54 protein-coding genes (1 of these 54 cut by a window edge) are annotated in these 56,422 nt (G+C 61.2%); 27 read left to right on the top strand and 27 right to left on the bottom strand.

Annotation, left to right across the window (positions count from 1 at the left end):
* Both FJ960_RS26150 and FJ960_RS26145 read left to right on the top strand, forming a co-directional pair.
* Positions 1-1,353 carry the 3' portion of a restriction endonuclease subunit S gene (locus FJ960_RS26150; protein WP_140717890.1) on the top strand. Its footprint begins 363 nt before the window's first position, so the window shows 1,353 of its 1,716 coding nt (coding positions 364-1,716); its start codon lies beyond the left edge, outside the window; the stop codon is at positions 1,351-1,353.
* Between the two features lie 6 nt (positions 1,354-1,359).
* On the top strand, positions 1,360-2,490 hold the full coding sequence (locus tag FJ960_RS26145) for an SIR2 family protein (RefSeq protein ID WP_140717888.1): 1,131 nt from the start codon (positions 1,360-1,362) through the stop codon (positions 2,488-2,490).
* Between the two features lie 139 nt (positions 2,491-2,629).
* Here FJ960_RS26145 and FJ960_RS26140 read toward each other — a convergent pair whose 3' ends face one another.
* Positions 2,630-3,130 (bottom strand): MerR family transcriptional regulator, encoded by a 501-nt coding sequence (locus FJ960_RS26140; protein ID WP_140717886.1) that lies wholly within the window; start codon positions 3,128-3,130, stop codon positions 2,630-2,632.
* Between the two features lie 194 nt (positions 3,131-3,324).
* Here FJ960_RS26140 and FJ960_RS26135 point away from each other — a divergent pair, with 194 nt between their 5' ends.
* On the top strand, positions 3,325-3,771 hold the full coding sequence (locus FJ960_RS26135; protein WP_140717884.1) for a hypothetical protein: 447 nt from the start codon (positions 3,325-3,327) through the stop codon (positions 3,769-3,771).
* Positions 3,771-5,108 carry a hypothetical protein gene (locus FJ960_RS26130; RefSeq protein ID WP_140717883.1) on the top strand — a complete coding sequence of 446 codons (1,338 nt, stop codon included), beginning with the start codon at positions 3,771-3,773 and terminating at the stop codon, positions 5,106-5,108. The genes FJ960_RS26135 and FJ960_RS26130 overlap by 1 nt, the downstream gene beginning before the upstream one ends.
* 920 nt (positions 5,109-6,028) lie before the next feature.
* Here the strand turns inward: FJ960_RS26130 and FJ960_RS26120 are convergent.
* A complete protein-coding gene (locus tag FJ960_RS26120; RefSeq protein ID WP_140717879.1) occupies positions 6,029-6,235 on the bottom strand; it encodes a helix-turn-helix transcriptional regulator in 207 nt (68 codons plus the stop codon).
* A 163-nt stretch (positions 6,236-6,398) separates the two neighbouring features.
* On the opposite strand from FJ960_RS26120, the gene FJ960_RS26115 reads away from it, so the two are divergent.
* On the top strand, positions 6,399-6,782 hold the full coding sequence (locus FJ960_RS26115; protein ID WP_140717877.1) for a hypothetical protein: 384 nt from the start codon (positions 6,399-6,401) through the stop codon (positions 6,780-6,782).
* A 435-nt stretch (positions 6,783-7,217) separates the two neighbouring features.
* On the opposite strand, the gene FJ960_RS26110 is transcribed toward FJ960_RS26115, so the two are convergent.
* Positions 7,218-7,793, bottom strand: a complete 576-nt coding sequence (locus FJ960_RS26110) for an ImmA/IrrE family metallo-endopeptidase (protein WP_140717875.1) — start codon at positions 7,791-7,793, stop codon at positions 7,218-7,220.
* Position 7,794: 1 nt separating this feature from the next.
* Positions 7,795-8,139, bottom strand: coding sequence for a helix-turn-helix domain-containing protein (locus FJ960_RS26105; protein ID WP_140717873.1), 345 nt, complete (start codon positions 8,137-8,139; stop codon positions 7,795-7,797).
* 122 nt (positions 8,140-8,261) lie between these two features.
* Between FJ960_RS26105 and FJ960_RS26100 the strand changes: the two genes are divergently transcribed.
* Genes FJ960_RS26100 through FJ960_RS30025 form a run of 3 tightly spaced genes read left to right on the top strand, consistent with a single transcriptional unit; the run spans position 8,262 to position 10,120 of the window.
* Positions 8,262-8,546 (top strand): multiubiquitin domain-containing protein, encoded by a 285-nt coding sequence (locus FJ960_RS26100; protein WP_140717871.1) that lies wholly within the window; start codon positions 8,262-8,264, stop codon positions 8,544-8,546.
* Positions 8,521-9,702, top strand: coding sequence for a ThiF family adenylyltransferase (locus FJ960_RS26095; protein WP_140717869.1), 1,182 nt, complete (start codon positions 8,521-8,523; stop codon positions 9,700-9,702). Before FJ960_RS26100 ends, FJ960_RS26095 begins: the two co-directional genes overlap by 26 nt.
* Complete coding sequence (locus tag FJ960_RS30025; protein ID WP_246672960.1) at positions 9,689-10,120, top strand: DUF6527 family protein; 432 nt, start codon at positions 9,689-9,691, stop codon at positions 10,118-10,120. Before FJ960_RS26095 ends, FJ960_RS30025 begins: the two co-directional genes overlap by 14 nt.
* A gap of 383 nt (positions 10,121-10,503) precedes the next feature.
* Here FJ960_RS30025 and FJ960_RS26090 read toward each other — a convergent pair whose 3' ends face one another.
* The 3 genes from FJ960_RS26090 to FJ960_RS26080 form a co-directional block, all read right to left on the bottom strand.
* On the bottom strand, positions 10,504-12,864 hold the full coding sequence (locus FJ960_RS26090; protein ID WP_140717868.1) for a primase-helicase family protein: 2,361 nt from the start codon (positions 12,862-12,864) through the stop codon (positions 10,504-10,506).
* A 2-nt stretch (positions 12,865-12,866) separates the two neighbouring features.
* A complete protein-coding gene (locus FJ960_RS26085) occupies positions 12,867-13,061 on the bottom strand; it encodes an AlpA family phage regulatory protein (protein WP_140717866.1) in 195 nt (64 codons plus the stop codon).
* Positions 13,062-13,149: 88 nt separating this feature from the next.
* Entirely contained in the window at positions 13,150-13,803 is a 654-nt protein-coding gene (locus FJ960_RS26080; RefSeq protein WP_140717865.1) for a hypothetical protein, read from the bottom strand.
* A gap of 85 nt (positions 13,804-13,888) precedes the next feature.
* On the opposite strand from FJ960_RS26080, the gene FJ960_RS26075 reads away from it, so the two are divergent.
* The 5 genes from FJ960_RS26075 (at position 13,889) to FJ960_RS26055 (ending at position 19,545) form a co-directional block, all read left to right on the top strand.
* Positions 13,889-14,647 carry a hypothetical protein gene (locus tag FJ960_RS26075; protein ID WP_140717863.1) on the top strand — a complete coding sequence of 253 codons (759 nt, stop codon included), beginning with the start codon at positions 13,889-13,891 and terminating at the stop codon, positions 14,645-14,647.
* 254 nt (positions 14,648-14,901) lie between these two features.
* Positions 14,902-15,813: a nucleotidyltransferase domain-containing protein gene (locus FJ960_RS26070; protein ID WP_348642371.1), complete on the top strand. Its 912-nt coding sequence runs from the start codon at positions 14,902-14,904 to the stop codon at positions 15,811-15,813.
* Positions 15,814-15,821: 8 nt separating this feature from the next.
* Entirely contained in the window at positions 15,822-17,648 is a 1,827-nt protein-coding gene (locus FJ960_RS26065; protein WP_140717859.1) for a metallophosphoesterase, read from the top strand.
* Complete coding sequence (locus FJ960_RS26060) at positions 17,638-18,651, top strand: thiamine-phosphate kinase (protein WP_140717857.1); 1,014 nt, start codon at positions 17,638-17,640, stop codon at positions 18,649-18,651. Before FJ960_RS26065 ends, FJ960_RS26060 begins: the two co-directional genes overlap by 11 nt.
* Positions 18,652-19,545, top strand: a complete 894-nt coding sequence (locus tag FJ960_RS26055; RefSeq protein WP_140717855.1) for a hypothetical protein — start codon at positions 18,652-18,654, stop codon at positions 19,543-19,545.
* Here FJ960_RS26055 and FJ960_RS26050 read toward each other — a convergent pair.
* The 4 genes from FJ960_RS26050 to FJ960_RS26035 form a co-directional block, all read right to left on the bottom strand.
* Positions 19,516-20,295, bottom strand: a complete 780-nt coding sequence (locus tag FJ960_RS26050; protein ID WP_140717853.1) for a hypothetical protein — start codon at positions 20,293-20,295, stop codon at positions 19,516-19,518. The two genes, FJ960_RS26055 and FJ960_RS26050, sit on opposite strands and share 30 nt — an antisense overlap.
* Positions 20,296-20,407: 112 nt before the next feature.
* On the bottom strand, positions 20,408-21,718 hold the full coding sequence (locus FJ960_RS26045) for an integrase arm-type DNA-binding domain-containing protein (protein WP_181174324.1): 1,311 nt from the start codon (positions 21,716-21,718) through the stop codon (positions 20,408-20,410).
* A gap of 626 nt (positions 21,719-22,344) precedes the next feature.
* Complete coding sequence (locus tag FJ960_RS26040; protein WP_140751975.1) at positions 22,345-22,545, bottom strand: DUF2934 domain-containing protein; 201 nt, start codon at positions 22,543-22,545, stop codon at positions 22,345-22,347.
* A gap of 127 nt (positions 22,546-22,672) precedes the next feature.
* Positions 22,673-22,924: a SapC family protein gene (locus FJ960_RS26035; RefSeq protein WP_246672959.1), complete on the bottom strand. Its 252-nt coding sequence runs from the start codon at positions 22,922-22,924 to the stop codon at positions 22,673-22,675.
* Between the two features lie 68 nt (positions 22,925-22,992).
* On the opposite strand from FJ960_RS26035, the gene FJ960_RS26030 reads away from it, so the two are divergent.
* From FJ960_RS26030 to FJ960_RS26020, 3 genes are all read left to right on the top strand, one after another.
* Positions 22,993-24,231 (top strand): Xaa-Pro peptidase family protein, encoded by a 1,239-nt coding sequence (locus FJ960_RS26030; protein WP_140717846.1) that lies wholly within the window; start codon positions 22,993-22,995, stop codon positions 24,229-24,231.
* Between the two features lie 172 nt (positions 24,232-24,403).
* The gene (locus FJ960_RS26025) at positions 24,404-24,619 is read left to right on the top strand and encodes a hypothetical protein (protein ID WP_246672958.1); all 216 of its coding nucleotides are present in this window, start codon (positions 24,404-24,406) and stop codon (positions 24,617-24,619) included.
* A 114-nt stretch (positions 24,620-24,733) separates the two neighbouring features.
* Complete coding sequence (locus FJ960_RS26020) at positions 24,734-26,515, top strand: NAD(P)/FAD-dependent oxidoreductase (RefSeq protein WP_140717844.1); 1,782 nt, start codon at positions 24,734-24,736, stop codon at positions 26,513-26,515.
* Between the two features lie 44 nt (positions 26,516-26,559).
* Here the strand turns inward: FJ960_RS26020 and FJ960_RS26015 are convergent, their stop codons facing one another.
* Both FJ960_RS26015 and FJ960_RS26010 read right to left on the bottom strand, forming a co-directional pair.
* Positions 26,560-27,795: an amidohydrolase/deacetylase family metallohydrolase gene (locus FJ960_RS26015; protein ID WP_140717842.1), complete on the bottom strand. Its 1,236-nt coding sequence runs from the start codon at positions 27,793-27,795 to the stop codon at positions 26,560-26,562.
* Between the two features lie 30 nt (positions 27,796-27,825).
* The gene (locus FJ960_RS26010) at positions 27,826-28,191 is read right to left on the bottom strand and encodes a RidA family protein (protein ID WP_140717840.1); all 366 of its coding nucleotides are present in this window, start codon (positions 28,189-28,191) and stop codon (positions 27,826-27,828) included.
* A gap of 218 nt (positions 28,192-28,409) precedes the next feature.
* On the opposite strand from FJ960_RS26010, the gene FJ960_RS26005 reads away from it, so the two are divergent.
* On the top strand, positions 28,410-28,895 hold the full coding sequence (locus tag FJ960_RS26005) for a hypothetical protein (RefSeq protein ID WP_027145943.1): 486 nt from the start codon (positions 28,410-28,412) through the stop codon (positions 28,893-28,895).
* A 38-nt stretch (positions 28,896-28,933) separates the two neighbouring features.
* On the opposite strand, the gene FJ960_RS26000 is transcribed toward FJ960_RS26005, so the two are convergent.
* Positions 28,934-29,566 carry an isoprenylcysteine carboxylmethyltransferase family protein gene (locus FJ960_RS26000; protein ID WP_140717838.1) on the bottom strand — a complete coding sequence of 211 codons (633 nt, stop codon included), beginning with the start codon at positions 29,564-29,566 and terminating at the stop codon, positions 28,934-28,936.
* Positions 29,567-29,799: 233 nt separating this feature from the next.
* On the opposite strand from FJ960_RS26000, the gene FJ960_RS25995 reads away from it, so the two are divergent.
* From FJ960_RS25995 to FJ960_RS25985, 3 genes are all read left to right on the top strand, one after another.
* A complete protein-coding gene (locus FJ960_RS25995; RefSeq protein WP_140717930.1) occupies positions 29,800-30,594 on the top strand; it encodes a hypothetical protein in 795 nt (264 codons plus the stop codon).
* Between the two features lie 103 nt (positions 30,595-30,697).
* The gene (locus FJ960_RS25990) at positions 30,698-31,381 is read left to right on the top strand and encodes a winged helix-turn-helix domain-containing protein (RefSeq protein WP_140510961.1); all 684 of its coding nucleotides are present in this window, start codon (positions 30,698-30,700) and stop codon (positions 31,379-31,381) included.
* 30 nt (positions 31,382-31,411) lie between these two features.
* On the top strand, positions 31,412-32,782 hold the full coding sequence (locus FJ960_RS25985) for an ATP-binding protein (protein WP_140717836.1): 1,371 nt from the start codon (positions 31,412-31,414) through the stop codon (positions 32,780-32,782).
* Between the two features lie 201 nt (positions 32,783-32,983).
* Here FJ960_RS25985 and FJ960_RS25980 read toward each other — a convergent pair whose 3' ends face one another.
* Positions 32,984-33,412: an Lrp/AsnC family transcriptional regulator gene (locus FJ960_RS25980; protein WP_140717834.1), complete on the bottom strand. Its 429-nt coding sequence runs from the start codon at positions 33,410-33,412 to the stop codon at positions 32,984-32,986.
* Between the two features lie 121 nt (positions 33,413-33,533).
* Between FJ960_RS25980 and FJ960_RS25975 the strand changes: the two genes are divergently transcribed.
* Positions 33,534-34,637, top strand: coding sequence for a saccharopine dehydrogenase family protein (locus tag FJ960_RS25975; protein ID WP_140717832.1), 1,104 nt, complete (start codon positions 33,534-33,536; stop codon positions 34,635-34,637).
* A gap of 27 nt (positions 34,638-34,664) precedes the next feature.
* Here the strand turns inward: FJ960_RS25975 and lpdA are convergent, their stop codons facing one another.
* The 4 genes from lpdA to FJ960_RS25955 all read right to left on the bottom strand — a co-directional run bounded on the left by lpdA (position 34,665) and on the right by FJ960_RS25955 (position 39,904).
* Positions 34,665-36,053 carry a dihydrolipoyl dehydrogenase gene (lpdA, locus tag FJ960_RS25970; RefSeq protein WP_140717830.1) on the bottom strand — a complete coding sequence of 463 codons (1,389 nt, stop codon included), beginning with the start codon at positions 36,051-36,053 and terminating at the stop codon, positions 34,665-34,667.
* 264 nt (positions 36,054-36,317) lie between these two features.
* A complete protein-coding gene (locus tag FJ960_RS25965) occupies positions 36,318-37,643 on the bottom strand; it encodes a dihydrolipoamide acetyltransferase family protein (RefSeq protein WP_140717828.1) in 1,326 nt (441 codons plus the stop codon).
* A gap of 11 nt (positions 37,644-37,654) precedes the next feature.
* Positions 37,655-38,668, bottom strand: a complete 1,014-nt coding sequence (locus tag FJ960_RS25960; RefSeq protein ID WP_140717826.1) for an alpha-ketoacid dehydrogenase subunit beta — start codon at positions 38,666-38,668, stop codon at positions 37,655-37,657.
* A 3-nt stretch (positions 38,669-38,671) separates the two neighbouring features.
* Complete coding sequence (locus FJ960_RS25955) at positions 38,672-39,904, bottom strand: 3-methyl-2-oxobutanoate dehydrogenase (2-methylpropanoyl-transferring) subunit alpha (protein WP_140717824.1); 1,233 nt, start codon at positions 39,902-39,904, stop codon at positions 38,672-38,674.
* A gap of 511 nt (positions 39,905-40,415) precedes the next feature.
* Between FJ960_RS25955 and holA the strand changes: the two genes are divergently transcribed.
* Entirely contained in the window at positions 40,416-41,459 is a 1,044-nt protein-coding gene (gene holA / locus FJ960_RS25950) for a DNA polymerase III subunit delta (protein WP_140717822.1), read from the top strand.
* Between the two features lie 163 nt (positions 41,460-41,622).
* Here holA and FJ960_RS25945 read toward each other — a convergent pair whose 3' ends face one another.
* The 5 genes from FJ960_RS25945 to mnmE form a co-directional block, all read right to left on the bottom strand.
* The gene (locus FJ960_RS25945; RefSeq protein WP_140507191.1) at positions 41,623-42,507 is read right to left on the bottom strand and encodes a ParB/RepB/Spo0J family partition protein; all 885 of its coding nucleotides are present in this window, start codon (positions 42,505-42,507) and stop codon (positions 41,623-41,625) included.
* 67 nt (positions 42,508-42,574) lie between these two features.
* A complete protein-coding gene (locus FJ960_RS25940) occupies positions 42,575-43,375 on the bottom strand; it encodes a ParA family protein (protein ID WP_031240355.1) in 801 nt (266 codons plus the stop codon).
* A 55-nt stretch (positions 43,376-43,430) separates the two neighbouring features.
* Positions 43,431-44,063, bottom strand: coding sequence for a 16S rRNA (guanine(527)-N(7))-methyltransferase RsmG (gene rsmG, locus FJ960_RS25935; RefSeq protein ID WP_027145743.1), 633 nt, complete (start codon positions 44,061-44,063; stop codon positions 43,431-43,433).
* Complete coding sequence (gene mnmG / locus FJ960_RS25930; RefSeq protein WP_140717820.1) at positions 44,060-45,961, bottom strand: tRNA uridine-5-carboxymethylaminomethyl(34) synthesis enzyme MnmG; 1,902 nt, start codon at positions 45,959-45,961, stop codon at positions 44,060-44,062. Before mnmG ends, rsmG begins: the two co-directional genes overlap by 4 nt.
* A 199-nt stretch (positions 45,962-46,160) precedes the next feature.
* Entirely contained in the window at positions 46,161-47,489 is a 1,329-nt protein-coding gene (gene mnmE, locus FJ960_RS25925; RefSeq protein ID WP_140717818.1) for a tRNA uridine-5-carboxymethylaminomethyl(34) synthesis GTPase MnmE, read from the bottom strand.
* A 71-nt stretch (positions 47,490-47,560) separates the two neighbouring features.
* On the opposite strand from mnmE, the gene FJ960_RS25920 reads away from it, so the two are divergent.
* Complete coding sequence (locus FJ960_RS25920; protein WP_140717928.1) at positions 47,561-49,624, top strand: thioredoxin domain-containing protein; 2,064 nt, start codon at positions 47,561-47,563, stop codon at positions 49,622-49,624.
* Positions 49,625-49,690: 66 nt separating this feature from the next.
* On the opposite strand, the gene rho is transcribed toward FJ960_RS25920, so the two are convergent.
* The 3 genes from rho to hemE form a co-directional block, all read right to left on the bottom strand.
* Positions 49,691-50,956, bottom strand: coding sequence for a transcription termination factor Rho (rho, locus tag FJ960_RS25915; protein WP_140507185.1), 1,266 nt, complete (start codon positions 50,954-50,956; stop codon positions 49,691-49,693).
* Positions 50,957-51,121: 165 nt separating this feature from the next.
* Positions 51,122-51,658, bottom strand: a complete 537-nt coding sequence (gene hemJ / locus FJ960_RS25910; RefSeq protein ID WP_140717816.1) for a protoporphyrinogen oxidase HemJ — start codon at positions 51,656-51,658, stop codon at positions 51,122-51,124.
* Complete coding sequence (gene hemE / locus FJ960_RS25905; protein WP_140717814.1) at positions 51,658-52,689, bottom strand: uroporphyrinogen decarboxylase; 1,032 nt, start codon at positions 52,687-52,689, stop codon at positions 51,658-51,660. Before hemE ends, hemJ begins: the two co-directional genes overlap by 1 nt.
* A gap of 404 nt (positions 52,690-53,093) precedes the next feature.
* Here hemE and FJ960_RS25900 point away from each other — a divergent pair, with 404 nt between their 5' ends.
* The 4 genes from FJ960_RS25900 to coaE all read left to right on the top strand — a co-directional run bounded on the left by FJ960_RS25900 (position 53,094) and on the right by coaE (position 56,329).
* Positions 53,094-53,915 carry a pyruvate, water dikinase regulatory protein gene (locus FJ960_RS25900; protein ID WP_140507180.1) on the top strand — a complete coding sequence of 274 codons (822 nt, stop codon included), beginning with the start codon at positions 53,094-53,096 and terminating at the stop codon, positions 53,913-53,915.
* Positions 53,916-54,289: 374 nt separating this feature from the next.
* Positions 54,290-54,889 carry a Maf-like protein gene (locus tag FJ960_RS25895; protein WP_140717812.1) on the top strand — a complete coding sequence of 200 codons (600 nt, stop codon included), beginning with the start codon at positions 54,290-54,292 and terminating at the stop codon, positions 54,887-54,889.
* Entirely contained in the window at positions 54,882-55,739 is an 858-nt protein-coding gene (locus FJ960_RS25890; protein ID WP_140717810.1) for a shikimate dehydrogenase, read from the top strand. The genes FJ960_RS25895 and FJ960_RS25890 overlap by 8 nt, the downstream gene beginning before the upstream one ends.
* Positions 55,736-56,329 carry a dephospho-CoA kinase gene (gene coaE, locus FJ960_RS25885; RefSeq protein ID WP_140717808.1) on the top strand — a complete coding sequence of 198 codons (594 nt, stop codon included), beginning with the start codon at positions 55,736-55,738 and terminating at the stop codon, positions 56,327-56,329. The genes FJ960_RS25890 and coaE overlap by 4 nt, the downstream gene beginning before the upstream one ends.
* Positions 56,330-56,422 lie beyond the last annotated feature (93 nt).

Here is a 56,422-nt window from a genome sequence, read left to right as displayed (position 1 = left end):
ATCGCAGACGATCAACTTGATGCGTCGTTCGTGCCTATGGCACTTGTCTCGACGCGGATCGATGGCGCGCATGAGGCCGAAACCCGAAACTGGGGTGAGATCAAGAAGGGATTCACTCACTTTGCGGAAGGCGACATCGGCCTAGCCAAAATTACGCCATGTTTCGAGAACGGCAAGGCTGCGATCTTCGAGAATCTCGCCAACGGCATTGGCGCGGGAACGACAGAACTGCATGTCGCTCGGCCTTGGTCTGAAGATGTAAACCGTCGATATCTACTTCTAACGATGAAGACGGCGTCCTATCTCCATGATGGCGAGCTAGGAATGACGGGCACCGCAGGTCAAAAGCGAGTGACCCGGACTTACTTTGAATCATCCCCGCTTCCGTTCCCACCCCTTGCCGAGCAGCAGCGCATCGTTACCAAGGTCGATGAACTCATGGCGCTGTGCGACGCGCTGGAAGGGGAGAGCGCTGCTTCGATAGCCGCCCATGAGGGGCTGGTCGAAGCCCTGCTCGCCACACTGACCGCCAGCTCTGACGCTGCCGACCTTGCCGTCAACTGGACTCGGCTGGAGACGCATTTCGATACCCTCTTCACTACTGAATCGAGCGTCGATGCCTTGAAACAAACGATCCTCGAATTAGCAGTGCGCGGTAAGCTAGTACCCCAAAACGCCGACGACGCACCGGCATCCGAGTTGTTAAAGGCCGTCAAGGTGCAAATGGCCGATCTTTCCAGGCGGGGGCGTACAAAAACGCCAACCGAGATGGTCCCAATCCGAGAGGGTGATTTGCCGTTTCGTGCTCCTGAGGGGTGGGCTTTCGCTCGATTCAGCGAAGTTTTAATCAATAGAGATGCAGAGCGGGTCCCAATCTCTTCAGACGATCGGGCGCGGCGAAAGGGTGAATTCGACTATTATGGCGCGTCAGGAGTGATAGACCATATTGATGATTATATTTTTGACGAGCCTCTGCTATTGATCGGCGAGGACGGGGCAAACCTGGTTAGTCGCTCTACTCCAATCGCATTCATTGCAGAGGGAAAATATTGGGTAAATAATCATGCCCATGTTCTTCAAGCGATTTCGATCCCGCTGCTCTGCTATATGGAGATCTTTATAAATGCTATCGACTTGAAACCTTATGTCACCGGCACAGCCCAGCCGAAGATGAATCAGGCAAAGATGAATTCGATCGTTGTCGCTGTCCCCCCAGCAAACGAACTGGAGCGCATCGTCGCGAAAGTAGGAGAGCTAAACGCGCTTTGCAACGCGCTCAGATCACACATCGAGGAGTCCGCCGCCACCCAACGGCACCTAGCCGCCGCAGTTGTCGAACGGGCAGCGGCGTAGACTTTGATGGCGACCGCTGCCGAAGCGCCTAAAATCTGGTGTGATGAAGACGGCCATCGCAAGTATGAGGATTATGCGGATTTTAATGAGTGGTTCGATAGAGCCGAGGGTTCTGAATTGCGCGCTAAGGCGTTGGTCGAAGGTTTGGCGAACCCGAGTAAGGCATTCTTCGCGGGCGACCGTGAAGCGTATAACGTCACTCTTGAAGGCTTCCGTCTCGACCGCCGAAATGAATGGTTGAGCAAAGAGCCGCTCGATGAGCTTCTAGGCGACAATCACTGGTCCGATCGGAACGCGGCTCGTTTTGACCAGCTTTGCGACCGCATGGAAGCCGGTGATGTCGTCCCTTTCATAGGCGCGGGCCTGTCTCAACCGGGTGGCTTTCCGACGTGGAGGGATCATCTGAGGCGGCAGGGCCGGACGGCGGGTTTGGACGCCACCGTCGTGGAAGACCTGTTGACGCAAGGCCTCTACGAGGAAATCGTTGATCGGATCGAGCAGAAGCGGGGCAACGATGTCTTCGCTCAGGAGCTTCGCGACGCGTTCAGCAAGAATGGGGCAATCCCGCCCGTCGATTATCTTATCGCCGAGCTATTTCAAGATACTCTGATAACGACCAACTATGATCGCCTGATCGAGCAATCCTTCGACCTTGGTGGCGGCAAGGCTGTCGAGGTGCTGACCCCAGCGACTATCTTACGGCCCCCCGCCGCCGGCAAGGTCACCGTCATCAAGCTACATGGGAACGTCGATGCCCCGGCGTCATGCATCCTCAGCAAGGCGCAATACGCCGCTGCTTACGGGGCGGAGGCCATCGACTTAACGCTCCCGATCCCTCAGGCTCTAGACTACTATTTCCGCAATGGGAGTTTGCTTTTCCTTGGGTGCAGCCTCAACCAGGATCGGACGGTGCGGGTATTCGAAGCAATTAAGACGAAGGCAAGAGACGATCTCGCCGACCTCCCGCAGCATTTCTCAATCGAACAATGCCCTGCCGATGAAGCCGAGCTGATCGCGCGCAATGAATATCTCCTCCGCCTAGGCATTACTCCCATCTGGTTTCCTGCAGGCGAGTTCGATTTCGTCGAAGGCATTTTGCGGCTAGCCCGTAACGAGCTGCGTTTCCGCCGCGACTGAGACGGGTTCGGGCCATGCCGATAACAATCTGCTGCACCCACTCCACCTCAGCATGCTTGTCGACCAATAAGAGAATTTGATCGACCGCAGTCTTCGGAAACCGCGCTTCCCGTCTGCGGCCAGGAGCGAAAGCCGTGTACTAAGCGGAGCGGGCTTCGGGTCGCAGTGGTTTGTTTTCCAAGGAGAACAATAGCAATCTACGACCTTTCAAGTGCGACTTGACGTCTTTTTCAGCCATTTGAAGATCAAGTACGAATGCGAATGCTCTTTGACCATCGCTGGTGAGTTCCGTGAGAGCCCCGTCCGAGTCTGGGAAAAAGAGCTTATGTCCGTCTGTCGCTACAAAGCCAAGAGCACCTTTCTTGTCTTTGGTGTGCCAATGCGAGCGGGAGAGTTCAGAAATGGCTTCCTTCAACCTTTTCAATTCGATACCTGCTTCACGGAGGTGTTGTACCAACTTGGCCACGACGAGATCTCGGTAAGAGTAGTATCGGACCGTACCTCGGGTGCCCTTACCCGGATACGCAGGCGTGAGATAAGCCTCCCGCGCCAGGTAGTTAACCATGTGCAGGCTGAGGCCAGAGATGGCGGCCACTTCACGTGCGGTGAACCCATTCAACAATTGTCGGGGCTTTGGCATCGGTTGTGCATTTCTGCCGCTAAAAATTGAAGTTAGAGCTTATTTCATTTATTGTGAGTCGGAAACCTTTTGTTCCCGCAGGCGTTTGCCGCAATGAACGTACCGGATTTTGTCAGGTCTCTGGCTGCGCCTACCAGCAGTGCGCTTTCTGCAACTGTCAGCTTTTGCTAAGATCCAACCGAGGGAGACATCTGATGCCGATTTCAGCCGCGAACCAAGCCGTCGATGCGCGTGGGGTTGCGTTTCTTTTGGCTCAGGCCGCTCGCGGATCGTTGGACAATGTTGGTTCCCATGCGGATCGTGAACGCTCGTTGAACAATGTGTTCCGGCTGCTGAGATTGTTTAGGTCCCAGTCTCGCTTCAAGGTTCAACCCGCCGTGGTTGCTATCCCTCCGTTAAACTACGAAGCCGTGGCATTGACGCCCTTGTCCGAGCGGAACGTCGATGACGTAACTGATGCCATGTCCAGCGCACTCGTTGAGACATTTGGACAAGGGGGCGCAGGCCCGCTGGATTTGATCGAAAACGTTTTGCGCGGCGTTGCCTATCCTGACAAGTTTGCAGCTCCGTCCAACGTCGACCGGGAGAACGCACGCAATTTCTTCGGCGCTTTGGCCCACAAGCTGAATATTTCTGCTTAATGACGCCACTCGCTTTTCTCAACGAAGAGCTAGCTAACGTAGAGCGCGTTCTCAAAGAGTCTCTTCGCCATGAATATGGCCCAAACAGGAGTCGCGACTACTACGAGGAATGCGCGTCTCGACTTGCGGTAATGCGCGCGACTATTGCAGCGCTATCACCTACTGATCGCTTAGCAATTGCCACACAACTTAGTGAGCTGGGGCGTCTTTCTTCTTTTATATCGCTATTAGAGCGTTCCCATCTTGGTGAATTTTCCTGGCCTTTTGCCGATGCCATACGGCGAATTGCCGATCTACTTCTTACCGAGCTTGACCTTAGCGGCAACGAAAAGCGTCCTATACTTCATGTCGTAGCGGATGGCGGGGGCTATCTGATACACAACGAAATTATTCCCGGATATTCGAGCAATCGGCGCCTCGCTGTCGTCGCGTTCCCACGCCCGCTTAAACACCACGTTTTGCTGCATACGATATTCGGGCATGAAATCGGACATACGACTCTCTTTGCTCCCCATATTAGCCAAGATCTTACAGACGCCATTTTGCACCTAGTAGCCGGTGGCCCGCTGGCTTCCCACGGTAGTGCGACGCAGTGGATCAAGGACTCGAATGCACCTGTCGATCTGAAATCTGTATTGGCTGATTACAAGGCTCGTGCAGGCCACGATTTCGAGTTCACACAATCATCATGGAGTTCGTGGGTCGTCGAATTCTTCTGTGACATTTTTGGCTGTTTACTTTTCGGTCCGTCTTTTGCTGCTGCCCATGTCGCATTGCTCAAGTCGATGCACTCATCGGACTTTGCTGTCGGATTGGACAATCCTACACACCCTCCCTACGGAGTGCGTCACATTCTCGTTGCTCGTGTTACCCAAGCCCTTGGCTGGAGCGCACCCATTACGCTAGCGCGCGATGGTCCAATATTTGAGGCAGAGAAGGCCTTTTTCGACTATATACAGATGGGTCCGGTCGACGCATGGGCGGATATATTCACGACTCATCAGTTGAGTGGCGCTATAGACGCGATTAGGACCGTTCTAGACGCGAATGGTAAACTTCTCTATACTTCTCCAAAACGCGACGATCTTATTCGCCTTATACGTAATCTCTGCGATGGGATACCGCCTGTAATTAATGAATTAGATGAATTCGGTAATAGCCAGCTCAGCTCGACGGCGGTGCCCCACATATTGCTCTCCGGATGGATCACCTGGATTGGCTCTGACAAATTGTCGTTGACCGGTTCTTTAGGCTTTTTTGATCTTAATAGATTGTGTGATCTCGCACTTCTGCAACAATGCGGAATCGACATCGTCAAAAGAGGTTCAGTGATCTAGATGGCGCAGTTGGGTCGCGGGGAGATCATTCGACGACTCAGGGAACGCTCGTTAGTTGTATCCCCATTACTATCTTCTGATCAGATTGGCTCAGCTAGTATTGATTTGCGAATGGGCTGCGTCGTGCTCATGGTCCGTGCGCGAGGCGCCTCTCACGTCGATCCGGCAGCTGCAAAGCAGGCCCATGCTTCCGCATCACCGCACAAATTTGCTACCGAACAACAGCAGAAACATGAACGGTACGAAATTCCCTTCGGTGAACGTTTTTTGCTTCATCCGGGCTCTTTAGCATTAGTACCCACTTATGAGTGGGTGAAACTGCCGGCCGACTTGACAGGCAGTGTTACAGCTCGCTCGACTTGGGCTCGCGAAGGACTAAGTATAGCAACTGCCACTTTGATCGAACCCTTATATCATGGCATTGTGACCCTAGAATTGGCTAATCTTGGGCAGATTCCTATTGCGCTGTACCCCGGCATCCGACTTGCCCAGTTGTCCTTTGTCACGACGGTAGGTGACGCAAAACGACCTTCTCAGGCTCAGTTCAACCTATCATTCGAACCCCGCCAAGGGAACGTTGTGGGCCGAGCGGATGAGCCCTTCATCCCCTAGTTTGTCGCTATCTCGCCAAGCCCAGGATTCCGTTGGGTTGACCCAAGAGGTCGGCAAGAAGGATCGACCCATTCGGCATGCTCAACAAAGGTTGAGGCCAAATGTTCGGATTGTCCCCGCTCCATCCCCTGGCGATTTGGAAGGTGCGTTAGGCCAGGTGGCGAACCGCGCTGCTCATGAATAGCCGCTCTGCACGACGGCCGACGGCTGATTAGGCCGAGCGGCTGGTTCGACGGTGCCACGGCGTCGGCGTCTGCGGGGCACCATCCCCAATCCTCAAGGCGCGCCCGATCCGCTTCAGCATCAACTCAAGAGACGTGCTTCTCCGCGGCTTCGATGATCGCCACGGGATCAGCGCCAATCGCCCTCGCAACGCTGACGAACTCGGCCACGTCCAGTCGGCGCTCTCCCAGCTCAAACTTAGAGACGAATGTCTGACGCCATCCGAGACGTCGGCCCAGCTCGACCTGCGTAATGCCTGCTTCCTTACGCGCCTCAACGAGGAGCGCGATCATTCTGCGATAGAGATCGGAACGAAGTGAGGACAATGGAGGCGCCAGTGCTGAGACCGGCTCTTCAATAAAACCCCAAAACGATGTACCCCAAAATCGGGTATTGGGCTAAACTCACCAGCGCCGAACCTTAGCGGCTAATTTTGATCCAGGCGGGAGGTGGACAATGCAGCGGTTGGTATTCCTTATCGTTTTTGGTTGTGGTTTTCCTGTCGTTTCGCTCGGCCAGGAGGTGATAAATACCAACTCGGCCGGTTTCACGAAAGAGGAGATCGATATAGTTGCCGAAGCTCTCGGAGACCAACTAATTGACCCTTATTCTGCAAAGATCAGCGATCTATTCCACGGGATGAACAACGGTGTGGTTTGCGGCCGAATAAATGCGAAGAATCGTATGGGAGGATACGTCGGGTACGCACCGTTCTACGTGTATACATCGGATAGAAAGGCCGAAATTATCCGTCAGGAGCCCGACGAATCTCCAGACGGTTTCCTTCTTAGATTGAACCTTATGCGTGCAGTCTGTAACCTGCCGCCCAACTCAGAGTAACCAACCTAATTCGTTTCCTGGCCCGAGACGGGCACCCCCCTTAGCTGAAGCCTGCCGTGACAGTCGACGGGCACAGAGACCTGGTGCCTGCAGAGGCATCCGGTTGAAGGCGGCCGATCTATCCCCACCATACTCCAGCAAAGGTTAGGGTGCGCGCCTGCAAAACGGCGTTTTAGGCCGCCTGGCGTCGTGTCAACGGCCGCTCGGGGAGCGTAGGGGGAGCGCCGGCTCTATTCGACCGTCGAATGTGACCGCGCCACCGACCGTTATGCCTTCCGAGTGGGCTCGGCAGAGCCCCTTCTGTAGAGCAAGCCCCTCCTCCCCCTCCCCGGTCAAAAAAACGCCCCGGCTTCGGCATTTTCCGGGTCCCCTTTCGCGGCAACCGCGAGGCAATGGAGGCCAGTCCGCCCACTCTTCGAACGGCTCTACGCCAACCTAGGAGATGGCGCCGGCACGATTGCGGCTGCCCGCGCCGACCCTGCGCGCATGAATGGTATGGGCGCCACTGACGCGCAGCCTATAATCCAGCATTGGCTGACTGACGCCGTAGTGCTGCTTCGCATCCGATACCAGACCTTGGCTGACGACGTAGAGCGCTGCTTCATTTGGTATGAGCAGACACCCACCGAGGAAATTGGCTTCCGCCTCGATCCCGCCGTCGCGGGCGCGTTCGCCGTCCTCCGTCAACGGCGGCGTGCATTTATGACCGAGGAAGCAATGCGCCAGTTCATGGCAGATGTTACTGCGCTGTCGGTGCACATGGTGCGAGTCATTGTGTACGATCGCAGTGGTCGCGCCGCGCGGCACGGTCACGGCAGAAAATGCGGACTGATCTCTGCCGAGAAATGCTCTGGTGTCGCGGTCGAGTTCGCTGAGCTTCAGCAAGACAATGTCGAACTCGGTGCAGATCGCCGCAGGATCGATTGGATCGATCGGGCCAAGGCCCATCTGATCGCGCACCTTTAGCGCGATGCGATTGGCGTTCGCCTTGAAGCCATGCCGAAATTCCAAGTCAACTCTCCTTCAACCTGTTGTATGTGCTGAGAACTATCTCCTCCATCAGCTTGGCGTTTGTCGGCGTGAGGTTGGGGTCTGCGCGCAAGAGTGCGGTGATTTTGGCCAGTGGCGGTGCGTCGCCGCCTGTCGTTCCAGGAATAAACGATTCGGCCTTGAGCTTCGACCATTTCAGAAGGGCAGCCAGCCCGTTCACATCGGGTTTGGCGCCCTGGCCCATCCGAGACAATGTGGAGGCGGCAACTCCAGTCGCCTCCGCGACATCTTTCCAAGTCATCTGTTGGCTCAGGCGAGCCGCGTTCAGTGCTGCGAAGAATGATTCCGTATCAAAGTTGTCGGCCACGTCGTCTCCGTTGCGAAAAAGGGATCGATTGCGATCTTGCAATTCTCCCGAATCTTCTCTACAGGTAACAAATCGATTGCGATTTCGCAATTGATTGCTCGAACCGCATCAAGGAGAATGCCATGGAAGTCGCCGACGCCGCCCAAAATACCGCAGAGGGGAAAGAGAAGACCGTCACGATCATCGTAAACGGTCGTGCGAAAACTTTGCCCAAGAGCGAGGAGATTACCTTCGACGAGGTGGTCGAGATTGCCTTTCCCGGTCATCCCTCTGGCGATGGCATCCAGTACACAGTCCAGTACACCCGCGGACAGGGAAACAAGCCGGCGGGCACGTTGGTCGAAGGCCAGTCGGTGAAGATCAAGGAAGGGATGGAGTTCGATGTCACGTCGACCAATCGCTCTTAGTCCCGATCTGCTCCGCCTGCAGAATGAGGGCTATGACATCGACATCCGGGACGGATTCCTGCTTGTCAGGAACGTCCCTTTTGTCACTACGGCCTGCAGGATCGAACGCGCGACGTTGATCTCGCCGCTGTCGTTGTCGGGGGATGTCACCGTGAAGCCCGGCAAGCATGTCTGCTACTGGACTGGAGCACACCCGTGCCATGCAGACGGCGCCAAAATCAGGTCGATCGAAAATGGAGCCGGGCCGCAGGACCTGGCCCCCGGCCTGCATGCCGCCTTTACCTTTTCCGCCAAGGCGGACTACCGGGACTACCACCACAAGATGACGACCTACATCGGTCGCATCGCAGGCGAAGCGGCAAAGCTCGATCCGGCCGTTACAGCCCAGACGTTTCCGGCCATCCCGACCGACGACGATGAATCAGTGTTCGAGTATGTCGACACCGCAACGAGCCGCGCAGGCATCGCTGCGATCAACGCCAAGATTGCCGGACAAAAAATCGGCATTGCTGGCCTCGGCGGCACCGGCAGCTATGTCCTTGATCTTGTCGCAAAGACCTCAGTCGCCGAAATCCACCCGTTCGATGGAGATGTCTTTTCCCAGCACAACGCTTTCCGGGCACCAGGAGCTGCTAGCCTGGAAGAGCTGAAGGAAGGCACCCCAAAGGTCGAGCGGTTTGCCCGCATCTATTCGCGCCTGCATCGCGGAATCAAACCACATGGAGTCTTCCTCGATGAGACCAATGTCAGCGCCTTGGCCGGCCTTGATTTCGTTTTCGTCTGCATGGACGTCGGCGCTGCCAAACGCGCGGTGATAGATTATCTCGTGACAAATGGCATTTCGTTTATCGAGGTCGGAATGGGCGTGACGGTCGACGACGGGCGCCTAGGAGGCATCGTACGCGTCACGGTCAGCACACCCGGGACACGCGACCGGGCTGCGCCGCATATATCCTATGCCGACGGCGCCGTCGGCGCCAATGAATATGCCAGCAACATCCAGATCGCGGAGCTTAACGCGCTGAACGCCGCCTTGGCGGTCATGCAGTGGAAGAAGCTCGCGACGATATACCGGGACAGCCGAAGGTCGGTGTACGTTGGCTACTCGATCGCGAGTGGCGAAATCATCGCCGAGGGACCTGATGACGTCGGTTGACCGCCTTGAGCCCAGGTTCGTCGAATATATCCCCGAAGATGTCGAACCGGGCGTCCTGTATATTTCGCGGCGCTTTTCGACAGCAACCCATCTTTGCTGCTGCGGTTGCGGTCGGGAGGTGGTGACGCCCTTCAACCCCGCCAAATGGAGCATCGCCGAGCACGATGGCAAGGTCTCGTTGAGCCCATCCATAGGCAACTGGGGTTTCCCCTGCCGGTCGCACTACATCGTCTCCGGCAACCGTATCCTGTGGGCGGGTTCGATGTCACCTGAGGCCATTGCCGCCGTGCAAAGGCGGGATGTCCAAGACGCTGTGCGCCTTGCACCACCGAGGCCCAGTTGGGGTCGTGGACTGCTGGCTGGCGCTCTGGTTGCCTGGACGTCGACGGTTGCCGCGATACGGGGGTTATGGCGCTAATGGCCCGCGACTTTACCCTCGGAACTCACTGATTGCGGTATGTGCCGCAGGTCCTGAGCGGTCGGCCAGATAGATCTGTCGTTGATGCGCGCGCGACGAGATTGCTGTGGAAAAGAGCCGCAAGCCGGCTTCCGTTTTATCGAGCTGATATTCCGTCGACTTGGCGCAGGAGTCATTCTACAGCGGCCTGCGCAGATGGCGAACCATAGCTACCGACACCGGCTCTACCGAGTTAGCCGCCTTTTTCGTCGATGCTCTCGACAGAAGGTAAAATCACCACACGAATTTCATAGAAAGTCGGTCAAGGCGGTGAAGTCGGTTAAGCGTCTCAACTGACATAAGAAATATGTTGCCGACCTTCCCACCGGGACGTCGGCAACCAGTTAGAATGGGGAACTCCCCCTCCGGTCGAGTGGGTCCTGCAGCCTCTCCCACTCTCCCGTATTGGTCCAAACATGCCGGAAGCGCGCCTTGTCCCAGATCTCCCGAGCTTCCCCCAAGCTGGGAATACGGAACCCTCGCGGGCGTCGGCCGTCGTCCTTGACGAAACCCATGCCAGGAGCTGAATTTCGGCCCGCTCCAAGGAAAGCGGCCACCTTCACACTCGTCACGCCCCATCGGATCGTTTTAGAAAGATGTTCCGCGAGGCGACTGGTCGGCATAAACGCCTCGCCACCAACGTCGAGTTGGACGAAGGATGGCAATTCGCCATTGACCAAGCAATCGAACCAGAACTGGTCAATGGGTGGCAGACTCTCTGCTTGTTGCTGGGCAAGGGCATCAGTCTTCGGGATGCCTTGCCTCGGGTGCCAGCCGGCAAGATCCATCTGCTGCAAATCTATCAGCATGGCTGCCAGTCCGCCTTCGTTGTAGAGCTGGTAGTGGAGTGCGTGGAAGTAGGCGTCATCGCCAGCCCGGTGCGAAGCCAGATCGAATATGGCGAAGCGCCTCTCGTCCATCGACGCCGGCACGACCCAGTTCTCGTTGCTAGCCATCAGGACATGAAGACGGTTCGTCGACTTGACCATGTCGACGCCCTTTGCCTCAATCGCGATCTCCGGTTCAGTGATCAAACCCTTCAACGCTCCCTCGGCGCTCTTGTCACCGGGCCAGTAAGCCTCATCCGCGAAGAGCAGGCAGACGTCTCGCAAATGCGCATTGAAGCGCCCGACCAGGCTCTCAGCGCTGAATACATGGAGCGCATGCTGTCCGAATATCGTGCAAAGCGCGTTTCCGAAGGTACCTTTGCCGGTGCCCTTCCCACCGATAAACACGAGCGCGACCTCGGCAGCGCGATCAGGATTCTGGATCGCCCACGCAGTCCATCGGATGATATAGTTGCTCCATGCTTCGTTGCCCTTAGCCAGCACCTCTACAATATGCTGACGCATCAAGGACCAGTCTCCAGGTAGGGGCTCAACGGCGAATCCCGTCCACAGGTTGAGCTGATTGGAAGCAGCCTTGTCCGATGGATCGAATACGATCTCGCGGTACTGACGCCGCATCGGGTGCTCCAGCCACCATTTGCCCAGCGGCACTTCCTTTGGCACCGCTCCTGTAGTTCCTACTGGAACCCGCCTATTGAGGTAGCCATCCCTTATGTCTTGAAATGTCTGCATGCTGATGGTGGTACGATTCGAATGCGCTTCCTTTCCGAAGGTGGCAATCCGACACTTTCCGCCCCAGTCCAGAATTACGGCATGCCGTTCATTCAGGTCTCTTAGGTAGGGGTGGATTATGAACTCCTTAGCCCGCTCTATCTGCCGTATGGCATATCGCGAGCTGTTCCTGCCCTTGTCCAGAACGCTTTCGGAGATGGCAAAGCTAGGGTCCAAGATGATTGAATGGATGATCTCGTCCGGCACTTGCGCTCGAACGAGGCCACATACTGCATCAAAGAGCCATGCGGACCGGCTGTCGTCCGCTTTCGTTTTAGCCGTCGCAGGATCGCGACCCTGCACGCAGACAATTTTCAAGCGCTCATCGACGTTCCACCGATCCAGTTCGTTAATCGAAACCAGAAATTTTGGGGCGGCTGGAACGAACACTTGACCCGCAGGTGCATTGACCACGTCGGCTTGCACGGCTGGCGCAGGTTCGAAAGAATTGAGTGTGTACCTGAGCCCTTCATTAAACGACCACACGGTCGCCAACGCCGGCAGCCTTCCCTTCCGCAATTTGTTTTCATCGGGGACATTGACGGTCCCTGGCAGGCGAGCGATCCGATCGATGTTGTGGCAGGCGTCGCCGCCCAGGACCGTCGCCAGCCCGAGGTTGTAGCGCTCCAAAAGATCAATTTCGTCGGCGCCGGTGATCGCTTGGGGCGGCTCCAGTTTCCAGATAGCCCAGTAGCCTCCGCCGCTATCCAAAATAATAGATGGTTCAGGGACAAAGGGGGGCCTGCCGGTGGTGAGAAGCTCCAGGATCCGCTTGCGTTCATCCGTCAAATTCTCCCCTGAACGCGGATCGAGATCCACGTGGAGACACGACGCTACGGCGATGTCGTCCTTTGCAGCCTTCTTGTTCAGCGGCCTCTTTATCTGATTCAGCGAAAAGTAGATGTTCTCCCGGCCGTTCCGGCCATCGATCCAGGTTCGACATTGCTCGGCTTCCGCTGCGGAGAATGTAGCCGACCTGATCGACTTACGATCAGGGGGTATAGCGGTTAGATGCCAATGGCCTTCTGGTGCATATGTCAGAAGGAAGGCGATTGCAGCTGCGGTATCTGGTGCAACGGAAGACATGGCTATGCCCTCCCTTGGCCGGAGGCGGTCCGGCTAAGAATCCATGCATCGATCTCGTCGGCGGAGAAAGCGATGCGGGCAGGACCGAGCCTGATTGGGATTGGGAATGTGCCGGCACGGATGCGGCGGTAGATCTCGGTCTTGGACAGCGGGATGCGCTCCAAGACCTGCTTCATTGAGAGAAGTCGCTGTGACATTTCATGGTTCTCCTTCGGGTTAGGTGAAGAACCATGGCAGACGGGGCCGGAGATATGGCGCGCACTAAATCGTCGCTGATAGGGCTAATTAAGTTTCAGGGCCGGCGGAGAGAGTTCTCTTTATGCGACTAACAACCGTCTCGAAATTCTCAATCAGGTATTGGTCGGGGTGCAAGAAAATCCCGGCAGCATTCAGGAAATCTATGCCCTCGGATTTGGCTGACCGAGGGGCCTTTACTCCTTTCTTGGTTGGGAGCTCAACATGTCGCTCCACCACATTGCCAAAAGGGGCTTTCTTCTCAGAGACCCAAAATTGCATCATGATCTCGGCGAAAGCGCGCAACGGCCTGAGTGACAGACCGCTTCCGGAGCGTGACCTCCCTGGATTGCCTCGCGCTCGATTGTAATGAAGGTGGTACTCATCGAGCAGACTAATGATAAAGTCGAACTTCGGGCCGATCGGATCGGATGATCTGTCCATATCTAGGAAGTACGAAACCTCAGCGCGCGCTTCAGCTGGCAGGCCGCTCCACAATTCAGCGGCCTTTTGGACCGCACCCAAGACCGGAACTATGTGGGCGACAGAATGTGTCGCGCCTTCGCGCCATGCCCAAAAATCGCGTTCAAATCGATACGCATGGAGTGCCTCAAGCGTCGCAGCATGAAGCCGGTCGACATCAAGATCAAAGTCCTTAGCAAGCTCCCCAATCAATTCTTTGTCGACGACGATGATGCCGGCCATCTCCCTTCCCCCTGGTCTTAGACTGGCTCCGGTGGCCATGCTATCACATGGTTTTCTGATATGGCTCTCGATAGGATTCATCATCATGTCGGCCACTTCGCTTTCTGTTTTCCTACCTGGCGTTCCAATCGACAAAGTCCTGGGCCGACTGGCGAATGCCGGTGGCAACGAAATCCAGAGCGGAAAACTGACGAGCCCGGAGAGCTCGGCCGCCCTGGCGGTAAACACCTTTGGCTGGTTCGTTGAGCGGCCGCACCTCTTGCCACCCTTTCCCAGAATGGACGCAAGCCAGCCACCAACTATGGTGGAGGTGGAATACTGCGCCCGCTTCCCATGGTCGGGTGGACGTCACCCCTGGCTTGATGCATTCGTTGAAACACCAGCTTGTATCATCGGCGTGGAATCCAAGCGGTTCGAGCCGTTTCGCGACAAAAAGACCGTCTCTCTCTCCCCCGCCTACGACCGGCCCGTCTGGGGCAGCGGTATGCGGCCATTCGAACTTTTGAGGGATCGACTACGCACCGGCGAGGCTTCGTTCGCATATGTCGACGCGGCCCAGCTTGTGAAGCATGCTTTCGGGCTGGTCACCGAGTCCAACCGCAAAGGAAGGCCTTCCGTTCTCTTGTATATCTTTGCCGAACCAATGCAGTTGGGCGGTCGCAATATCGACCAAGACGACATCTTGAATCACCGTAAGGAGGTGCAGCTTTTCAGCAACATGGTGGCAGGTGCCGCTGTGCACTTTGTGTCATGCAGTTATCGAGAGTGGCTAGCGACCTGGCCGACTGAAAACATCGAAGTGCAGTGTCACGCGCAAGCTGTATTGGAAACGTTTCGCCCCTAAGTCCAGGGGGCCTCTTCGAAGAGCGATAGGCCGACGCGCTTGCGGTGTGCAATGATCGTCTGAATTAAAACAGATTTGCACCGCGAAGGGGCTGATTTAGCCATACAATTTCAAAGGCGCTTCCGAGTGTTAGAAATAATGCTCAGACTTCGCTCTCGAGGGGCGTTGTACAAGCCCGTGCCTGTCTTGAAAGAAATGATCAAATAGGGCAGCGTCGAGGGACTCGTCAGTCCGCCGGGAGCTGCACCGTGACAATGCCGATCCATCTCGAACAAGAGCCGGAGCTCCTAAGGCGGATCACAGACTACCTCCAGGCCATGTTCGGGAACCATTTGCTTGGTTGCGCGCTGATCGGCTCTCGTGCCAACGGCTATGCCAAGCCGAAATCAGACGTTGACCTGCACGTCGTACTTAAGGCAGGCGTAAGGACCCAGCAACTGGGTTTAAGGCGCCAACAGCTGCTCGGCGCCGAGGTGCATATCCTAGCCATTCTTGAGTCGACGCTTCGCGATGGGGCGATCGACGTGCGGCGCCAGCCGATGGAGAATGTGTGCCTGACACTCTTCGCCTACAGGGTTCTTTGGGGCGCTCCATATTTCGATGCAGTCAACGTCATGGCGCGAAAGGCGGAGTTGGTCGCGACGTTGCGCTGGCTTGCGGCGCAGAACATCGTCGGCATCGTCGACCCCGATCGGCTACTGGTCGCGACGATCATCCGCAAGCTCATCTGGGCCCCGCCCTTGGTCGAGCGCTGGCAACGCAAGATGCGCGAGGTGGGGATTCAGCGCACTTGGGACGATGCAGCCTTAAACCTGAGGCTCAGCGTCACCGCTGAAATTGCGGCCGCTGTTGATGCCCCCGGCAGCGCAAGTCCGATCGGTGGTCCGAGGCTGGCCCTTGGGAACTTGCTTGCGCTTAGTTCACGACACCGCAATCTATCTCGGGATGCCAAGGCCGTGGTGAACGGCGCTATCTACGGTCCACCTTTTTTGTCGCTTGCTGCCTACGAGGCATTCAAAGTGGCGCGTGTGCGGCTGCCGATAGAACAATATCTCTCGGGAGTGCCCCCAGAAGGGCTGGAAAGATGGATCGAAGATAGCGCAAAGTTAAAAGGTGTTGCGCGTGCGCGGATCGTTCGCAATCGAATCAAGGACTACATTGTCTAGGAGGGACCGTGCGTATACTTCATTTGAGCGATCTACATATCGTTGCCGAAGAGACGCGAAACTTGGCGGACGGCCTCAACAATGGGCTCGACGGCCTACCGTTCAAGCTACAACTCCACCCGGCGGCCGACGGGAGCCGGGAGATTCTGCTTAGGACAATCGGTGAACGCTATGCCGGGAAGTTTGATGCCATTCTGGTCACTGGCGACCTGACGGGCTTCGGTGATGACCGGTCTATGATGGAGGCCGCAGCATACCTAGAACAGATCGCTGAGGTAGCGCTAACCACGAAGGACTATAAGAAAGTTATCGTCATTCCTGGTAACCACGATGTTTTGGAATTTACTCTCACGGCTTTTATCAATGCCGTGCAGAATCAAGTGGGAGTGGCAACGGCGCTACTATTCAGGTGGTTCGGCGGCGACGCAGCAAGATTGGCAGAGCGGCTCAAGAAGCTGCTGACCCAGCTTCGTCCGGACCGCGCATTTCCAATAGGCGTAGCCGAGGTTGAGGATTTCGCTGCCTATCTGCGTGCCGGCTTTAATATGAAGTTGTCCAAGTTTACGTTGCCCGACATGGTTGGACCGACCACCGTTAACGTTGAGGGCAAGGCGGAAGACGGTCGCGAGATGCGAGTCAGATTCGCACTAATCAACACGTTAACCTTTACGCCTTTCCTTTTCTCTTCGGGAATGATCAATGAGTTGGAAGCAGCCTTCCTAAGTTTACGGCTTGAAAAAGAAGCTAACTCGGCCACCGTTGCGTTAACTCACCAAGGTTTTCTGCCTCTTCCATCCCTTTTCGCAAAAGGCAGCGATCGTGCGCCTCGTGATATCGCACTTATCTTCGAACACTCGCTCGCCTCCCTGGTAAACGGCTACAATCTGGCGCGCGTTCTGCAGAGCAATAATGTCGAACTGCACTTGCATGGGCATGAACACTACCACACAGCATCGAGCTTCGATTTCGAGCTCGATAAACCAGGAGCGCTATACTCCTTCGGTAGTGCTGCTGCCGGAAATATTGAAGGCGCGGAATTCGGCTTCAACATTCTTCGCTTCGAAGCTCCTAGCGTCGTACAGATCGAGTCCCAGCAATTCCGGCAGGTAAAGGCAACGTTCGAGCCCTCCGGTAGGCACTTCGTAAAGTTGGGAGATCAAGTGCCGGAGCGTCTGACACGCCTGGCTCGCAGCGAATTGCATCGCGTGTTTTACACTACTGCTGATCCGGCAAATGTGATGGAAGCCACCATGAGCAAGGAGACCTACAAAAAGGCTTGCGACGATCTTTTCGAAACCTCTGATAAGCGCCTGCTTTATTTCGGCGTTCAGCTCAAGAGCGCCCGCGACGCCATCGAACGCTGTCTCTATGACGGCACGCATGAAAAGCAGAGGCGTTATATAAAACGGTTGAAAGAGGGCGTTGAATTTCTGATTACAGGGTCGACTTATCTCTATACCGGCCGTAGGGAGCCGGACGACGCAGAGAAGGCGTCCGCTGCGATTGCTCTTGCTCATGAATGGCAGAGTTTTTTCGAAGAAATCGCTAGTAGCATGCAAATGACCCAAGCCGAATTGCGACAGCTAATCCAAGTTAAGAAGACCTCGGCCCCGCTGTCCCATGGTGGCGTAATCGAGTATTCATTTGAGAATGGACACTATCGCTTCCATAGAGCTCTCGTCCAGACCGTCAAATTTCAAAAAGTCGTCGACGACGAGCTTTATTTTGAGGTGCGCGACAACATAACGTCGGGTTTTCTGAAGTATTATGCAGGAACAGCGTTAAACCTTTGGCTAAGGGGCTCAAAGGTGCTGGAAGTCGTCGATGCCATCTGAGCTGAATCAGGCCCGCTTGGTAGGTATCGCAGAGCATATCTTTGGGGATAGGCATCCGCTGGTAGTGGCGGGCGTTGGGGATGATGACTGCGCCGTTGTGACGCTGAACGGACAGATGCTTCTGCTGTCATGCGACCTACGCAACCACCGCCGCTATCTCGAAACCCACGCGCAGCTCGACTTCGTCGAAATGGGGGCGTTCGTCGTCCGGCAGAACTGTGCAGATATTTACGGGTCTGGCGGGGTGCCCCTGTTCCTGTTGCTGGCAGTGACACTGCCAGGGGAGGTTTCCGAAGCGCAGGTTTCTCAACTGTTCATAGGGGTTCGCGATGAAGCTCTCAAGTTTGGCGCCGTCGTGGTGGGGGGCGACACGAAGGAGGGCAGCTCGCTAGTTGTCGGCTGCACGATTGTGGGATCGGTGCCCGGTGAGCCATGGCTGCTATCTGGTGCGCGGAGCGGGGATGACATCTATGTCTCCGGGCCACTCGGTGGCGTGACGGCGGCTATTGCGCTTCTCGAGTTGGCGCACGATGGCGAGCACCGCGCCATGGCTTTGGATGTAATGCGCAGCGCCAGCATCGACGCGAGGCAGATACGCTTGTTAGAGGGGATTGGAATCCGCTGCGGCACCGATATTAGCGATGGCCTAGCCCGAGCACTATATAACATAATTCGGCGCTCGCATGTGGGATTCGCGGTAGATGCGACGTTGGTGCCACGGCATCCGCTTACAGACCTCGCTGGAGTGCGGCTTGGACTGGATCCGAAGACGTTTGCTTTCGGTTATGGGGGCGATTTCCAGTTCGTCGTGACGGCACCATCCAGTCTTGCGAAAGCGGTTGTTGCAGCCGGGTTCCAGCGCATCGGGGTAGTGACGGAGACGGTGGGGGCCGAAGTCAATTGGGGAGGTGGCAGGGTTAGCCATCTGGCAGATTTCGGCCACGATGATTTCATCGACATCTCGCCAGGGAACCGCTTCGTCCGGCATTGGAACGGGCGCTAGATGACCGACTATTTTGACAACGTTCCCAATCAGAACGAACGCCAACAGGCTCAATCCAACTATGTTTATAATGAGTTGGTGTTGCGGGCGCCGCCGTTGTCGGTTGGGGCCTCTCTTACCCGGGCAGTGCATCTCGCTGATTTCGTGTTTGGAAGTCGCATTACGGATGCGCTGGCGAGGCTGATCGCCAAGCCCCTGCTCAGACCAGGCAAAAGGCGACCCAAACTACCGGACTCTTATCTCATACTCCACAGCGACCTCTTTAGCATTCCGTGGTTTGTGAGAAAGCGAAGGCTCGCACCGGGGCACTACATTGTGACAGTCGGCGAACAGCGCATCGGCGTTATGGCATGCCGTCGCGGGGCGTTCGAAGCGGCCCTGCAGGCCGATGCGTTGGGACGGCTTGGCATTCGACGGATAATCTTCGTTGGCACCTGTCTCAGATTCTCACGCAACGATGAGACCTCAATGGTGGTTATTGCCCGGCGCTACAGTTCGGAGCTTGGTCGTGCAGATCCGGCATTTCCGCCGATTACGACCAACGAGGACCTATCGGACCACCTTTTCGCTGCTCTTATTAGGGAGAAAGTCGCTGCAACAGTCGGCGACGTTTACGTGGCTCACAAATTCGTGCTGGAAGAGGCGCCCGACACCCTAGCGATGCTAGCAGGTTCTGGAATAGCAGCCTTGGAGATGGAGGGGATCGGCTTTGGCTGGGGACTAGCCCGGCATGGCGGTGATTTTGCCGCCGCGCTGGTCCCTCTCGATCGCTTCTGGCCCGAAGGCGACAACCGGCTGTTGAATACACACTTGGGCAGCTACCTTTCAGCGGCGCGGGTAATTAAACCGCTTGTCCGCGCGGGTCTAGCCGCGCTGCTCCTGCCCCGGCGATGAGGGTCCAAGAAGGGCGCCGGCGCGCCGTGAATTGGCGGGGTGTGGCCACTTGCGATAGTCCCACTGATTCGACAAACCGGCGCCGCTGGCAATGTGCCGGCGGAAAAACTGCGACAGCTGCCTGGGAGCTTCTGCCCATAGTACTCGCGCACCAGAGAGCAACAAATAGTAGTCAGCGCCCTTGGGGATATCTGCCCAGGGATCGTCGGTTTTTGCTGGGAGCCAAGAGAACTCCGGCGATTCAGAAAGGACGCGGCCCATCAGGTCGAAATCAAGCAAAGCAGCGTGCAGATGAGCCTGATCGGTACCACACCCGACAGGAGAATTGGCAACAGCAGCGCCGTGCTCGAAGAAGGCAGCGCAGCGTTGTTCGCCGGAAAACCGGTCCGCAACTTCTCGGGCCAGTTCAAGGGTTTGGATACGCTCTCCCCGCGAAAGAGCTCTTATACATGGCGCTCGACGGCGCGGAACGATAAGGTACCAATGCGGAACGATAGCGCCGATCGTCGGGACTACGGCAGCCCGCGGATCAGACCAAAGGTCGACGTCATAAGCTGGATTAGGCCCAGACGACTTGCCCTCGACCACCCATTCGAAACGACTAGACATCTTTGCTACCCGCCAACCAACAGTTTTTTTGGATAACACAGTGCATCGCCAGCTGTCGATTGCTGTCCACAAGATGTGAGAGTTTTCAGCGAAATAATCGGAAACGACGCTTGATCGGTGTCGCACGGCCACCCTAGCCATCGGCTATGCTACGATCTGCAACGGCCCAACGCACATCGAAAAAGTGCAGGCGCGTTCATGGCTTACTCATCGAGGCAGCGAGTGCGCGGACTTTTTTCGCTGATGCCAAGCTTCACGCTATTCGAAAGTCTTGCGGATCATACCTTGCAGTAGATTTTGGCGCGGCTATCAGTCCCTGCAAATGGTCCTCATAGGCCTGCAACGCGGCCCTCTTTTCTTGCAAATAATCATGCTTGTTGTAGGTTTTTTGCAATCCTGGCTTTGCGTGGCCGAGCACGGCATCGCGCACCTCCTGATTGAAACCCAGATGTGCAAGTCGCGTCTCACAGGTCACCCGAAAATCATGAATGCGGTAATGCTGGAGGACAGCATCGGACTTGCCTAGTTCCCTCCGCAGATATTCCTGCGCGAGTTGGTCCAGCGCCTGCTTGCCTTGGGAGAAGCCGGCGACCGGCACGCGGCCATGCCTCGAAGAAAAAACGAAGTAGTCGTTTCCGCCCACCCAGACTGGCAAGCGCTCAAATAGCGCCCAGAGGCCATCGGACATCGGCACAATGTGTTCACGCCGGCTCTTGAAACGCTCTTTGCCGAGATCCAACCACCGATTTTCGCTGTCTATCTCAGATCGCTTGCAGAAGGCCCACTCGGCCCTACGCTGGCCGGTCAGCATGAGTGTCTGGTAGAGCGTGCCAAATGGATAGCGTAGTTCGTTCGCGGCCATCCAGATAGAACGGATTTCGACGTCGCTAAGAGCGCGCCCGGCCTCAGTGTTTCGCGCCAGATCGTTTCGCTTCAAGCCGCTAAGTGGGTTGTTAGCGATAAGCTCGCGGTCGGCCGCCCAATTGAAGATGCGTGACATCTGCTTGCGGACCTCACGCGCCGTTCCAATCCGGCCGCTTGCAACAATGTTGTCGATGATTTCGTGCACGTCGGATCGCCGGATATCCGCAATCGGTGTGTCGCCCAAATGCGGCACAACGTGCAGGCGCAACACCCGCTCGACGTTTGGCCAGCTCGATATGGTCCTTGCTGCGTCCTGCCTTATATGTCGCTCCAATACCGCCGAGAATGTATTTGCCCGCCGCTCTCGCACGCTAGAGGCCAGCTCGGCTCTCGGGTCTGCGCCGGCGCCGGCCTTGCCTAAGATTGCTCGGGCACGCTCTCTGGCGTCTGCCAGACTGACCACCGGCCATCTGCCAAGCGTAATTCGATGCTGTTTGCCGGCTAAATGGCGGCCGGATTCGGTCTGGCCGCCCTCGCCGAGGACCCGGTAGATCACCGAGAAGGATTTCGCTCCTTGATCGGAGACCCGTAGGATTAAACCGGGGCACAAGTCGTCACCGACCTCTAGCCGACCGGTCTTAGGCGGTGTCATGCGTTCAAGGAACTGGTTCGTAAGGCGCTTCTTGCTGGTCGTGGCCATTTGCTTCCCCGGGCGTCCGGGTCCTCTTCGCTGATCTCTCGCCGGGTTTCCGAGGGGAGCCGCAAGTTGCGGTTTTCGACGGAACTCGACGGAGCTGATCGTTCCGCTCCCCGCGTCCATAGACAATCGTTTTCTGGATGAAAGAGTTACTCGACGGAACGAAACGTGTCGTCGAATCAATGGGTTGCCAAGGTTGGGGTCGAGCGTTCGAATCGCTTCACCCGCTCCAGTTTCCTCCAAGGAAATCAAGCATCGAAAAGCCGCGGTTCGCCGCGGCTTTTTCGTTTCCTAGGGCACCGGAACCACAGCTACCTCAGGGCCTGCGAAAAGGCCGTGGTCACCGCCCGGTTACCAATTTGCGGATTCGGTGTAGCGCGCAATCGTAGCGTCGAAGGTGTGCGGCAGTGCAGTACCTCCAGGCAGAACGGGCAAGCGCTGGCCACCATAGAGCCATGGCAAAGCAGTGAACGTTCTTTATCTGATGCGCGTCTCCCGTTCGCGGCCTTCGGATACTTGACGCCACATTTAGTAGGTGGAGGAGATGCTGCGGCCCAAACCCAGCCCGACAATCCCCCGGGAATAACATGGAATCGCAGGAAGCTCGCCTCCCGCCAGGCAGCCGCGTGTCAGTGTTTGGCACCCGACGTGTCGCCGGCGGCATCCGCGCCAGCCTGCTTTCGTCCGGCGGTCAGTTTACCGGACTCGAACTCCTCGACCGCCTTGTCCCAGCAGGCCTTTTCACGGTCGGGCATCAGGCCTTCCCGTTCCCAAAGTTCGTGGGCCCGCTTCCTGATATGCGCGACACGTTCTTCTTGGCTGATCACCATGGCCGTATTCCTCTGGATTCCTGAGGAAGCAACCGGACAGCGCCTGAAATGTTCCAACCCGGATGTCGTCAAACTCGGCCAAGTCGAACACTTCATCCAAGACCGCGATTCGATACGCTTCTTGCCTTCAGGCGCTCTTCGCCCGCTCCCCCTTGCGCACTGTGCGCCAGCGAGGTCCAGCTGTTGGTCGAGGCGAGGTGGCAATAGAGCAGGCCGAGCGCATCTGACTTCCTGAGGTCGAGAAGGCCTCGTCGCTCAATGTGTTGAAGGCCGCCTCGTCGATCACCTGGAAATCGGTGAGGTTGAGCACTTCGCCGCCTTCCAGCGTCACTTTGCTCTCGCGCGGCGAAAACAGGCCGTGCGCAGGGATCAATATCATCGAGCAACCAGCTTGATTGTCCGCACCCGCAGTGCTCCGTTGCCGATTGAGGCATATGGAGACGTTTCATGACGGGTTTTGTCGACCGCCAGCGCGCCACGCATTTGATGCAACGCGCCGGCATGGCGGCGCTGGTGCTCTGCGCGCCCGAGGCCTTCCACTATGCGACCGGCGCGTCGATCGGCCCGGCCGGCCTGTTCCGGCGCGCCGGCGCGGGCTTCGTCGTCATCCCGGCCAGACAGGACCTGCCGATCGGCGTCGTGGTCGCGGACTTCAACCCCGCGCAGTTGCGGACCGCCGCGCCCGAGATGGTTGTGCGTTCGCACCCGATCTGGATCGAGTCCGCGCCGGTCGGGACAAGACCTGCCGGGCTGGCGGAGCGCATCGAGGCCGGTCTGGCCTCGCTCGGTCGCGCGCCGGATTTTTCGCGTCCCGCCACCTTCGATCTCGCCGGCTCGGTGCGCCAGCTGCAAGCCATGCTCATCGATTTCGGGCTGGAGCGCGCCACGCTCGGCCTCGACCTCGACTTCATTCCCGCCGCCGATTTTGCGGCCATCCAGGCGCTGCTGCCGGATTGCCCTGTTGTCGACGGGTCGTCCGTGCTGGACCGGCTGCGCGCCGTCAAGTCGCAGCGCGAGATCGACCTCCTGCGGCAAGGCATCATCTTGTCCGAAGCCGGGCTGGAGCGGCTGCAGGTCGACGCCATGGCCGGCATGCGCCAGGGCGACCTCGTCGCGCTCTACCGGCAAGGCGTCGCCACTGCGGCGGCCGGCTTGTCTCATCCGGTCATCACGGCCGAATATATAACGCTCGGTGCCCGGGCCAAAGGCGCCGACGCCAGGGCCGTGGCTGGCGATCCGCTGAAATGCGACATGGTCTGCACGGTCGGCGGCTACGCCTCCGATATGTCGCGCAACTTCACCTTCGGCCCGCCCCCGGCGGATCAAGCGGAGCTGCACGCCATTGCCGAGCGCGCCTTCGAGGATGGCCTGGCCGAGCTTGTCCCCGGAAACACGCTCGCCCATGTCCACCGCGTCGCCACCGAAAGCCTGGCGCGGCAAGGCCTGCGCTCCTACCGTCGCGGCCATTTCGGCCACGGCGTCGGCCAGTCGGTCTTTTCCGAACAATGGCCGTTCATCGCCGCCGACAGCGATATCGCGATCGAGGCCGGCATGGTGCTGGCCTTCGAGATCCCGCTCTACATCGACGGCCTCGCCAGCTTCAATCTCGAGGACCAGTTCCTGATCACGCCGGATGGACCGGTAGTGATGAACCGGCTGCCGAGGCGGCTAGAGGTGATTGGATAGGGAGGCAGGGGTTGGCGCGCTTGCGTTGCCCATTGCGAGGCAGCACTCTACGGCGGAACTCGGCGGTGATGCCTGGGCACGCATCGGCTGCAACGGTGCCGGGTGCATGGAACGACAGCGTACAGACATGATAAGAAATCGGGTCGAAAGCGGGCTAGGGAAGATCGACTTCATGACCGGAGCTGCCAGACATCCGATTGCCGTGCCCGAATATGCCGACACGTTGAAGCCGACCGCCTCGCGCTTCGCCTTCCTGACAATGATCGACGTCTTGGCGGTAGCCTCGGCCTACAAGCTCGACGGCTCGGCCCACGAGACGGTCCGCCGCATCAAATACAACGCCCAGATCCACCGTACGGGGAAGGAAATGGAGCCGTTGGGAGACTAGTCGCTCTCCCCGTCACTATACCGGGAGAAGGTGCCGGCAGGCGGAAGAGGGGCAGCGCCGACTTCGACAGGTACCGTGCCAATACACGGATTGGACTTATACAAGAGGGAAGAAATGCTCGAAATGTCACCATCCAAACAGGCGGCCGCATGGCTCGAATCCCTGGCGCATGCGCTTCAATCCAGCGACGTGTCAGCGGCGGCCAACCTGTTCGTCGACGATTGCTACTGGCGCGACCTGCTGACCTTCACCTGGAACATCACCACCATGGAAGGCCGCGACGCCATCGCCGATATGCTGAAGTCGACGCTGGCGACGACCAGGCCGGCCTCGTGGCAGATCACCGGCGAGGCGACCTCGGATGAAGGCACGATCGAGGCCTGGTTCACCTTCGAAACGGCGGTGGCCACGGGACAAGGCATCATGCGCCTGCGCGATGGCCGCTGCCGCACGCTGTTCACGGCGATGACCGACCTGAAAGGGTTCGAGGAGCGCAAGGGCGCGACGCGGCCGCTCGGCGTGCGCCACAAGGCGGACCCGGAACGCGAGACCTGGTCGGAGGCGCGGGCGCGCGAGACGCGCGAGCTTGGCGCCTCCGAGCAACCCTATTGCCTGGTCATCGGCGGCGGCCAGGGCGGCATCATGCTCGGCGCACGGCTGCGTCAGCTCGGCGTGCCCACCATCGTCATCGAGAAGAACGATCGGCCAGGCGATTCCTGGCGCAACCGCTACCGCACGCTCGTGCTGCACGATCCGGTCTGGTACGATCATCTGCCCTACATTCCGTTCCCCGACAATTGGCCCGTCTTCACGCCCAAGGACAAAATGGGCGACTGGCTGGAAATGTACACGCGCGTCATGGAGCTGAATTACTGGGGCGCCACCAGGTGCCTCAGCGCCAGTTACGACGAGGCGGAGAAAGAATGGACCGTGGTGGTCGACCGCGCCGGCCAGCGCCTCACGCTGAAGCCCAAGCACATCGTCTTCGCCACCGGCGCCTATGGTCCGCCGCGCAAGATCGAGCTGCCGGGCGCGGACCAGTTCGAGGGCGAGCTGCTGCATTCCAGCCAGTATTCGAGCGGCGAGAAATTCCGCGGCAAAAAGGTCGCCGTCATCGGCGCGGCCAGTTCCGGGCACGATGTCTGCGTCGACCTCTGGGAAAGCGGCGCCGACGTTACCATGATCCAGCGTTCGCCGACCACCGTGGTGAAGTCGGACACGCTGATGCAGGTCGGCTTCGAAATCTTCTCCGAGGATGCGCTGGCGCGCGGCATCACCACGGAAAAGGCCGACATGATCGTCGCCTCGACGCCGTTCGCGCTGGTGCCCAAGGGCCAGCGCGCGCTCTACGACGTCATCCGCGCGCGCGACGCCGCATTCTACGAGCGTCTCGCCGCGTCCGGCTTCGCGCTGGATTTCGGCGACGACGAGACCGGCCTTTTGATGAAGGCCTACCGCACCGGCTCGGGCTATTACATCGATGTCGGCGCGTCCGACCTGATCATCGACGGCAAGATCGGCATCCGCAGCGGCGTCGCGGTAAAATCGCTGGCAGCCAAAGGCATCCTGTTCGAGGACGGCAGCGAGATCGAGGCCGATGCCATCATCGCCTGCACCGGCTACCAGTCGATGAACGAGAACGTGGCGGCTCTCGTCTCGCGCGAGGTCGCCGACAAGGTCGGCCCGTGCTGGGGCCTCGGCTCCGGTGTCAAGGGCGACCCCGGCCCCTGGCAAGGCGAATTGCGCAACATGTGGAAACCGACGGCGCAGGAAGCATTATGGTTCCACGGCGGCAATCTGGCCCTGTCGCGGTTCTATTCGAAATACGTGGCGCTGCAGATCAAGGCGCGGATGGAGGGGATCGAGACGCCGGTGTACGGGGCGCCGGGCCTCTAGCTTCTTCCTTCTTCCACAGGGGGAGAAGGGAAGACCGCACAGCCTCACTCATGCCCATGCCCGAAATGCCGGGTCGCCACCTCGACGTGGGTATGCGCGGCATGCGCTTCGAAACGCTCGGTCTCGCCAAGGTCATTCGCCGCTTCGTTCGGCCACCAGGTGCCGCCAATGACGATGCCTTCCGACATCAGCCGCTGGTCGGCGACCAGCGAGACGCCGACCGCGTCGACGAAGGTGAAGCGGCCCGGACGCTGCCGCAGCACGGCGACATCACCCGCCGTGCCGACCGCCAGCGTGCCGAGATCGGGCCGCGCGATCGCCCGCGCCGGCGCTTGCGTCGCGGCGCGCAAAACCTCGACCAGCGGCATGCCGAGCGCCATCAGCTTCGACATGCACACCAATATGTCGAAGGCCGGCCCGTCGACGCAGTAGAGATGCACATCGCTCGAGATGACGTCGGGCGCCAGACCTTCTGCGAGCATGGCGCGGGCGACGTCGAAATCGAACGAGCCCATGCCGTGACCTAGATCGAAGATGACCCCGCGCTCGCGCGCCAGCCACATGTCGGGCCGCACCATGCCGGAGGCGAACACCGGCGCATTGGGGAACGGCCGAAAGCAATGGGTGAGGATGTCGCCCCGGCGCAGGCGCGGCAGCACTTCGGAGCGGCCGGGCGGCGGCTCGTCTATATGCGCCATCAGCGGCAGCCCGGCCTTGTCGGCGGCTTCCAGCGCCAGATCGACCGGCGCGATGCCGCTGGTGCCGCCGGCATGCTTGCCGGAGCGCACTTTGACGCCGACGACGACGTCGGCGTGCTCGCGCACCGCCGCCACCACCTCGCGCGGTTCGCAAAGCCGGAGATCGCTGCATTCGCCGACCGACACAGTCTGCGAGAAGCCGAAAATGCCGGCAAAGGAAATGTTGACATAGGCCAGGATGCGCACCTTGGAGCGCTCCATGACATGGCGGCGGAAGCCGAGGAAATTGCCCGCACCCGCGCTGCCGGCATCGATGAAGGTGGTGGTTCCGCCCTTGGCGGCGAGCCTGTCGGCATCGACGCCGAGCGAGGTGCCGCCCCAATAGACGTGGCTGTGCAGGTCGACCAGACCGGGCGCGACGATGCAGCCGGACGCGTCGACCACCTGCGCGGCGCTGGTCACGGGGATGTCGGCATCGACAGCGGCGACACGGCGGTTGGCGATGGCGACATCGCGTGGCGCGTCGATGCCGGACGCCGGATCGATCAGCCGTCCACCCTTCAGCAGGAGGTCGAATTGCATGGAGATGCCTCCGCCTTGTTACTTTGCCTTTCAGACCGGCCTGTACGCGACGGCCTCGACTTCGATCTTGATGTCGATCATCAGCCGCGATTCGACCGTGGTGCGCGCCGGCGGGTTCTTCGGGAAGTGCCTGGCATAGACCGCGTTGAAGCCGCCGAAGTCGCGCGCGTCCTCGAGCCAGACGGTGGTCTTGACCACGTCGTCCAGGGTGCAGCCGGCGAGCGCCAATGCGGCCTTCACATTGGCGAGCACCTGCTCGGTCTGCTCCGTGATGCCGCCCTTGACCACGATGCCGTCGCCGCCGACCGGAACCTGGCCCGAGACAAAGACGAAATCGCCGGCCCGCACGGCGGGCGACAGCGGCACGTGGGACGTTCCAAAATTCTGCTTGGGCAAGGGATGGCCTCCTCCGGTGACATGGCAAGGCACCGAGGCGGCGCCCGCTCCGGGACGAGATTTACCGCGATCGGGGTGATCCCGATAGGGCCCTTGTTGGAAAGCAACATCCTTCGAAATCCATGTTGCTTTATTACAGAAGCGCTTGCATCGTGCGCTGCCGGACGGGCTCGACGCCACGACGGACAGACGCCCTTGCGAGACCGGAGACCCCGACGATGACCTTCGACAAGAACCCGTTTCCTTCCGGCGACGCCGACCGCCACGCGCTGTGGGAGATGCTGGTGCGGCGCGACATCGACGCCTTCATCGGTCAGGACTGGTCCATGGTCGAGAACGACTTCGTCGCCGAAAGCTTCTTCGGCATGCACGCGCATTTCCTCAGCAACGCCGATGCCTGGCGGCTGCAATTCCCGCGGCTGGAGATCTATCGCGACGAGTGGCTGCGCCAGGCCAAGGAAACGGCGGCGACCAAATTCGCCGAGCCGCTGCGCGAGGCGCTGTTTCGCGTCACCAATCTGCGCGACATCGATGTCGACGGCGACCGCGCCGTGCTGCACAAGAAGTTCGACGGCAGCGTCGCCAAGGCGGATGGCAGCGTCGACCGGCTGAAATGGCAGACGCTGTATTTCTGCCGGAAGGTCGGGGCGAACTGGAAGATAGCCGGCTTCGTCGGCTACATGCCGTATCCACTGGGCGGCTAGCCGAGGCGCCGGCTGATTGCCGTGCGCCCGCACGGCAATCAGTACAGCGTGATGATAGCCGGCAGCAGTCCGCTTTCCCGGAGATACTCGACGAGTTCGATGATCGGGAAGATGGCGAGGAAATAGAGCCCGTCGAAAAAAGTGCGCTTCAGCGCCCGCGTCGAGAACTGCAGCTCGTCACTGTCGCGGTAGAGCAGCGGGTTCGGCCAGAACCGGGGCGTCGCCTTGATATAGGCTGAATAGGCCGGGCCGAACTTGCCCAGGAGATATTCGGCTTCCTTGCGCGCCGTGACGCGGAAGATCAGGAAGCTGGCAACGCCAAGTGCGGCGGCGGCCACCAGCGAGCCATAGAGCAGGCCGATGCCGACCGCGCCGACCGTCGAGAAGAAATAGAGCGGGTTCTGGCTCATCGAGAATGGACCCGCCGAAACCAGCTCTTCATTCTTCTTGCCGCCGACATAGAGGATGCTCCACAGCCGGCCGGCGACGCAGGCGAGCACCAGGCAGAAGCCGAAGAATTCGAGTGTTTCGTGGCCGTTCGAGCCTTCGCTGAGCGCCGGTTTGGTCAGGAACAGCAGCAGCACCGCCAGCGCCGCCGCGACGCGGATGAAAATCAGCCGCTTGCGCTGGACGAAAGCCTTCGAAACCGGCTTGAGGGAGGCGTAGGTCATTGGTGTTTTCCTGGGGCGCTCTATACGAGCCCGGCCACTGGGGCACGCCATTGATGGCGGATGCAAGGCATTCATCCTCTAACAGCGCACCACGCGGCATTCGTAAAGACCTTTTGCGCCAGGCAAAGCCATCCTTACGAATTTGTATGCCGCCAGACAGGCTGGAGTGAAGTCGCTTGCCTATTGTCCGGATGCCGGATCGCCGCCGCAACATCGACATCGGGACACTTGCCATGCTCGCGCCCAACACACACCCCGCCGCACCAAGCCACAACCGGGTTCCCGACGTCACCCTCGACTTCTGGCTGGTCAAGCTGATGGCGGTGACCATGGGCGAGACGGCGGCGGATTATCTCGCCGTCAACCTCGGCCTTGGGCTGACCGCCACCTCGCTGATCATGACCGGCGTCCTGATCGTCGCCCTCGTCCTGCAGTTCACGCGGAAACGCTACGTGCCCTGGGCCTACTGGCTGGCGGTGGTGCTGATCAGCGTCGTCGGCACGTTGATCACCGATAACCTCGTCGACAATTTCGGCGTACGCCTGCAGACCACGACGATTGCCTTTTCGGTTGTGCTCGCGGCGACGTTCGCGGTCTGGTACGCGAGCGAGCGTACGCTTTCGATCCACACCATCTTCACGACCAGGCGCGAGATCTTCTACTGGCTGGCGATCCTCTTCACCTTCTCGCTGGGCACCGCCGCCGGCGATCTTGTCGCCGAAACCTTCGACATGGGTTATCTGACCACGGGGCTGCTGTTCGGCGGCGTCATCGCGCTCATCGCGCTCGCCTATTATCTCGTCCACCTGAACGCCGTTCTGGCCTTTTGGCTCGCCTATATATTGACGCGTCCGCTGGGTGCCTCCTTCGGCGATTGGCTGTCGCGGCCGGCCGAACATGGCGGTTTGGGTTTCGGCACCATTTTCACCAGCCTGATCTTCCTCGGCTGCATCATCGCCCTGGTCCTCTCCATGACATTGAGGCAAACCGCCGGCGATGCCGACGAGATCCTGCTGGAATCGGACTGAGCCGCCGCCGGGCCCTGCGGCGGCAGCCGGCCTTGCGACCATCCTAGGAAGGGGCCTGTGCCGGTGATAGCCTATCCCCGATATCGGCAGCCAGGAAACAGCGATGCGGCTACTTCTCGTCGAGGACGATCACAGGACGGCGGACTATATCGTGCGCGGCCTGACCGAGGCAGGCCATGTCTGCGACCTCCTGCGCAACGGCCATGACGGGCTTTTCGCCGCGACCAGCGGCGGCTACGACGTGATCGTCGCCGACCGGATGATTCCAGGCCTCGACGGCTTGTCGATGGTCAAGGCTGTCCGCGCCGCCGGCGTCCGCACGCCGGCGATCTTTCTTACCTCCGTCGGCGGCATAGACGACCGCGTCGAGGGGCTCGAGGCCGGCGGCGACGACTATCTGGTCAAGCCCTTCGCCTTTTCCGAGCTGCTTGCCCGCATCAACGCGCTCGGCCGGCGGCCGGCCGCGCAGGAACAGAAGACGGTCCTGCGGGTCGCCGACCTCGAAATGGACCTCATCATGCGGCGCGTCGTCAGGCAGGGCCAGCCGATCGACCTGCAGCCGAGGGAGTTCAGCCTGCTCGAGGTGCTGATGCGCGGCGAGGGCCGCGTCATCACCCGCACCATGCTGCTGGAACGCGTCTGGGATTTTCATTTCGATCCCAAGACCAGCGTTGTCGAAACCCATATCAGCCGGTTGCGGACCAAGGTCGACAAGCCGTTCGGTACCCAGCTCATCCACACCATCCGCAACACCGGCTACAGCCTGCACGCGCCGCTCTCCCAGTGATCGCGCCATCCCGATGACCGCGACTTTCTCATGACGGCAACGTGGACCCGCCTGCTGCGCAGCACGCCGTTCCGGCTTGCCCTGACGTTCGCCTTCCTGTTCATGCTGGCCTTTGTGCTGGCGGGCGCCATCGTCTACCAGATGATGAGCGCCGACCTTGCCGAGCAGCTCGACGACACCATCAAGGAAACCTATTCCGTCATCGCCGCGACCTATGCCGACAATGATCTCAGGGAGTTGGTGGAGACCGTCGAAAACCACTCCGCGCGCAGCCCTGGGAAGGAGCAGCTCTTTTCGCTGACCGACGCGGCCGGCAACCGAATTGCGGGCAACTTCACCGCGGCGGGGCTTCCCGATGGTTTCTCGATGTTCGGCGCCGAAATGCCGGGCCTGCCGCCGGACACCGAATATCGCGCCTATTCCGGTCCGGTCGGCGCCAACACGCTGACCATCGCCTTCAGCCTCTCCGAGACCGAGGAACTGGAAACGATCATGCTGATGAGCTTCGGCTGGGCGACGCTGATCATCACCGGCCTGGCCGTCGCCGGCGGCGCCCTGCTCGCCGCGCGCGTCCAGCGCCGTCTCGACGGCATTGCCGCCACGATGGTCGACGTTTCGCATGGCAGGCTCGACACCCGCATCCCGCTGACCGGCAAGGGCGACGATATCGACATCGTCTCCAGCCAGGTCAACGCGGCGCTCGATCGCCTGTCGGCACTGGTCGAGGGCATGAAGCAGGTCAGCGCCGACATCGCGCATGATCTGAAGACGCCGCTCAACCGCCTGCAGATGATTTTGGAGAGCGCCGCCGACAAGGCCGCGCGGCACCAGGACGTCTCCGACGATCTGGCCGACGCCCGCACGGAAGGCCATCAGATCAACGAGACCTTCGACGCGTTGCTGCGGATCGCGCAGATCGAGGCCGGTGCGCGCAGGGCGCGCTTCACCGATGTCGATCCCGGCGAGATCCTGCGGACCATCGCCGAGGTCTACACCGACGTGGCCGAGGACGACGGCAAGTCGCTGTTGCCGCCGCGGCTGGAGGAGACGACGGGCCGGATCCACGGCGATCGCGAACTGTTGACGCAGATGGTCGCCAATCTGGTGGAGAACACGCTGCGTCATTGCCCGCCCGGCACCTCGATCAAACTGTCGGTGACGCGCCAGGGTGACCGCGTCCTTGCCAGCGTCGCCGACAACGGCCCCGGCATTCCCGCCGGCGAGTGCGAAAAAGTGTTTCAGCGGCTCTACCGGCTGGACCACAGCCGGTCGACGCCGGGCAGCGGTCTCGGCCTCAGCCTCGTCCGGGCCATCGCCGACCTGCACGGCGCGACCATCACGCTCGAGGACTGCCGGCCTGGGCTGGCCGTGGTGGTGAGTTTTCCCTTGGCGACGGATTAACTTCGGAAGTTGGCGAAACCCGGTGTAACGGCCTCCCCCCTTGCGGGGGAGATGCCTGGCAAGGCAGAGGGGGGTGCTGTCCCGCTGGCCTGTCGATCTGTGGTCACGTCGATACACCGGCCCAGGCTGGCGATCCTTCACACCCCCCTCTGGCCTGCCGGCCATCTCCCCCGCAAAGGGGGAGATCGGCTGTATCGATCTTCACCTGTCGATCCGCGTCGACAGGATGATCGACGACGCGGTCCGCTCCACCCCGTCCATGGCGCCGATCTGGTCGAGCAGCGTATCGAGGTCGCGGATCGACGGTGCGTCGACGATGACGATCATATCGAAATTGCCGCTGACCGAATGCAGCGTCCGCACGAACGGCAATGCCTGCAGGCTGCGCACCACCCTATCGGCCAGCTTGGGCGTGACGGTGAGCAGCACATGCGCCCTGACCAGCCCCTGCTCATAGTCCGGCGCCAGCCTGACGCCATAGCCCGTGATGATGCCGCGCTGTTCCAGCCGCTCGATCCGGCTTTGCACCGTGGTGCGCGAAACGCCGAGCTGCCGCGCCAGTTCGGCCGTCGAGGCGCGCGCGTTGGCGCGCAGCAGGGAAAGCAGGGCCTGTTCGGCATCACTGAGCATTTCGACGAAACTCTTCGGCAAATTAATTAAAGATAGGGTGCGGTTTGCAGGATCTCACGCTTCCTTTCGACAGGCAAGCTGCGATGATTCCGGCGAACGCAAATGGCAGGGGTATTTGACCATGAACAACATCGTTATCGTCGGGGCCGGCAAGATCGGCTCGACCATCGCCGAAATGCTCGCCGCAACGGGTGACTACCACGTCACCCTCGTCGACCGCTCGGTCGCGCAACTCACTGCCGCCGAAGTGCCCGACGGCGTCGAGACACTCGAACTCGACATCGCGGCGGTCGGTGCGCTCGAAGCCGCACTCGTCGGCAAGTTCGCGGTGCTGAGCGCCGCCCCCTTCCATCTCACCACGCGCATCGCCGAGGCGGCGGCCAGCGCCGGCGTGCATTATCTCGATCTCACCGAGGATGTCGTCTCGACCAGGCGCGTCAAGGAGCTGGCACGTTCCGCCAAGAGCGCCTTCATCCCGCAATGCGGACTGGCGCCGGGCTTCATCTCGATCGTCGCCAACGATCTCGCCAGCCGCTTCGACACGCTGGAAAGCGTGCGCATGCGCGTCGGCGCGCTGCCGCAATACCCGTCCAACGCGCTGAACTACAATCTGACCTGGAGCACCGACGGCGTCATCAACGAATATTGCGAGCCCTGCGAGGCGATCGTCGAGGGCGAGCTGGTCGAAGTGCCGCCGCTGGAAGAGCGCGAGGAGTTCTCGCTCGACGGCGTCACCTATGAGGCGTTCAACACCTCGGGTGGGCTCGGCACCTTGGCCGAGACGCTGAAGGGCAAGGTGCGCACGCTGAACTACCGCACCATCCGCTATCCCGGTCATGCCGCGATCATGAAGGCGCTGCTCAACGACCTTGGCCTGCGCCACCGCCGCGACGTGCTGAAGGACATTTTCGAAAGCGCCCTGCCGGCGACGCTGCAGGACGTGGTCATCGTCTTCGTCACCGTTTCCGGCCGCAAGAACGGCCGCCTGCTGCAGGAGACCTACGCCAACAAGATCTATTCCAGGCGCGTCGGCCAGACCGTGCGCAGCGCCATCCAGATCACCACCGCCTCCGGCATCTGCGCCGTGCTCGACATGCTGGCCGATGGCAGCTTGCCGGCGACCGGCTTCGTCAAGCAGGAGGAAATCGCGCTCGAAGCCTTCCTCGCCAACCGCTTCGGCCGCGCCTATGCCCAACATGAGATGGTAAGCCGGCTGGCGGGGTAAGCTTTTCGGATACGCCGGCGCGACACCTCAAATATGCAGCGCGTGCCCGAGCGCCTTTAGCGCGGCTTCCTGGAACCCTTCGCCTTGCGTCGGATGCGAATGGATCGTGCCGGCGATGTCCTCCAGCCTTGCCCCCATCTCCAGCGCCAGCCCAAACGCCGCCGACAGCTCCGACACGCCCTGACCGACCGCCTGGATGCCGAGCACCAGGTGATTGTCCGCGCGCGCCACGACGCGGACGAAGCCATCCTCGCCGAGCTTAGTCATGGCGCGGCCATTGGCGTCGAAGGGGAACAGGCCGATCTTGATCTCGGCCCGGGCCTTGGCCTCTTCAGGCGACAGACCCGCCGTCACCAGCTCGGGATCGGTGAAGCAGACGGCGGGGATCGAGCGCTTGTCCCAGCTGCGCTTATGGCCGGCGACGATTTCGGCGACCATCTCGCCTTGCGCCATCGCCCGGTGCGCCAGCATCGGCTCGCCGGTGACGTCGCCGATGGCGAAGACGCCGCGCATAGAGGTGCGGCACTGGTCATCGATCCTGATGAATTTTCCGGCCCTGTCGAGATCGATCTGCTCGAGCCCCCAGCCCTCGGTCACCGGCTTGCGGCCGACCGTCACCAGGATCTTGTCCGCCGCGACCTTGCCGCTCTTGCCGTCGGATGTCTCGACCAGCAGCGCATCGCCTTTTGTCGACAGTCCCTTGGCCTTGGCGCCTGCCATCACTTCGACGCCAAGTGCGGCGAGCCGCTTGACCACCGGCCGGGTCAGGTCGGCATCATATTGCGCCAGCACGCGCGGCAGGGCCTCGACCACGGTCACCTTGGCGCCCATCTTGGCGAAGGCCATGCCGAGCTCCAGGCCGATATAGCCGCCACCGACGACCGCAAGCCTCTTCGGCACCTCGCTTAACGCCAGGGCTTCAGTGGATGAAATCACCGGTCCGCCGAAGGGCAGGAGTTCGACCGGCGCCGAGCCCGTCGCGATCACGATCGTTTCCGCGCGGATCACCTGGCTTCCCGTCTCGGTCTCGACTTCGACGGTCTTGCCGTCGCGAAACCTCGCCCAGCCGTGCACGGTCTTTACCCCGGCCTTCTTGAGCAGGCCGGCGACGCCACTGTTGAGCCGGCTGACGATCCCGTCCTTCCAGGCGATGGTCCTGGCCAGATCGAGTACCGGCGCCGTGACCGAAATGCCGAGCGGGCTCTTGCCGCCGGCCATGTCAGACACCCTCTCGAATTCCTCCGCCGCATGAATCAGTGCTTTTGAGGGGATGCAGCCGACATTGAGGCAGGTGCCGCCGGGCTTGCCCGCCTCGACGATGACCGTATCGACGCCGAGCTGCCCGGCACGAATGGCGCAGACATACCCCCCGGGCCCGGCGCCGATGACCAGCAGCTTGCAGGAGATTTCTTTCATGATGGGACCCTGGTTCGTTCCGGCATTGCACCTGCAGACCGCCAACCTTGAAGAATGGCCGAGACGCCCCTGCCGTCGTCATCCTGGGGCGGAGCAAGGAGCGTAGCGACGCGCGCAGACCCCAGGATCCATGCCTTGACGGGAAGGCGTTGCAACGGTTCAGAAACCTGCTCCGCAACGCTCTCAGGCTGAGGTCGCGGCATGGATCCTCGGGTCAAGCCCGAGGATGACGAAGGCAAAGGGGCAGCGTCCGTTCTCATCCTCTCAATCCACGAAAATCAGCGCAGGTGTCTCCAGCAGCGCCTTGATCCGCTGGACGAACACCGCGGCATCCCAGCCGTCGATGACGCGGTGGTCGAAGCTCGACGACAGGTTCATCATCTTGCGCGGGATGAACTGCGTGCCGTCCCACAGCGGCCGCACCATCATCTTGTTGACGCCGATGATCGCGACTTCCGGGTGGTTGATGACCGGTGTGGTGGCGACGCCGCCCATGGCGCCAAGCGAGGTGATGGTGATGGTCGAGCCCGACAGCTCGTCACGCGTCGCCGTGCCCGACTTGGCCGCCTCGGCCAGCCTGGCGACCTCGGCGCCGCACTCCCAGATGTCGCGCGCCTCGGCATGCTTGACGACAGGCACCACCAGCCCAGACGGCGTCTGCGCGGCGATGCCGATATGGATGCCGCCGTGCTGGTGGATGATGCCGGCCTCGTCCTCGAACAGCGAATTGATTTGGGGCTGGTCCGCGATCGCCTTGACCATCGCCCGCATCAGGAACGGCAGCAAGGTCAGCTTCGGCCTCTCCTTGCCTCCCTTGGCGGCGCGCTTTTCCTTGTTGAGCGCGGCGCGCAATTCCTCGAGCGCCGTCACGTCGATCTCCTCGACATAGGTGATGTGAGGGATGCGCGATTTGGACAGCGTCATCTTCTCGGCGATCTTGCGCCGCAGGCCAACCAGTTTGATGTCCTCGATGGCATCGTTGCGGGCGAGGCCCGATGCCTTGGCCACTTGCGGCCCGCGCGCCAGGAAGGTCTCGATGTCTTCATGGCCGATGCGGCCGGCCGGGCCGCTGCCTGCGACTTGCCTGAGATCTATGCCGGCCTCCTTGGCGCGCAAGCGGACGGCTGGCGAGGCCAGCGGCTTTTCGCCTTCCGGGCGCGGTGCGCCGGCCGAGGCCTGTGCCATGGTCTTGGCGGCAGCCGGCGATGGCGCGGGTTTCGCCGGTGCCTCGACGGGCTTTGCCTTGGGGGCCGGTGCGGCTTCGGGCTTTGGGCTCGCCGGCTTGGCGAGCGCTTCGGCTTCGGCGGCCGGTGCCGTCCCTTGCCCGGCAGCCTTCACATTGCCCTCGCCCGCCACTTTCAGCCGCACGATGGGCGAACCGATCGCCACCGTGTCGCCGATCTCGGCGCCCAGCCACAGGATCTCGCCATCGACGGGCGACGGGATTTCGACCGTCGCCTTGTCGGTCATCACGGCGGCCAGCAACGTATCCTCGCGCACGATGTCGCCGATCTTCACATGCCATTCGACGAGCTCGGCCTCGGCGACGCCCTCGCCGACATCGGGCAGCTTGATGATGTGTTCGCCCATTTCAGGCCTCTCTAAGCTTCCAATGTTTCGATGAGCGCACGGCCGACACGGGCCGGGCCGGGGAAATAGTCCCACTCCTGCGCGTGCGGATAGGGCGTGTCCCAGCCGGCGACGCGGACCACCGGCGCTTCCAGATGGTAGAAGCAGTTTTCCTGTACCAGCGCCGACAGTTCGGCGCCGAAGCCTGACGTCAGCGTCGCCTCGTGTACGACCACGCAACGTCCGGTCTTCTTGACCGAGGCCACGATCGTATCGAGGTCGAGCGGCAGCAGCGTCCTGAGGTCGATGATCTCGGCATCGATGCCGGTCTCCTCGGCCGCGGCCTGGGCGACATAGACCATGGTGCCATAGGCGAGCACCGTGACGGCGGAACCCGCCCTGCGGATCGCCGCCTTGCCGAGCGGCACGGTATAATGGCCGTCGGCGACCTCGCCGAGCTCGTGCTTCGACCACGGCGTTACCGGCCGGTCGTGATGGCCGTCGAACGGGCCGTTATAGAGCCGCTTCGGCTCCAAGAAGATCACCGGGTCGGGATCCTCGATCGCCGCGATCAAAAGCCCCTTGGCGTCATGCGGGTTGGATGGCACCACCGTCTTCAGCCCGGACACATGGGTGAACAGCGCCTCCGGGCTCTGGCTGTGCGTCTGGCCGCCGAAGATGCCGCCGCCGGTCGGCATGCGCACCACGATTGGGCAGGTGAAATCACCGTTCGACCGGTAGCGCAGCCTTGCGGCTTCCTGCGTCAACTGGTCGTAGGCCGGATACATGTAGTCGGCAAACTGAATCTCGACGCACGGCTTCAGGCCATAGGCGGCCATCCCGATGGCCGAGCCGACAATGCCGGATTCGCTGATTGGCGCGTCGAAGCAGCGGCTCTTGCCGTATTTGGCCTGCAGGCCGTGGGTGACACGAAAAACGCCGCCGAAGAAACCGACATCCTCGCCGAACACGACGACTTTGCTGTCGCGCTCCATCGAAACGTCCATGGCGTCCCGGATGGCCTCTATCATGGTCCGCCTTGGCATGGCTCAGACTCCCGCCTGCTGGCGCTGGCGTCTGAGATGCGGCGGCATCTCGGCATAGAGGCCCTCGAACATGTCTCGCGTCGACGGCTTGCCGCCGGCATGCAGCGTGCCGTGGCTTTCCGCCTCCTTCTGCGCCGCGATCACCGTGTCGAGGATTTCCGCCTCGGCCTGTGCGTGCCGCTCGTCCGACCAGACGCCGAGCTTGATCAGATGGTTCTTCAGCCGCACGACCGGATCGCCGAGCGGCCAGGCATCGGACTCGGTCTTTGGCCGGTAGGCGGAGGGATCGTCCGAACTCGAATGGGCGCCGGCGCGGTAGGTGACATATTCGACCAGCGTCGGCCCGAGATTGTTGCGGGCCCGCTCGGCTGCCCACTTGGCCACCGCATGGACCGCCAGATAGTCGTTGCCGTCGACGCGCAGCGACGGAATGCCGAAGCCGAGGCCGCGTGCTGCAAAAGTGCCCGAGCCGCCGCGCGCAATGCCCTGAAAAGTCGAGATCGCCCACTGGTTGTTGACGACGTTGAGCACGACCGGAGCCTTGTAGGTGGAAGCGAACACCAGCGCCGAATGGAAATCGGATTCGGCTGTCGAGCCGTCGCCGATCCAGCCGGCGGCGATGCGCGAATCGTTCGAGATCGCCGAGGCCATCGCCCAGCCGACCGCCTGGATATACTGCGTCGCCAGATTGCCGGAGATGGAGAAGAAGCCGTGCTCTTTCGACGAATACATGATCGGCAGCTGCCGGCCTTTCAGCGGATCGGCCTCGTTGGAATAGATCTGGTTCATCATCGTGACCATCGGATAGCCGTCGGCGATCAGCAGGCCGGCCTGCCGATAGGTCGGGAAGTTCATGTCGCCCGGGGCAAGCGCCTTGCGAAAGGCGCAGCTCACCGCTTCTTCGCCCAGATGCTGCATGTAGAAAGAGGTCTTGCCTTGCCTCTGCGCCATCTGCATGCGCGCATCGAAGGTCCGCAGCGTCATCATGTTGCGCAGGCCCTCCAGCAATTCCTCGCTGGAAAGCAGCCCGGCCCATGGCCCGACGGCTTCGCCATTGCGGTTCAGCACGCGGATGATCGAAAACGCCATGTCGCGGATGGTGCGCGGATCGACATCGATATCGGGACGCGGCACCGAGCCGGCCTGGGCGATGGTCACGTTGGAGAAATCAGGCGTGCCGCCCGGCCGCACTTCCGGCTCCGGAACGTGAAAACGCAACATCCCAGCATCGGCCATGACCAAAACTCCTCCAATGTCGCCTGGGTGCGGATATTTGCACATCCGCGCGTCCAGACCAGCGCGAATTCGCCAGGCAAGTCATCCGCGCATCGGTTCCGGCCGCGCCGGCCGATCCCAGCCTCCCGCGCTCAAGATGAAGATATGTCCGCGAAATTTCTTGTCGATGTTGAGCAGCGGCACGCAATTTGGCGCATGGTTGCGCCGTGTTTGTCGCCAGATAAGGTGATTGGGTGCAGAGCGTGGCCGCTTTTCCTTCTCCCCTTGTGGGGCCCGAAGGGCGGGCGCGGCCCGTGACTCGCCCAGGGCGATGGCCTCGCGAAGCGAGGCCGGATGAGGGGTGCTCCAGCTTGGCGCGTGCCAATCGGCTGCATCAAAACCAGCGTCTCACCCCGCTGGAACACCCCTTCCGTCGCCTTCGGCGACACCTTCTCCCGCAGGGGAAGAAGGAAAAGAGTGCTCGGTGCCGATCGCCGTTCACCCCGCGCACGCATCATGCTAACCACCCTCCATGGCACAGAAGAAAGCTTTCGAGGTCGATTCCTGGCTCGCGCGGCCTGATCCGCGCATCTCGATCGTCCTGCTTTATGGCCCCGATCGCGGCCTTGTCTCGGAGCGGGCGAAGGCGTTTGCCGGAAAGACCGGTCTGCCGCTGGACGATCCGTTCTGCGTGGTCAGGCTCGAGGGTTCGGAGGTCGACCGCGACGAGGGCCGGCTGCTCGACGAAGCCCGCACCGTGCCGATGTTTTCCGACCGGCGGCTGCTCTGGGTGCGCAACGCCAGCGGCCAGAAGGCGCTGGCCGACGACGTCAAGGCGCTGACGGCGGAGCCGGTGCGGGACGCCATCATCCTGATCGAGGCCGGCGACTTGAAGAAAGGGGTCGGGCTGCGCGCGGTGGTCGAGGGCGCCGACAACGCCATGGCCTTGCCCTGCTACGCCGATGAGGCCCGCGACATCGACACGGTCGTCGACGACGAGCTGCGCAAGGCCGGCATGTCGATGACGCTGGAGGCCAGACAGGCGCTGCGCCGCAATCTCGGCGGCGACCGGCTGGCCTCGCGTGGCGAGATCGAAAAACTCGTCCTTTACGCCCACGGCCAGAAGGAAATCGGGCTGGAAGAGGTGAGAGCCATGTCGGGCGACGTGTCCGGTGCCTCCTATGACGATGCCGTCGACGCGCTGCTCGAAGGCAAGATCGGCGACTTCGACACCGCCTTCACGCGCCACTGCCAGGGCGGCGGCCAGCCCTTCCTGGTGCTGTCCTCGGCGATGCGGCAGATACAGCAGATACAGGTCATGCGCGGCCAGATGGACTCCGGCGGCCGCAACGCCGCTTCCGTCGTTGCCGCCGCGCGGCCGCCGGTCTTTTTCGCGCGCCGCAAGCTGGTGGAGAGAGCGCTGGAGCGCTGGAACAGCGAAGCGCTCGGCCGCGCGCTGACCCGCCTGCAATCAGCCGTGCTGCAGACGCGGCGCCGGCCGGACCTGTCGGTGGCGCTGGCCAGGCAGGCGCTGCTGGGGATCGCCGTGGAAAGCGCGCGGCTGGCGCAAAGGTAGGCGCCTCTTCCTTCCCCCTTGTGGGAGAAGGGAAGACCGCACGAAACATTCGCCGGCTAAATACCAAAAGCAATCCCTAGAAAAGTGTGTCGCAGTCTTCCATCCGAACTGCGCAAAAACAAGAGTTTAGCAGGTCCGCGATTCTATCAATCGCCGGGCCGCTCTAATCCTGTTTCAACCGGCGGCACAGCTCATCCAGCTGCTCCAAGCTCCGATACGCAACGCGTAGCACGCCACCCTTGCCCTTGTGGTCGACCGTGACGATCATGCCGGTCGTATCGGTCAGCAGCTTTTCCAGGGCCAGCGTGTCGGCGTCCTTTTCAACGGCCGGCGCGGCTGACTTGGTGCCGTTGGAACTGGTGCCGGCCGGCATCTGCGCCAGCGCCTCGGCCTGGCGCACGGAAAGACCCTCCTCGACAATGCGCTTGGCAAGGCCGGCCGGATCCTCCGCCGTGACCAGCGTGCGGGCATGCCCGGCCGACAGCGCGCCGTCGACCAGCATGTCGCGGATCACGTCGGGCAGCTTCAACAATCTCAAAGTGTTGGCGACATGGCTGCGGCTCTTCCCGATCACCTGGCCGAGATCGGCCTGGGTGTAGCCATGGTCGTCGATGAGTTGCTGGTAACCCTGTGCCTCTTCGACCGGATTGAGGTCGGCGCGCTGGACGTTCTCGATGATCGCCAGTTCCAGCGCCGTGCGGTCGTTGACTTCGCGGATGATGACCGGGATCTCGGTCAGCCCGGCACGCTGCGCCGCACGCCAGCGCCGCTCGCCGGCGATGAGCTCGTAGCGGCCCGCCTGCGTCGGCGACGGCCGCGCCACGACCGGCTGCACCACGCCATGCTCGCGGATCGACTGGGCGAGGTCGGTCAGTTCGGCATCGCCAAAATGCCGGCGCGGATTTCTCGGGTTTGGGCTGAGAAACTCGATCGGCACCTTGCCGTCGGCGCTCATGCCGGGCTTTTCCGGTGCGGCGGGACGATCGATCTCGCCGATCAGTGCCGCCAGTCCGCGTCCCAGTCTTTTCCTCGAGAGATCTTCGCTCATCTTTATTCCACGTCTATTTCAGATCGTTTCGGTATCGAATCGGCTGTTGATTATGCGGCCGATCTAATCAAGCAGCGCGCAATTTACGCTCGCGGCGGATCACTTCGGAGGCCAGTTGCAGATAGGCCTGGCTGCCGGAGCATTTCAGGTCGTAGAGGATCGCCGGCTTGCCATAGGACGGCGCCTCCGACACCCGCACATTGCGCGGAATGATGGTCTCATAGACCTTGTCGCCCATATGCTCGCGCACATCCTGCACCACCTGGTTGGCGAGGTTGTTGCGGCCGTCATACATGGTCAGCACGATGCCCTGGATGGTAAGATCCGGATTGATCGAGCGACGCACCTGCTCGACCGTTTCGAGCAGCTGGCTAAGACCCTCCAGTGCGAAGAACTCGCATTGCAGCGGCACGAGAACGGAATCAGCTGCCGCCATTGAATTCAAAGTCAAAAGATTGAGCGACGGCGGGCAATCGATCAGCACGTAGCCGAAGGGCGCCCCGCGCTCGGTCGCCGCGCGCAGTGCATTGCGCAGTTTGAGCACCCGGTCCGGCGCCGAAGCGATCTCCATCTCGATGCCGAGCAGGTCGAGCGTCGAGGGCACGATCGACAGGCCGGGCACCGCGGTCGGAATGGCGGCGGCTTCCAGTTCCAGTTCGCCCGTAAGCACATCATAGGAGGAGACCGTCCGGTCCTTGCGGTCGATGCCGAGGCCGGTGCTTGCATTGCCTTGCGGGTCGAGATCGACGATCAGCACTTTTTCGCCGATTGCCGCCAGCGCGGTGGCCAGGTTGATGGCGGTGGTGGTCTTGCCGACACCGCCCTTCTGGTTGGCTACGGTGATGATTCGAGGGCCGTTCTTCATCATCGGTTTATGCCAGAAATTCATCTTTGGGTCGCCGAATAATCAGACCGGTCTCGGTTCAGACGGGTCGCACATTGGACAATTCGAGGATGACGCCGCTGGCGTCGGTCACGCTTGGATGTTCTACCAGATCGAAAGTCCACCGGTTAACGCTTTCTTGCACTTCGGCGCGGTAATCCCGGCCTTTGTGGAACAACGCCCGCGCCCCCGAGGTCAGCCATGGCGCGGACAGGTCCAGCAGGACCGAAAGCGGGGCCAGCGCCCGCGCCGTGACGATTTGTGGCTTCGAAACAAGCACATGGCTGTCCTCGATGCGGCGCGCCACGACTCGCGCCGGCAAGCCGAACTGACCGATGACGGTCTGCAGGAACGAGGCCTTCTTGCGGTTGCTTTCGACCAGATCGATGCTGGCCCCGGGGCGCTCGGCGAGCAGAAAGGCCATGACAAGCCCGGGAAATCCGCCGCCGGAACCGATATCGACCCAATGCGTGGCTTCGGACTCTATCCGTGCAAGCTGCGCACTGTCCAGGATGTGGCGTTGCCAGACATCACCGGAGGTCGATTGCGCGACGAGATTGATGCTGCGGTTCCATTTCTGGAACATCTCTTCGAACGCCACCAGGCGATCGAATGTTTCACGTGAAACCGGACCGGCGGCCTCCTGCAGGCTCTCGCGGGAGAAAGACCTCACGCAACGTCCCTCTGCTCGGCTTTTTCAGCGGTTTCCCCCTTCTGCGCCGTTTCCCAATGACGGACATGCGCGACAATGACCGCCAGCGCCGCAGGCGTCATGCCTTCCATGCGCTGTGCATCCGCAACGGAGCGTGGCCGCCGCGCCTGCATCTTCTGCTTCAATTCATTGGACAGGCCGGGCACGCCGGCGAAATCAATGGCATCGGGGATCAGCCGGCTCTCCTCATGCCGTATCTGCGCGACATCCGTGCTCTGGCGGTCAAGATAAACCGAATATTTCGCTTCCGTTTCGAGGCGCTCCGCGGTCTTGGCGTCGACGTCGCCAAATTTAGGCTCGACCCGGCTTAGCCAGGCAATATCGACATCGGGATAAGCCAGCAATTCAAAGCCGGACCGGCGCACGCCGTCGCGATTGATCTCCAGGCCGTGCCGTGCCGCCTCGTTCGGCGTCATGGTCAGCGAAAGCGCCAACTGGCGCGCTTCGTCAAGCCGACGGGTGACATCGCCATAGCGCTGCAGCCGCCGCGCCGAAGCGATCCCCAGCGTCTGCGCCACCGGCGTCAGCCGCTCATCGGCGTTGTCGGCGCGCAGCGACAGCCGGAACTCGGCCCGCGAGGTGAACATCCGGTAGGGCTCGCTGATGCCGCGACTGGTCAAATCGTCGACCATCACGCCGATATAGGCCTGGGTGCGGCTGAGCACGACCTGCTCGCCGCCCGCGGCGCGGCGCGCTGCATTGAGGCCGGCGAGCAGGCCCTGCCCGGCGGCCTCTTCATAGCCGGTCGTACCGTTGATCTGCCCGGCGAGAAAAAGCCCGGCAACGCGCTTGGTCTCCAGCGTCTGATGCAGTTCGCGCGGATCGACATGATCATATTCGATGGCATAGCCCGGCTGCAGCATGACGGCGCGCTCCAGCCCCGGAATGGTCTTCAGGATGGCGAGCTGAACATCTTCCGGCAGCGAGGTCGAAATACCGTTGGGATAGACGGTGTGGTCGTCGAGCCCTTCCGGTTCGAGAAAGATCTGGTGCCCGTCGCGGTCGCCGAACTTGACGATCTTGTCCTCGATCGACGGGCAATAACGCGGCCCAACGCCTTCGATCGAGCCGGAATACATCGCGGAACGGCCAAGATTGGCGCGAATCACCTCATGTGTGGCCGTGGTCGTGCGCGTAATGCCGCAATCGATCTGCGGCGTCACGATGCGGTCGGTCATCAGCGAGAACGGCACCGGATGCTCGTCCGCCGCCTGGCTTTCCAGCGCAGCCCAGTCGATGGTCCGCCCGTCCAGGCGCGGCGGCGTGCCGGTCTTGAGCCGCCCGAGCTTGAAACCGGCGCGGTCCATCGTCGCCGACAGTCCCATGCTGGCCTTCTCGTTCATGCGGCCGGCGACAATCTTCTTTTCGCCGATGTGAATGAGCCCGCGCAGGAAGGTCCCAGTCGTCAGCACCACGGCGCCGCAGGCAAGCCGGCGGCCGTCCGCCAGGAGAACCGCTTCTATCTTCCCATCGGAAATCTCAAAGTCGAGAACTTCGCCCTCGACAACCTCAAGATCGTTCTGCTGCCGAATCGCTTCCTGCATGGTAAGGCGATAGAGTTTCCTGTCGGCCTGTGTGCGCGGACCGCGCACCGCCGGACCCTTGCGGCGGTTGAGCAGACGGAACTGGATGCCGGCGGCGTCCGCCACGCGGCCCATCAGCCCGTCCATGGCGTCGATCTCGCGCACAAGATGCCCTTTGCCCAGCCCGCCGATGGCAGGGTTGCACGACATTACACCGATCGTGTCGAAACGTAGCGTCACCAGTGCGGTGCTGGCGCCGGCGCGCGCCGCGGCACTGGCCGCCTCGCAACCCGCATGGCCGCCGCCCACCACAACCACATCATAGTGATCGGTCATCTTACATAAGTCCCGGACTCAAAAGAGATCAGCGACACATGTCCCCGCGAGACGGGACTGTCAAGAAAACTTCCGCGCGACGTTTCACGTGAAACAGGGAAACCCTGCTTCTGTCGGCGTTTCACGCGAATCACACCCCAACGTGTTTCACGTGAGTCAACCGGAGCCCCTGCCAGCGACCATGCGTGTTTCACGTGAGTCATTTCCCGATGCAGAACTGGGAAAAGATCACGTCGAGCAAGTCTTCGACGTCGACCGCGCCCACGATCCGCCCCAGGCGGTCCGCTGCCAGGCGCAGCTCTTCAGCGCGTAGCTCCTGTGGCGTCCCGTCGTCGGCGGCGCGATGCAGATGCCGGTTCGCCGCCCCGAGCAACTCGACATGACGCAGCCGTGACGGCAGCACATCGCCGGCACCGCCCGCCGCCTGAGTGGCGCGGTGCCCGATCTCCGCTAGCAATTCATCCACACCCGTCCCTTCGACCACCGATATGCCAAACTCGTAGCGCTGGGCCGCATCGTCGGCCGCTCCGCCATCGAGCAGGTCGAGCTTGGTGCCGACGCGCAATGCCGGTATCGCAACAGGAGGCGAACCGGCGTCCCTGGGGTCCGCGGCGTCCTCGATCAACAGCAAGAGATCGGCGCGACCCGCCTTGGCTTTCGCCTTCTCGATGCCGATCGCCTCAATTTTGCCGGGCGCTTCCCGCAACCCCGCCGTGTCGGTCAGTCTGACACGCAGACCTTGCAGATTCAGCACGACCTCCAGCAGGTCGCGGGTGGTGCCGGGTTCATCCGTTACAATAGCCGCATCGCGGCGCGCCAAGGCGTTGAACAGGCTGGACTTGCCGGCATTGGGCGCGCCGAGAATGACGACTTCGAAGCCGTCGCGAATGACTTCGGCGGCGTGGAACCCGGCTATGTGCCGGTCAATCTCTAATATCATCGACCGCACGTCGGACCAGACCGTATCCGAAACGGAACCCGGCACATCATCCTCGTCGGTAAAGTCGATCTCGGCTTCGATCATCGCCCGCGCATGGATCAGGCGCCGACGCCAGCCGAGATAAAGCTCACTCTGCGCGCCCTCGGCATTCTGGACGGCGAAGCGCCGTTGCGCTTCGGTCTCGGCGTTGATGAGATCCGCCAGCGCCTCCGTCTCGACCAGGTCGACCTTGCCGTTGAGAAAGGCACGGCGCGTGAATTCCCCGGGTTCGGCGTGCCTGACGCCGTCAAATCCAGCGATTGTCTCCAACATTCTGGCCACCACGGCGCGGCCGCCATGAACATGGAACTCGGCGACGTCCTCACCGGTGAAGCTGGCCGGCCCGGGGAAGAAGACAACCAGCCCGGTGTCGAGAACCGTTCCATCTGGAGCCCTGAGCTTGCGCAGCACCGCCGTGCGCTCCTTAACCATGCCGCCGGCAATCGTTTCGACAACGAATCGAGTCCGAGGGCCGGAGATGCGCAGCACGGCGATACCGGCCGGAAGCCGGCCGCTCGACAACGCCACGATCGAATCGCCTGAAATCATTTGCCCGCTCTACCGAACCGCCCTAGCTATCGTGTCATCACCCATCCCGAGTGCCGCGAAAGTTGGCCATTGTGACATTGCCCGCGCAAAACCTGCTTGCCGACGAGGCCAGCCCCTATCTGCAGCAGCACAGCGGCAATCCCGTACATTGGCGGGGATGGTCACCGGCATCGCTGGAAGAGGCAAAGGCGCTGGACAGGCCTATCCTGCTCTCCGTCGGCTACGCCGCCTGCCATTGGTGCCATGTCATGGCCCATGAAAGCTTCGAGAACGACGACGTCGCCGCCGTCATGAACCGTCTGTTCGTCAATATCAAGGTCGACCGCGAGGAGCGCCCCGACATCGACCAGATCTATATGGCCGCACTGTCCTCGATGGGCGAGCAAGGCGGCTGGCCGCTGACCATGTTCCTGACGCCCGATGGCAAACCGTTCTGGGGCGGCACCTATTTCCCGCGCGAGCCGCGCTATGGCCGGCCGGGGTTCATCCAGGTGATGGAAGCGGTCGACAAGGCCTGGCGCGAAAAGAGGGCGAGCCTGCACCAGAGCGCCGACGGCCTGACCTCCCATGTCGAGGCGCGGCTCTCCGCCACGCATTCCAAGGCGCTCCTCGATCGCGATGCGCTGTCCGACCTCGCCGGCCGCGTCAGCGGCATGATCGACCGCGATCGCGGCGGCCTCGCCGGCGCGCCGAAATTCCCGAACGCGCCGTTCATGCAAACGCTGTGGCTGTCCTGGCTGCGCGACGGCAATGCCGCGCATCGCGACGACGTGCTCATCAGCCTCGAACATATGTTGAGCGGCGGCATCTACGATCACATCGGCGGCGGCCTCAGCCGCTACTCGACGGACGCCGAATGGCTGGTGCCGCATTTCGAGAAGATGCTCTACGACAACGCCCAGCTCATCCGCTTCTGCAATTGGGCTCTTGCGGCGACCGGCAATGATTTGTTCCGGGTACGAATCGAAGACACGGTCGACTGGCTGCTGCGCGAAATGCGCGTCGATGGCGGCGCCTTTGCCGCCAGCCTCGACGCCGATAGCGAGGGCGAGGAGGGCCTGTTCTACACCTGGGGCAGGGAAGAGATCGAATCTGTCCTTGGCGATGATTCAGCGTTGTTCTTCAACTACTTCACGCTTTCCAGCCCACCCGGCTGGGAGGGCAAGCCGGTTGTCCATCAAACCTTCTCTCAGCAAGCGCTTGGGGCGACCGACCGCGAACAGCTGGTGCCGCTCAAGGCAAGGCTTCTCGCCGCCCGGGAAGAACGCGTCAGGCCTGGGCTGGACGCGAAGACCCTTACCGACTGGAACGGCCTGATGATCGCAGCACTTGCCGAGGCCGGCCGCTCGCTGGCACGGCCGGATTGGATCGAGGCCGCGGCAAAGGCGTTTGCCCATATCAGCGCCGCCAGCCGCGACAATCGCTTGCCGCATTCCATGCTTGGTGTCAGGAAATTGTTTCCCGCTCTATCGAGCGACTATGCCGCCATGACCAACGCGGCGATCTCGCTGTTTGAAGCCACAGGCGATTGGAACTATGTCGACAAGGCCAGCCGGTTCCTCGAACAGCTCGACCATTGGCACGCCGACGCGCAGGACACGGGCTACTATCTGACCGCCTCGGACAGCACCGATGTGCCGATCCGCATCAGGGGCGATGTCGATGAGGCCATTCCGTCAGCCACCAGCCAGATCATCGAGGCGCAGGTGCGGCTCGCCTCCGTCACCGGCAATCTCGATTTGCAGGAGAAGGCGTGGAAAACCGCCGAGCACGCTGCCGGCCGAGCCGCGCACCAGGCCTACGGCCAGGCGGGCATCGTCAATGCCTGCGCGCTTGCCATCGAACCGCTGAAACTGGTCGTCGTGGACGAGCCGGAAGATCAAAAACTCGTTCCGGTCGTTAATCGAAACCCTGATCCCCGCCGCGTCGATATTGTCGTGCCGATCGGTATGGCGGCGAATCGACCCTTGCTGCCCGGAGGAATTCTGCCGCCGACCAACCGGCGCGGCGCCTGGCTGTGCACCGGCCAGGTCTGCCTGCCGGTAGTTGCGGATCCCGATGAACTGGAAGGGATGTTGCGCAGTTCGTCATCCTATAGCGCAGCAAGGAGCGACGCGACGCACCGCGGACCATAGGACGTCACGGGATGGATTCTCGGCTCAAGCCCGAGGATGACGAAGAGAAAGCCCGCCTCGCTTCGATTATGTATTCATCGAATCGAAGAAATCGCCGTTGGTCTTGGTCTGCTTCAGCTTGTCGATCAGGAACTCGATCGCGTCGGTGGTTCCCATCGGCGCCAGGATACGGCGCAGCACGAAGATCTTCTGCAGGTCCTGACGCGACACCAGCAGGTCTTCCTTGCGGGTGCCGGACTTGAGGATGTCGATGGCCGGATAGATGCGCTTGTCGGCCACCTTGCGGTCGAGCTGGATTTCGCAGTTACCGGTGCCCTTGAACTCTTCGAAGATGACTTCGTCCATGCGGCTGCCGGTGTCGATCAGCGCCGTGGCGATGATGGTGAGCGAGCCGCCTTCCTCGATGTTGCGGGCGGCGCCGAAGAAGCGCTTCGGGCGCTGCAGCGCGTTGGCGTCGACACCGCCGGTCAGCACCTTGCCGGAGGACGGCACGACGGTGTTGTAGGCGCGGCCGAGGCGGGTGATGGAATCCAGCAGGATCACCACATCACGGCCGTGCTCGACCAGGCGCTTGGCCTTCTCGATGACCATTTCGGCGACCTGGACGTGGCGCACCGCCGGTTCGTCGAAGGTCGAGGAGACCACTTCGCCCTTCACCGAGCGCTGCATGTCGGTCACTTCTTCCGGACGCTCGTCGATCAAAAGCACGATCAGATAGCATTCCGGATGATTGGCGGTGATCGAGTGCGCGATGTTCTGCAAAAGCACCGTCTTACCGGTACGCGGCTGTGCGTTGATCAGCGCGCGCTGGCCCTTGCCGATCGGCGCCACCAGGTCGATCACGCGAGGCGATATGTCCTTGCTGGGCGGATTGTCGACCTCCATCTTTAGCCGCGAGGTCGGATAGAGCGGCGTCAGATTGTCGAAGTGGATCTTGTGGCGGATCTTTTCGGGATCGTCGAAATTGATCGTGTTGACCTTGAGCAGCGCGAAATAGCGCTCGCCCTCCTTCGGGCTGCGGATCGGTCCTTCGACCGTATCGCCGGTCTTCAGCGAAAAGCGCCGGATCTGCGACGGCGAGATGTAGATGTCGTCGGGACCTGGCAGGTAGTTGGCATTGGCGGAGCGCAGGAAGCCGAAGCCGTCCTGCAGCACCTCGACCACACCGTCACCGATGATTTCGATGTCCTGGGCGGCGAGCTTCTTCAGGATCGCGAACATCAGCTCCTGCTTGCGCATGACGCTGGCGTTCTCGACCTCGAGCGATTCGGCATAAGCGATCAGCTCTGGCGGCTTCTTGTTCTTGAACTCGGTGAGTTTCATTTCTTGCATTAGACGGACTCTGGGTAGGCTTTGGGGAAAAGATCGGCGGGATGCGACAAATGCCGGGCGCGGCCGAAAGCAATGACGGGCGGCGCATGACGGGAAGGAAGACCCGTCTTGTATCGTCGGTCGGCTGAAAGAGCAAGCCGCCTTTTGAGCGGGTCCAATGAAGCCTCAGAAGGGCTTCACGACGACCAGGATCACGATTGCGATCATCAGCAATGTGGGGATCTCGTTGACGATCCGCCAGTGCCTTGCCGGTTTTTCGTTGCGGTCCTCGGCGAATTTGCGCACAGCGGCGGCCAGATAGCCGTGAATGCCCGACAAAATCAGCACCAGGCCGATCTTGGCATGCAGCCAGCCGCCCTGGAACGCAAAGATTTTCCAGGCCAGCCACAGCCCGAACACCCAGGTGAGGATCATCGCCGGATTGATGATGCCGCGCAGCAGGCGCCGCTCCATCACCTTGAACGTCTCGGATTGAACGGAGCCCTTCTCCGCGTCGGCGTGATAGACAAACAGGCGCGGCAGATAAAGCATGCCGGCCATCCAGGAGATGACGGCGAGAATATGGATCGCCTTTGCCCAGGGATAAAAGCTTTCCGGTGCGAAGAAAAACAAGACCGCGGTGAGAACGATCAGGACAGCGATGCCGATGACCATGCGCTTCATCGCCTGGCCGGTGCTATTGGTGTTACTTCTGTCAGTCATCAGCGTGCCGCGCTCCGCACCTGTTTCACCATCGCCTCGACATGCGCCACCGGCGTGTCGGGCGTGACGCCATGGCCGAGATTGAAGATCAGCGGCCCGTCCCCCAACGCCCGAAGGATCGCCCCGACCCCGTCGGCCAATGCCTGGCCGCCGGCGACCAGCCGCAACGGATCGAGATTGCCCTGGACGGCTCCCTGCCGCTGCAACGCCTTCGCTGCCTCGAGCGGCACCGTCCAGTCGATGCCCAGCCCCGTCACACCGGTCTTATCGCGATAACTCTGGTAGCGGGCTCCGGCGCCCTTGGGAAACCCGATGATCGGCACGTCGGGATGGACGGCCCGAACTTGCCTGACGACCTCTGCGACCGGCTCGACGCAGAACTGTTCGAACGTAGCATCGTCGAGCACCCCCGACCAGGAATCGAATATCTGCACGACATCCGCGCCGGCCTCGATCTGGCGGATCAGGTAGGAAGCCGAATGATCGGCGAGCCCTTTCAGCAGCTGTCGAAACGCCGCCGGCTCGCGGTAGGCGAACAGCCGCGCCGGCGCTTGGTCCGGCGTACCGTGGCCGGCGATCATATAGGTCGCCACCGTCCAAGGCGCGCCGCAAAAGCCGATCAGCGTCGTCTCGTCGGGCAATTTCGCCCGCAGCCGGCGAAGCGTCTCGTAGACCGGTTCGAGATTCACGTGAAACATGTCGCTTCCCAGCGCCGCGATCTCCGCCGCTGAAATCGGCGTCAGCAGCGGTCCGCGCCCTTCCTCGAAGCGCACGTCGCGGCCAAGCGCATGGGGAACGACAAGGATGTCCGAGAACACGATCGAAGCGTCGAAGCCGAAACGCTCGATCGGCTGCAGCGTCACTTCGACGGCAAGGTCGGGGTCGTAGCAGAGATCAAGGAACGAACCGGCACGCCTTCGCGTCTCACGATATTCCGGCAGATAGCGCCCGGCCTGGCGCATCATCCAGAGCGGAGGAGGAAACACCGTCTTGCCCTTCAGGACATCCAGCATGATCCGTCTTGCAGGCATCGAACGCTCGCCTCTCCCGGCTTCCTCTTAATCAAATATCTTATTTAAAAAGAGTCTTCTGATTCTAAGAGTCTGTTGGTTGTGGTGGTTGTCACCTGTCCCGCTTTGGCCGCCAAAACGCCAGCAAGCATATTGTCGCGCACTGCCGATCGCGGTTTGCAGGGTTCTGGGGACAATCAGGAATCTCACAGGGGAGTCAATGCGCTAGATCGACCGCCCTCAAGACCTGCCCTGTGGACGAACGAAAGGCAAAGCGCTTCGTCCACGGACTTGTCCCCAGCCGTCCGGCGAAGCTGACAGCGCATCGAATTGTGGACAAACCGGCATCTGATACAGTCGCCTTTCGCCGGCATGCCTGCCCGTTCGATCTTATCCACATCCGCCCACAGCCCCAGGTGACCCCTGTGAACAAACCCCAAAGCTTCTTCCACCTGCATCTGATTTCCGACGCCACGGGGGAAACGCTGCTCGCCGCCGGCCGCGCCGCTTCGGCGCAGTACAAGGATGCGCGCGCCATCGAGCACATCTACCCGCTCATCCGCACCGAAAAGCAGATAGCCAAGGTGTTCGAGGACATAGAGGAGGAGCCGGGCATCATCCTCTACACGGTGGTCGACCAGAAGCTGGCGCACGGCATCGACGAACGCTGCGCGGCCATGGGCCTGCCTTGCGTGTCCGTGCTGGAGCCCGTGCTGACCGTCTTCCAGTCCTATCTCGGAACGCCGGCCGGCCGCCGCGTCGGCGCCCAGCATGTTCTCGACGCCGAATATTTCCGGCGCATCGATGCGCTCAACTTCACCATGGACCATGATGACGGCCAGCTGCCGGCAAACATGGATGACGCCGATGTCGTGCTGATCGGCATTTCGCGCACCTCGAAGACGCCGACCAGCATCTATCTCGCCAACCGCGGCATCAAGACCGCCAACATCCCGATCGTGCTCGGCGTGCCGGTGCCCGAAAGCCTGGTCAACGCCAGGACACCGCTGATCGTGGGATTGATCGCCACCGCCGAGCGCATATCGCATGTGCGCCAGAACCGCATCCTCGGCAATTCGAGCACCTACGTGCCGACCGACTATGTCGACCGCGCCGCCATCAACGAAGAGCTCGCCTATGCCCGCCAGATCTGCACCCGCCATGGCTGGCCGATGATCGACGTCAGCCGCCGCTCGATCGAGGAGACGGCGGCGGCGATCGTTGCCCTTAGGGGGAAGAACAGATAATTGGAACCGTGCGCCACCCTGCCAACAGCACCGCTGCGTGGTTCGAAAGGTCACGGCATGGATCCTAGGGTCTGCGCTGCGTCGCTTCGCTCCTTGCTTCGCCCTAGGATGACGAAGGGATGATAGTCTCGGCTAATCTCGAAGGTTTTGCGACTTGCCAGCATCGTCACTTCTTATGCGGCGACACAACTGCAAATCTCCCGCGGTTGAGGTTAGCCGTGGATTGCAATGCATTCGTCATCCTAGGGCGAAGCAGGAGCGAAGCTCCGTCGCGCAGACCCTAGGATCCATGCCGTTACAATGGCCAAGGGGTACAGCGGCCGCTAGCGTCCCACTCAGCCAGCAACTCAATGACGGGTAACAGGCGAAAGATCATGACAGAAAAAATCATCCTCGCTTCGGGCAGCCCGTTCCGCAAGGCGATGCTGGTCGATGCCGGCGTCGACATCGAGGCGGTTCCCGCGACGCTGGACGAGCGGGCGCTGGAAGCCCCTTTGCAGGACAGCGGCGCCTCGCCAGAGGACGTCGCCCTGGTGCTCGCCGAAGCCAAGGCCACCGAAGTCAGCGAGCGCCGGCCCGGCGCGCTGGTGCTCGGCTGCGACCAGACGCTGTCCTTGGGCGACGAGGTGTTCCACAAGCCCGCCGACATGGAGGGCGCGCGCCGCCATCTCCTGGCGCTGTCGGGCAGGACCCATCAGCTCAACAGCGCCGCAGTGCTGGTGCGCGACGGCAAGGTGCTGTGGCGCCATGTCGGCATCGCCTCGATGACCATGCGCAAGCTCGACCCCGCCTTCATCGGCCGGCATCTCGCCAGGGTTGGCGCCAAGGCATTGTCGAGCGTCGGCGCATATCAAATCGAAGGCGAAGGCGTCCAGCTGTTCGAAAAAATCGAAGGCGACCATTTTACCATTGTCGGCCTGCCACTGCTGCCGTTGCTGGCGGAGCTCCGTACCTTGGGAGCCATCGATGGCTGAGGCAATGAACAAGGCCTTCGTCACCGGCCATCCGATAAAACATTCGCGCTCGCCGATGATCCACGGCCACTGGCTGGCCAAGCACGGCATTGACGGCAGCTACCAGGCGATCGACGTGGCGCCGCAGGACTTCGCCGATTTCCTGGCGAGCATGCAGGCCAACGGCTATCGCGGCGGCAACGTCACCATCCCGCACAAGGAAGCGGCCTTTGCCCGGGTCTCGCGCCGCGACCATGCGGCGGACGAGATCGGCGCCGTCAACACGCTGTGGCTCGATGACGGCACTTTGTGGGGCGGCAACACCGACGGCCATGGCTTTGCCGCCAATCTCGACGATTACGCCGCGGGCTGGGCGGCCAATGGCCCGGCCGTGGTGCTGGGTGCCGGCGGCGCTTCCCGTGCCGTCATCCACGCCTTGAAGGAGCGCGGCGTCGGCGACATCCGCATCGTCAACCGCACGCTCGCCCGGGCGATTGAATTGCGCGACCGCTTTGGCGCCGGCGTTTCGGCGCACGAACTGGCCGCGACCGCCGAATTGTTGGGCGACGCCGGCCTGCTGGTCAACACCACCGCGTTGGGCATGCAGGGCAATGAGGGTTTGCCCGCCGACCCCACGCTGCTGCCCGACCATGCCGTGGTCAACGACATCGTCTACGTGCCGCTCGAGACCCCGCTGCTCGCGGCCGCACGGGCACGGGGGCTGAAGACGGTCGACGGGCTCGGCATGCTGCTCAACCAAGCGGTGCCAGGCTTCGAGCGCTGGTTCGGCGTCAGGCCGAAGGTTACGGCCGAGCTCCGCGCGCTCATCGTTGCCGATCTTGTGCCCAAGTCTCCGGCGTCGAAACCATGATCGTGCTCGGCCTCACCGGCTCGATCGGCATGGGCAAGTCGACGACGGCCAAGATGTTCGCCGAGGCCGGCGTGCCGGTGCATGATTCCGACGAGACGGTGCATCGCCTCTATGCCGGCAAGGCGGCCCCCCTGGTCGAGGCCGCCTTTCCCGGCACCACCGTTGACGGAAGCGTCGACCGCGCAAAACTCGCCGCCCGTGTGCTCGGCGATGCGGCGGCCTTGAAAAAGCTCGAAGCCATCATCCATCCGCTGGTCCGCGCCGATGCCGATGCCTTCCTGGCCAAGCATCGTAACGCCGGCGAATCGATTGCGGCCCTCGACATCCCGCTGCTGTTCGAAACCGGCGGCCGTGGCCGGGTCGACAAGGTCGTCGTCGTCACCGCGCCGGCCGAAGTCCAGCGCCAGCGCGTGCTGGCGCGGCCGGGCATGAGCGAGGAAAAGCTGGCGTCGATCCTGGCCAAGCAGGTGCCGGATGCCGAAAAGCGCCGGCTGGCCGATTTCGTCATCGACACCGGCGAGGGGCTGGAGGCTGCGCGTGCCGCGGTCGCGGCGATTATTGCCGAAATCAAGGGGGGTTCTGGCCGCTAGCTTTTCCTTCTCCCACAAGGGGCCCGTTGCGCAATATTGCGGGAGGCTTGTTGTGAGGATTGAGGGCGGCCATTTTCGTTGCTTTGGAGGCTT

Source organism: Mesorhizobium sp. B2-3-11 (assembly GCF_006442215.1).
Lineage (GTDB): Bacteria > Pseudomonadota > Alphaproteobacteria > Rhizobiales > Rhizobiaceae > Mesorhizobium > Mesorhizobium salmacidum.
Note: the sequence above shows the minus strand (reverse complement) of the source record. Positions and strands in the feature narration are given on the sequence as shown.

Bases quoted from the DNA above. Each gene is read 5' to 3' on its own strand.
- FJ960_RS26145 (WP_140717888.1), top strand. From the start codon at position 1,360: ATGGCGACCGCTGCCGAAGCGCCTAAAATCTGGTGTGATGAAGACGGC.
- FJ960_RS26140 (WP_140717886.1), bottom strand. From the start codon at position 3,130: ATGCCAAAGCCCCGACAATTGTTGAATGGGTTCACCGCACGTGAAGTG.
- FJ960_RS26135 (WP_140717884.1), top strand. From the start codon at position 3,325: ATGCCGATTTCAGCCGCGAACCAAGCCGTCGATGCGCGTGGGGTTGCG.
- FJ960_RS26130 (WP_140717883.1), top strand. From the start codon at position 3,771: ATGACGCCACTCGCTTTTCTCAACGAAGAGCTAGCTAACGTAGAGCGC.
- FJ960_RS26120 (WP_140717879.1), bottom strand. From the start codon at position 6,235: ATGATCGCGCTCCTCGTTGAGGCGCGTAAGGAAGCAGGCATTACGCAG.
- FJ960_RS26115 (WP_140717877.1), top strand. From the start codon at position 6,399: ATGCAGCGGTTGGTATTCCTTATCGTTTTTGGTTGTGGTTTTCCTGTC.
- FJ960_RS26100 (WP_140717871.1), top strand. From the start codon at position 8,262: ATGGAAGTCGCCGACGCCGCCCAAAATACCGCAGAGGGGAAAGAGAAG.
- FJ960_RS26095 (WP_140717869.1), top strand. From the start codon at position 8,521: ATGTCACGTCGACCAATCGCTCTTAGTCCCGATCTGCTCCGCCTGCAG.
- FJ960_RS30025 (WP_246672960.1), top strand. From the start codon at position 9,689: ATGACGTCGGTTGACCGCCTTGAGCCCAGGTTCGTCGAATATATCCCC.
- FJ960_RS26090 (WP_140717868.1), bottom strand. From the start codon at position 12,864: ATGTCTTCCGTTGCACCAGATACCGCAGCTGCAATCGCCTTCCTTCTG.
- FJ960_RS26085 (WP_140717866.1), bottom strand. From the start codon at position 13,061: ATGTCACAGCGACTTCTCTCAATGAAGCAGGTCTTGGAGCGCATCCCG.
- FJ960_RS26080 (WP_140717865.1), bottom strand. From the start codon at position 13,803: ATGGCCGGCATCATCGTCGTCGACAAAGAATTGATTGGGGAGCTTGCT.
- FJ960_RS26075 (WP_140717863.1), top strand. From the start codon at position 13,889: ATGTCGGCCACTTCGCTTTCTGTTTTCCTACCTGGCGTTCCAATCGAC.
- FJ960_RS26070 (WP_348642371.1), top strand. From the start codon at position 14,902: ATGCCGATCCATCTCGAACAAGAGCCGGAGCTCCTAAGGCGGATCACA.
- FJ960_RS26060 (WP_140717857.1), top strand. From the start codon at position 17,638: ATGCCATCTGAGCTGAATCAGGCCCGCTTGGTAGGTATCGCAGAGCAT.
- FJ960_RS26055 (WP_140717855.1), top strand. From the start codon at position 18,652: ATGACCGACTATTTTGACAACGTTCCCAATCAGAACGAACGCCAACAG.
- FJ960_RS26050 (WP_140717853.1), bottom strand. From the start codon at position 20,295: ATGGCTAGGGTGGCCGTGCGACACCGATCAAGCGTCGTTTCCGATTAT.
- FJ960_RS26045 (WP_181174324.1), bottom strand. From the start codon at position 21,718: ATGGCCACGACCAGCAAGAAGCGCCTTACGAACCAGTTCCTTGAACGC.
- FJ960_RS26040 (WP_140751975.1), bottom strand. From the start codon at position 22,545: ATGGTGATCAGCCAAGAAGAACGTGTCGCGCATATCAGGAAGCGGGCC.
- FJ960_RS26035 (WP_246672959.1), bottom strand. From the start codon at position 22,924: ATGATATTGATCCCTGCGCACGGCCTGTTTTCGCCGCGCGAGAGCAAA.
- FJ960_RS26030 (WP_140717846.1), top strand. From the start codon at position 22,993: ATGACGGGTTTTGTCGACCGCCAGCGCGCCACGCATTTGATGCAACGC.
- FJ960_RS26025 (WP_246672958.1), top strand. From the start codon at position 24,404: ATGACCGGAGCTGCCAGACATCCGATTGCCGTGCCCGAATATGCCGAC.
- FJ960_RS26020 (WP_140717844.1), top strand. From the start codon at position 24,734: ATGCTCGAAATGTCACCATCCAAACAGGCGGCCGCATGGCTCGAATCC.
- FJ960_RS26015 (WP_140717842.1), bottom strand. From the start codon at position 27,795: ATGCAATTCGACCTCCTGCTGAAGGGTGGACGGCTGATCGATCCGGCG.
- FJ960_RS26005 (WP_027145943.1), top strand. From the start codon at position 28,410: ATGACCTTCGACAAGAACCCGTTTCCTTCCGGCGACGCCGACCGCCAC.
- FJ960_RS26000 (WP_140717838.1), bottom strand. From the start codon at position 29,566: ATGACCTACGCCTCCCTCAAGCCGGTTTCGAAGGCTTTCGTCCAGCGC.
- FJ960_RS25995 (WP_140717930.1), top strand. From the start codon at position 29,800: ATGCTCGCGCCCAACACACACCCCGCCGCACCAAGCCACAACCGGGTT.
- FJ960_RS25990 (WP_140510961.1), top strand. From the start codon at position 30,698: ATGCGGCTACTTCTCGTCGAGGACGATCACAGGACGGCGGACTATATC.
- FJ960_RS25985 (WP_140717836.1), top strand. From the start codon at position 31,412: ATGACGGCAACGTGGACCCGCCTGCTGCGCAGCACGCCGTTCCGGCTT.
- FJ960_RS25980 (WP_140717834.1), bottom strand. From the start codon at position 33,412: ATGCTCAGTGATGCCGAACAGGCCCTGCTTTCCCTGCTGCGCGCCAAC.
- FJ960_RS25975 (WP_140717832.1), top strand. From the start codon at position 33,534: ATGAACAACATCGTTATCGTCGGGGCCGGCAAGATCGGCTCGACCATC.
- lpdA (WP_140717830.1), bottom strand. From the start codon at position 36,053: ATGAAAGAAATCTCCTGCAAGCTGCTGGTCATCGGCGCCGGGCCCGGG.
- FJ960_RS25965 (WP_140717828.1), bottom strand. From the start codon at position 37,643: ATGGGCGAACACATCATCAAGCTGCCCGATGTCGGCGAGGGCGTCGCC.
- FJ960_RS25960 (WP_140717826.1), bottom strand. From the start codon at position 38,668: ATGCCAAGGCGGACCATGATAGAGGCCATCCGGGACGCCATGGACGTT.
- FJ960_RS25955 (WP_140717824.1), bottom strand. From the start codon at position 39,904: ATGGCCGATGCTGGGATGTTGCGTTTTCACGTTCCGGAGCCGGAAGTG.
- holA (WP_140717822.1), top strand. From the start codon at position 40,416: ATGGCACAGAAGAAAGCTTTCGAGGTCGATTCCTGGCTCGCGCGGCCT.
- FJ960_RS25945 (WP_140507191.1), bottom strand. From the start codon at position 42,507: ATGAGCGAAGATCTCTCGAGGAAAAGACTGGGACGCGGACTGGCGGCA.
- FJ960_RS25940 (WP_031240355.1), bottom strand. From the start codon at position 43,375: ATGATGAAGAACGGCCCTCGAATCATCACCGTAGCCAACCAGAAGGGC.
- mnmG (WP_140717820.1), bottom strand. From the start codon at position 45,961: ATGACCGATCACTATGATGTGGTTGTGGTGGGCGGCGGCCATGCGGGT.
- mnmE (WP_140717818.1), bottom strand. From the start codon at position 47,489: ATGATTTCAGGCGATTCGATCGTGGCGTTGTCGAGCGGCCGGCTTCCG.
- rho (WP_140507185.1), bottom strand. From the start codon at position 50,956: ATGCAAGAAATGAAACTCACCGAGTTCAAGAACAAGAAGCCGCCAGAG.
- hemJ (WP_140717816.1), bottom strand. From the start codon at position 51,658: ATGACTGACAGAAGTAACACCAATAGCACCGGCCAGGCGATGAAGCGC.
- hemE (WP_140717814.1), bottom strand. From the start codon at position 52,689: ATGCCTGCAAGACGGATCATGCTGGATGTCCTGAAGGGCAAGACGGTG.
- FJ960_RS25895 (WP_140717812.1), top strand. From the start codon at position 54,290: ATGACAGAAAAAATCATCCTCGCTTCGGGCAGCCCGTTCCGCAAGGCG.
- FJ960_RS25890 (WP_140717810.1), top strand. From the start codon at position 54,882: ATGGCTGAGGCAATGAACAAGGCCTTCGTCACCGGCCATCCGATAAAA.
- coaE (WP_140717808.1), top strand. From the start codon at position 55,736: ATGATCGTGCTCGGCCTCACCGGCTCGATCGGCATGGGCAAGTCGACG.